We start from the raw sequence: 56,233 nt of genomic DNA on the forward strand, positions 1-56,233 counted from the left end.
GCGCGCGCGGTAGAGGCGCGCCAGTTCAAGGGGCGAGAGTTCTTCGAGGCGTGCAATGCGCCAGGTGATGCTCAGGGATGCAACGGGCTGATTCATGTGCACATCATGCGCATACTCGGGCCCCATTCAAAGGAGGAGGATTCCGATGCGCCGCTTGCTGCTCGCCTTGTTCGTGGTCGTCGCCGCGCTCGTGGCCTACCTGCTCCTGTGGCCGGTGCCGGTGAAGCCGGTAGCCTGGACCGTGGCGCCGACGCCAGGCTACACCGGCGCGCATGCGGCCAACACACGCCTGGCCGGGCTGCAGACCCTCGACCTCGGCAGCCACCGGGGCCCGGAGCACATCGTCTTTCGCAACGGCTGGCTCTACATCGCGGTGGATAGCGGCGCCATCGTCCGCATGCGCCCCGACGGCTCGGGCCGCGAGGTGGTGATCCAGACCGGCGGCCGCCCGCTCGGCTTCGACTTCGATGCCGACGGCGCGATGGTCATCGCCGACCCGATGGCCGGCCCGCACGGCGGCCTCTTCCGCGCCACTGGCAGCGGCGCGAGCGTGAAGCTCGAGCTGCTTACCGACAGCGTCGACAACACGCCCATCGTCTATGCCGACGGCGTGGTCGTCGCGAAGAGCGGCAAGATCTATTTCACCGACGCCAGCCAGCGCTTCGGCGCCAAGGCCTGGGGCGGCACCTTCAACGCGAGCGTGCTCGACATCATCGAGCACCAGTCGACCGGCCGCCTGCTCGAGTACGACCCGGCGACCAAGGCCACCCGCGTGCTGCTCGCCGACCTGTGCTTCCCGAACGGCGTGGCGCTCTCTGCCGACGACCAGCACCTCTTCGTCGCCGAGACCGGCGAGTACCGCATCTGGAAGGTCGCCACCACCGCCACGGCCGTGAGCGCCAAGACTCCCAAGGCCACCGCCAGCGTGCTGATGCACAACTTGCCCGGCTACCCCGACAACCTGATGCGCGGCCAGGACGGCCGTGTGTGGATGGGCCTGGTGAAACCGCGCGGCGCCTTCATCGACAACAGTGCCGGCAAGCCCTGGCTGCGCTCGCTGTCGATGAGATTGCCGAAGGCGCTGTGGCCGGTGCCGCCCGCCTACGGCCACGTGGTCGCGTTCGACGAATCGGGCAAGGTGCTGCTCGACCTGCAGGACCCGACCGGCGCCTACCCCGAGACCACCGCCGTCACCGAGGCCGACGACCGCCTCTACATCCAGAGCCTGCACGCCAAGTCCCTCGGCTGGCTCGACAAGAAGAAGGCGGGCCTCTGAACGCGCGGCGCTAACGCAGTGCGGCGGCGCGCAGCCGCCGCGCCACGTAGGCCACGCCGAGCGCGGTCAGCAGCACACAGGCGACGACGGGCACCAGCAGCTGCTCCGGGCTCACGCCCTCGCCCTTGAGCACCTTGGTCATCAGCGTGTGCTGCGCGAGGGCCGGCACCCACAGGTGCCACGGCGCCTCGCCGCTCTGGTTGAAGGTGGTCATGAGCGGCAGCAGCGACACCGCCAGCACCACCAGCGTGCTGGCCGCCTGCGCCTCCTTGAAGGTCTTGCAGCGGATCGCCACCGCCATCAGCACCGCCGACAAGGCCGCGGCAAACGGCAGCAGCACCGCGAGGAACCACAGCGCCTCCACCAGGCCGAACTGGAACATCGCCTGCAGCGTGTCGCTGCGCAAGAGCCACTGCGCCGGCAAAAAGCCCAGGCAGCTCAGCACCGCGATCAGCATCGCAAGCGACGCCACCGCCGCCCACTTGCCCACCACCAGTGCCGCCCGCGGCGACGGTGTCATCAGCAGGGGCTCGAGCGACGCGCGCTCGCGCTCGCCGGCCGTGGTGTCGAGCGCAGCATTGAGCGCGCCGTAGAGCACCGCCATCATGATGAAGAAGGGCAGCATCGCGGTGAGCTGGGCCGCACGCGCCTGGGTGCTCGCCAGGTCGCGCTCCTGCACCGCGAGCGGCGACAGCAGCTCGGGCGACACCCCGCGCAGCATCAGCCCGATCGAGCCGCGCTCGCGCGCATAGGCCTGCAGCAGCCGCGAGACCCGCGCCGCACTCGCCTGCGAGGGCCGGTTGCCGCTGTCCTGCACCACCTCCACCTGAGGCTGCTCGCCGCGCAGCAGCGCGGCTTCGAAGCCGGCCGGCACCACCAGCACCGCCTCGTGCAGCTTCGAGCGGCGCAGCAGGTCTTCGTAGTCCGTCGGCGCCGGCAGCACCTTGATGCTCTGCCGCGCGAGGAAGTTCGCCAGGCCCGGCGCATGCTCGATGCCCACCGCCACCAGCTCGCGTCGCTCGGCACGCTCCTCGAACGAAGCGAGCAGGCTCGACAGCGCCACCAGCACCAGCGGCCCGAGCAGCACCGCCGACACCAGCACCATCATCAGCGTGCGCCGGTCGCGCAGCGCGTCGACCAGCTCCTTGGCCATCACCACCCACGCGAGCATGACGGCCTTCATGACGTCACCTCCGGAAACGCCAGCTTCACGAACGCCTGCTCGAAGTCGCGCTCGCCCGTCTGCGCGAGCAACTCGTCGACCGTGCCGTGCGCCACGGTGCGCCCGTGCGACACCACCACCACCTCGTCGCACAGCCGCTCCACCTCTTGCATGATGTGCGTCGAGAACACGATGCACTTCTCGCCGCCCTCGGGCGAGCGCAGCCAGCGCAGCGTGTCGCGCAAGGCGCGCGTGGCCACCACGTCGAGGCCGTTGGTCGGCTCGTCGAGCACGATGTGGCGCGGGTCGTGCACCAGCGCGCGGGCCAGCGCGGTCTTCATGCGCTCGCCCTGGCTGAAGCCCTCGGTGCGGCGGTCGAGCAGGGGCGCCATCTCCAGCATCTGCGCGAGTGACTCGGCCCGTGCGTTCGCCGCCTCGCGCGCCATGCCGTGCAGGCGGCCGTGGTAGACGATGTTCTCGCGCGCGGTGAGCCGCGGGTACAGCCCCCGCGCATCGCTCAACACGCCCATGCGCGCCTGCGCCGCCTGCGGGTCGCGCGCCACGTCCACCCCTTCGACCGTGAGCGTGCCAGCGTCCGGTGTCATCAGGCCGGCGAGCATGCGCAGCGTGGTCGTCTTGCCTGCACCGTTGGGCCCGAGCAGGCCGGTGATGCGGCCGTCGGCGGCCTGGAAGCTCACCTCGCGCACCGCCTGCACCGGCGCGGCGCGGCGCAGGCGCCAGCCGCCGCGTGCGGCGGCGAACTGCTTGGCCACGCCCTGCACCTCGATCACTTCAGGCTCCCCACCGGCCGAAACGCGGGCGGGCGCGGCACGCCCTGCACGCAGCGGGTGTCGAGTGCGAGGGCGGCCCGCTCTTCCTCGTGGTCGACGAAGCGCGTCAGCAGCTCGGGCCCGCAGCCGATGCCGAGCACGCCGTGGCCGGCATTCGGCACCACCACGTGCCGCGCCTTCGCGCCCAGCGCCCGCGCCACCCGCTCGCCGTGGCGCGGTGGGGTGGCCGGGTCGAGGCCGCCGCTCAGCAGCAGCACGGGCACCGGGCTCGTGCCGATCCGGTAGAACGCCTCGGGCAGCTCGCCGCGCGGCCAGTCGGCGCAGGCCTTCTCGTAGAGGGTGCGGCCGTCGGCGAAGTCGCCGGGCACGGTGTCGCGCCCCGCCACCAGGCGTGACAGATCTTCACTGCACACCACCGAAAAATGCATGCCCATCGCGAGCCCCGAGCCTTTGCGGCCGGTGAGGCTGCTGCCGAGCGTGAGCAGGCCTTGCGGGCGGCCGAGCGTCGCCTCGTGCATCGCCACCGGCAGCGCCTGCATCAGCACCGGCGTGTACAGCGCGCCGCGCACCGCCGACATCGCCATCGCGCGCGTCAGCGTGAACTGCTCCGGCTGCCCCGTGAGCGGGTGCTGCACGCTCACCGGCTGCGGCAGGCGGGCGAGCCAGGCCGACCAGGCGCCGCGCAGGTCGGGGTGCTCGCGCCGGCAGGCGGGCTCGGCCTCGCAGGCGGTGAGCAGCGCGTCGAACGCCGTCTGCGCATCGGCCGCCGAACTCGCGGGCAGCGCCATGTCGGGCGGGGCCACGCCATCGAGCACCAGGCGCCGCACGTGCGCGGGGAACTGGCGCAGGTAGTCGAGCCCCGCGCGCGTGCCGTAGGAGACGCCGACGAGGTCGATGCGCTCGGCGCCGAGCGTGCGGCGCACCGCGTCGAGGTCTTGCATGGCGATCGGCGTGGTGTAGTGGCGCAGGTCGCCGTGCGGCAGCGCCTGCAGGCGCTGGCGGCACTCGCGCAGCTGGGCGAGCTGCCGCTCGGGGTCGGCCTGCTCGGCCACCGACTGGCGGCGCGGGTCCTCGCACACGAGCGGCGCCGAGCGCCCGGTGCCGCGCTGGTCGACGAAGACGATGTCGCGCCGGTTGTTGAGCCGCGCGAAAAGCGGCATCACCTGCCCGGCCAGCGAGATCGCACTCTGCCCCGGGCCGCCGGCCAGCAGGAACACCGGGTCGGCCAGCTTGTTGCGCGCGAGCGCCGGCACCACCACGTAGTGCACCGCGATCTGCGGGCCGGAGGCGGCGGCCGGGTCGAGCGGCCGCAGCACCGCGCCACACAGCACCTGGTGCGAGAGGCCGTCGACGCGGCACGGCGCCGGGCCCGCCGCCAGCGCCTGCAGCGCCCCTGTCCACAGCCAGACACCGACGAGGAGCGCGCCTCTCATTGCCCCAGCAGACGCTTCAACTCGCCGCTGGCGATGAGCCTGTCCAGATCGCTCGCGCCGCCGATCAGCTGGCCTTTGACGAACACCATCGGGAAGGTGGGCCAGCCGGTCCACATCTTGAGCGCGTTGCGCCGCCGCCAGCCGCTCAGGTAGCTGCCGAACTGGAGGTATTGGTAGGGCACGCCGGCGGTGTCGAGCGCACGCCGGGCACGCCGCGCGGGCATGTTGAACGCCATGCCCACCACCAGCACCGGGTTCGATGCCGCTGCCGAGCGCACGTTGTGCACGATGTCGGCGTGCAGGTTGGCGACCTTGTCGCGGATGGCCGGGTGCAGCAGGGGTTCGTCGAGGATGGGGCGCGGCATCGAGGCGGTGCGTGGGAGACAGCGAAGCCGTGAGCTTAAGCGCTGCTCAAGCCCCCAATTCGTGCCACCGATCGTGCCGCTCGCGCCGCTCGGCGCGGTAGTTGGTGATCTCCAGCCGCACCCCGTCGGGGTCGGTGAAGAAGGTGGCCCAGTAGTCGGGTGCATAGCCGGGGTGCAGGTGCGCTTCGCTCGCATCGATGCCGGCGGCGCGCAGGGCCTTCGAGGCGGCCACCACGTCGTCGACCGACTCCACCCGCAGGCAGAAGTGGTGCAGCCCCGGCGAGTAGGGGTCGTGCGTGCCGCTGCCACGCCGGGGCCGCAGCACGTAGCCGAAGTGGCGGTTGTAGTACTGCACGTGCCGGTCGCCGCCGATCTCGAAGCTGTTGCTGCGAAAGCCGAGCACCTCGCGCAGCACCGTGTCGTAGAAGGCCTGCGAGCGGGCCAGGTCGGAGACGGTGATGTAGATGTGGTCGATGCCGGTGACCTCGATCATGGGCGCGCTCCTGGAGCCGAAAGACGGGGCCAGCCAGTATCGGCCGCCCCCGCGCGCCGCGTGGCTCAGGTCGCGAGCACCCCACGCTGGAAGTCGGCCATCGCCTGGTGGATCTCGGCCGGCGTGTTCATCACGAAGGGCCCGTACTGCACGATGGGCTCGTGGAGCGGTTTCCCGGCGATGACAAGCAGCTTCGCCTCACCCTCGAGCGCCCGAACCGCCACGCCGTCCGCCGCCTCGTCGTTGGCGAGGATGGCCATGCGCTCGCGTTCGACCCGCGTGCCCGCGATCTCGACCGCGCCGCCGTACACGTAGACGAAGGCATTGTGGCCGGCCGGGAGAGGCTGTGCGAAGGTCGTGCCCGCGGGCAGCGCCACGTCCAGGTACAGCGGCTCGGTGGTCGGGCGCGTCACCGCGCCAGTCACGCCGTGGCTAACGCCTGCGATCACGCGCACCGCCACGCCACTTTCCAGCGTGAAGACGGGCACGCCCTGCGGCGGCACGTCGCGGTACGTCGGCGCCGTCATCTTGTCTTTGGCGGCGAGGTTGACCCACAGCTGGAAGCCGGCCATGCGGCCCTCTTCCTGCTCGGGCATCTCGGAATGGATGATCCCGCGGCCGGCCGTCATCCACTGCACGCTGCCGGGTTCGAGCAGGCCCACGTTGCCCACGCTGTCCTGGTGGCGCATGCGGCCTTCGAGCATCACCGTCACCGTCTCGAAGCCGCGGTGCGGGTGGCTCGGAAACCCGCCGATGTAGTCGGACGCGCTGTCGCTGCCGAAGGCATCGAGCATCAGGAAGGGGTCGAGCCGGCGCTGCAGCGGTTGCGTCAGCACACGGGTGAGCTTCACGCCGTCGCCGTCGGAGGTGGGCTGGCCCTGCACCAGCCGCTCGACGCGGCGCGAGGTGGCAACGGAAAGAACGGCAGGGGTGCTGGAAAGCGCGGTGGTGGTGTTCATGACAGCCACTCTATGCGCCACGAAAAGCGCCGCGCTCAAGACTTTTTGCACACAGCGCTCAAAGGATGTGGAGTCGCCCCACTCCCCGCGCCAGCACAACAAGCGTAGGCTCCGCCTCAGAAATTGCTTATGAAAAGCAAGCACTTCGGACGTGCGTCCGAATTCACTGCGAAAGAGACGACATGCAACGCAGACACTTCCTGGCCGCTGGCGGCCTGGCCAGCCTGGGCGTTCCCGCCTGGGCCCAGAGCGCCAACGAGATCGTGCTCGGCAACAGCGGCATCCTCGGCGGCCCGCTGGGCGCGCCGGTCAAGATGATGCTGGCCGGCGCCGACCTTGCCTTCCACGCGGCGAACGCGCAGGGCGGCGTCAACGGCCGCAAGCTGCGGGTGGTGTCGCTCGACGACGAGCTGAAGCCCGACAAGGCCGTCGCCAACTACCAAAAGCTTCTGAGCGAACACAAAGCCCTCGCCTTCTTCGCCTGCGTGGGCTCGGGCACCACGGCCGCGGCGAGCCAGGTGCTGAAGGAGAGCGGCGCCCCGCTCGTCGGTGGCTACGCAGTGGCCGACTCGGCGCGCGACAAGGCCCAGGGTTCGGCCTACTTCGTGCGCGCCACCACCGGCCGCGAGGCCGAGGTGCTGGTCCAGCAGCTGCAGACCATCGGCATCACCAAGCTCGCGGTGGCCCACCTCGACAACCCGGGCGGCGTGGAAGCGATGCGCCTCATCGAGAAGGCGCTGGCCGCGCACCAGCTGAAGCCGGTGGCGGCCTCCCCCATGAAGGGCGATGCGTCCGATGCCGCGGCCGTGGCCGGCACGCTGATGGCGGGCGAGCCCCAGGCCATCGTCATGTACCTCGGCGGCGCGCTCGGCGGCGAGCTGATGAAGGCGGTGTGGGCGCGTGGCCTGCAGCCGTCGTTCTACGGCATGTCGCTGGTGCCGGGCGACCTCATCGCCAAGGTCGTCGGCGAGAAGACACGCGGCCTTGCCATCTCGCAGGTCATGCCCTACCCGTGGAACGAGGTCGACCCGACGGTGAAGGAATATCGCCGCCTGGCCACCACCGCCAAGGTGCCGGTCAACTACTACAGCTTCGAGGGCTATGTGAACGCCCTCGTGATGCTCGACGGCCTGAAGCGCATGGGCCGCGACCTCAACCGCCAGAAGCTGCATGCGGCACTCGCCGCCACCAAGCTGCGCATCGCCGGCATGGACGTCAACTTCGCCAGCGGCAACCACACCGGCTCGCGCTTCGTCGAGCTGGTGCAGGTCACCCGCGACGGCCGTTTCGTCCGCTGACCGCCCGCTGCAAGGTCATGGTGAAAGCGGTGTAATGACCGCCCTTTCACCACGACCTAGGCGGAACATGAAGCTCTACTACAGCACCGGCGCCTGCTCGCTGTCCGTCCGCATCACCCTGCTCGAGTCCGGCCTGCCCTTCGAGGCCGTGCTCGCCAGCACCAAGACCCACCAGCTCGAAGACGGCACCGACTACTACACGATCAATCCCAAGGGTTACGTGCCGCTGCTGGAGTTCGACAACGGCGAGCGCCTGACCGAAGTGGCCGCGATCCAGCAGTACATCGCCGACCAGGTGCCGGCCAAGAACCTCGCGCCCGCCAACGGCACGATGCCGCGCTACCGCCTGCAGGAGTGGCTCACCTTCATCGGCACCGAGCTGCACAAGGCCTATGGCCCGCTCTTCAACCCGAACGCGAGCGACGAGGTCAAGAACGGCGCCAAGAGCCGCATCAACGGCCGTCTGGCCTACGTCAACGAGCAGCTGGCCGGCAAGTCGTACCTGCTGGGCGACTACAGCGTGGCCGACAACTACCTCTTCGTGGTGCTCAACTGGTCGGGCCGCGTGGGCATCGAGCTGGCTCCGTACCCGAACATCACGGCCTACATGGCCCGCATGCTGGCGCGCCCCGCGGTGCAGGCCGCCCTCAAGGCGGAAGGCCTGATCAAGTGACGCGCACGCGGGGGCACGCACCATGTTGATGCTCCCGCTGCTGGTGGCCGCCACGGCCGCTACCGGCACTGCGGCCGGCGCGCCCAGCCCCGGCCGCTACGAGGCGCAGATGTGCGTCACCCTCAACCAGAACGCCCCCACCTGCGGCCCGATGGAGGCGCGCGTCGACGCCGACGGCACGCTCACCCTGCGCGTCGACGACATCCGCTACGTGCTGAGCTTCGAGCAGGGCCTGCTCGTGGGCATCACCCTGCACGGCGGCATGCAGATCGCCGAGTTCCTCTCGAGCTACCGCTGGGCGGGCGGCACGCTGCTCTTCGGCGACCGCAGCCGCGGCGCCCAGTACGAAGTGCAGCTGGCGCCCGCGGGCAGCCGCCCGGCCGCCTCGACCGCGTCCCGCTGAGCCGGGACGATCGGGAACGCGGCCTGCGCCCGCCTCCGGCCTTGTCCTACAGGCCGGCCAAGGGCCTGACGGTACAAAAACGGGCATGTCCCGCAACCCGCCCGACCGACCCATGCCCGAGCTCGCCTTCAAGGTGATGACGGTCAACACCCACAAGGGCTTCACCTTCTTCAACCGCAAGTTCATCCTGCACGAGCTGCGCGAGGCCGTGCGCGCCGTCGGCGCCGACGTGGTCTTCCTGCAGGAGGTGCAGGGCGCGCACGAGAAACACCCGTCGAAGTTCCTGAACTTCCCGGAAGACCCGCACTACGAATTCCTCGCCGACGAGATCTGGCCCGAGTTCGCCTATGGCCGCAATGCGGTGTACCCACACGGCCACCACGGCAACGCGGTGCTGTCGAAGTTCCCGATCGAGCACTACCAGAACCACGACGTCTCCATCGCCGGCCCCGAGCGCCGCGGCCTCTTGCACTGCGCGCTTCGCGTGCCCGGCCGTGAGCAGCGCATCCACGCCATCTGCGTGCACCTCGGTTTGAAGGAATCGCACCGCCGGCGCCAGCTCGAATTGCTGTGCAAGCTCGTGCACACCGAAGTGCCCGCCGACGCCCCGCTGGTGGTGGCCGGCGACTTCAACGACTGGCGCCACCGGGCCAACCCCATCCTGGAGCGCAGCTGCGGCCTGCGCGAAGTCTTCGTGCACGCGCACGGCGAACACGTGCGCACCTTCCCCGCGCGCTGGCCCGTGCTCGCGCTCGACCGCATCTACGTGCGCCACGCGCGCATCCACTCGCCGGTGGTCCTGCCGCGCCGGCCCTGGTCGCATCTCTCCGACCACGCCCCGCTCGTCGCGGAGATCTCGTTATGACCGAGCGCGCCCGCTGGCAGCCGGGCAACCACTTCACGCTGCTGGAGAACGGCGAGGCCTTCTTCCCGGCCGTGTTCGAGGCGATCGCGCAGGCCCGGCGCGAAGTCATCCTCGAAACCTTCATCCTCTTCGAAGACAAGGTCGGCACGGCGCTGCACCGGGTGCTGGTCGAGGCGGCGCAGCGTGGCGTGCAGGTCGACCTGCTCATCGACGGCTTCGGCTCGCCCGACCTCTCGCCGCAATTCATCGGCGAACTCACGGCGGCCGGTGTGCGCATCCGTGTGTTCGACCCGCAAAAGCCCCTGCTGGGCATCCGCGCCAACGTGCTGCGCCGCATGCACCGCAAGATCGTCGTGATCGACGGGGAGCTCGCGTTCATCGGCGGCATCAACTACTCGGCCGACCACCTGCTCGACTTCGGCCCCGAGGCCAAGCAGGACTACTCGGTGCGGGTGCGCGGCCCCATCGTGTCGGACATCCACGGCTTCGTGCGCGCCGCCATCCACGAGCCGCACGGCCCGCGGCGCTGGTGGTTCCACCGCAAGCCAGTCGCGCCACCTTCGCAGCAGCCACACGCCGGCAACGCGCACGCGCTCTTCGTGACGCGCGACAACAACCACCACCGAGACGACATCGAGCGCCTCTACCGCGTGGCCATCCGCTCGGCGAAGAAGCGCGTGTGGATCGCCAACGCCTATTTCTTCCCCGGCTATCGCCTGCTGCGCGAGCTGCGCCGCGCGGCACGGCGCGGCGTGGAGGTGCGGCTCATCCTGCAGGGCACGCCCGACATGCCGATCGTGAAGTTCGGCGCCGAGCTGCTGCACGACCACCTGCTGCGCGCGGGCGTGAAGATCTACGAGTACTGCCAGCGCCCCTTCCACGGCAAGGTGGCACTGGCCGACGACGAATGGTCGACCGTCGGCTCGAGCAACCTCGACCCCCTGAGCCTCGCGCTCAACCTCGAGGCCAACGTCGTCATCCGCGACGCCGACTTCAACCGCCAGCTCGCCGAGCGGCTCGACAAGCTCGTCTGCGAAAGCTGCCGCGAGGTCGCAGCCGAGGGCGACGGCAAGCCCACGCTGTGGCAGGTGGTGCGCAGCTTCGTCGTCTTCCACGTGCTGCGCCGCTTTCCGTACTGGGCCACCTGGCTGCCGCGGCACACGCCGGCCCTCGTGAGCGCCAGCCAGGCCACCACCCCCGCCGAGGGCGCGCGCGAGCACCGCACCCATGGCGTCTGAGGCGGCGCCCACGGCCCCGCCGGCCCACCGCGTGCCGTTCACGCGGCGCCCGTGGTGGCCGGCGCTCAGCCGCAGCGCCTCGGCCGTCTTCCTGGCCCTCGTGCTGTGGCTCGTGCTGCGCTACGCCCGCACGGTGAAGTGGGGCGACGTGGCCGCGGCCATCGGCGACTACTCCGCCACCACCCTCGTGGCCGCAGCTGGCCTCGCGATCGCCAGCCACGCCCTCTACGCCACCTTCGACCTGCTGAGCCGCCGCTACACCGGCCACAAGCTGCCGGCGTGGCGGGTGCTCGCCACCGCCTTCACGAGCTACGCCTTCAACCTCAACTTCGGCTCGCTGGTGGGGGGCGTCGCGCTGCGCGCACGGCTCTACTCGCGCCAGGGCCTGAGCGCGGCGCGCATCTCGCGCATCGTCGGCTTCAGCATGCTGACCAACTGGCTGGGCTACTTCGTGCTCGCGGGCGTGTGCTGCCTGTGGCAACCCCTCGCGGTGCCCGAAGGGTGGTCGCTCGGCGCGGGCGCGCTGCAGGTGCTGGGGGCGGCGCTCATCGCCGTCGCCGCCGGCTACGTGGCGCTGTGCTTCGCCTCGCCCCGGCGCAGCTTTGCGGTGCGCGGCCACCACCTGCACCTGCCATCGGGGCGCGCGGCGCTGCTGCAGCTGGCGCTCTCGGCGCTCAACTGGGGCCTGATCGGCGCCACCGTCTACACGCTGCTGCCACCGCAGGTCGACTACGCCGCCGCCCTCACCACGCTGCTCGCCGCCGCGGTGGCCGGCGTGGTGACCCATGTGCCGGGCGGGCTCGGGGTGCTGGAGGCGGTGTTCCTCACGCTGCTGTCGCCACCCGTCGCAGAGAGCCCGCTGCTGGCCGCGCTGCTGGTCTACCGCGCGCTGTACTACCTGGTGCCGCTGGCGCTCGCCGCCCTGCTCTACCTCGGCTTCGAGCTCAGGCTGAAGCCTTCTTCGGGCTGAGCAGGTTGCGGCAGGCGTCGCGCTGGCCGTCAGCCTCGGGCACGGCGGCGCACAGCGCATCGAGCTCGCTGCGCAGGCGCGCCATCGCGTCGGCGTGGCCTGGGGTCTTCTTCTGCCATGTGGCCAGCGTGTCGGCCACCCGCTGCAACGAACGGGCGCTGCGCTCGTAGAACGCGTGGGGCTGCGCCACCGCTTCGCGCAGCACCTGCAGCACGGCCGCCTCGATGCGCGCTTCGTCCTGCGGGGCCAGCTCCACGAGCGTCGCCACATGGGCCGCGCCCCACTGCAGGCGTGTGGCGGGGCCCTCGCTGCGCTGGTAGGCCTCTTGGCTCCAGCGCAGGGCTTCGGCGCTGTCGCCGCGCTTCTTCGCGTTGCTGGCCAGGCTCGACATCAGGTAGTAGGGCGAGTGGCTGCGCGCGAGGTTGGCCTTGAGCAGCGCGTCGGAGTCGGGTGCGGCCCCCGCCTCGCGCAACAGGTAGGCCAGCGTGGGGATCACCGCCTGCCGCTCGTAGCCGTCGGTCGTCTCGCGGTCCAGCCGTGCCACCTGCTCGCGGATGTCGCTCATCAGCGCGGGCGGCACGCGCTTGGCCGCGTCGAGGCGGGCCAGCTGCACCCGGGCGATGGAGGCACTCGCCCGGTCGGCGCGCGACAAGGTCACGTCGTTGGCCAAGCCCGCCAAGCTCGCGTCGAAGGCCTCGAGCACCGCCGCACGAGACTTGTCGCCGGCCGGTGCGAACGCCTTGGCCAGGGCCTCGGCGTGGTTGGCCAGCACGTCCATCTGCACCCGCGAGGCCTCGGCGCTGCGGAGCACCGCGAGAAAACGCTCGCGCGCCTTCGCGTCCGGGCGTGGCGCTTCCGCGGCGGCCCAGGCCTTGAGGAAGAGGCGCGTGCCGGCTTCGGCCTGCGCCGGCGGGCAGGCGGCGGCCAGCTCGCGCAGGGCGGCCGGCAGTTGTTTCGGGGGCAGCACCTGCGCCTGCTCGTCGCCGGCGTCGGTCTCCCACGAATAGAAGGCCAGCAACTGCCACTCGCCCGCGCTCAGCGGCCGCCCGGCGCGGGCATCGGCGAGCACGGCCTTCACCGGCCGCTGCATCGCCAGGGCGAGGGTCAGCACCTGCGTGATCTGCTGCGCGTCGACCTCGCCCGGCAGGCGCGTCATCTCCTGGCCGGCCGGGTTCAAGAGCACGAGCGTCGGGTAGCCCCGCACCTTGAAGCGCGCGCCGAGCTTCTGCGCGCCGGGCCGGTCGCCATCGAGGTAGACCGGCACGAAGGCGCGGGTGCGCTCGATGAAGTCCTGCCGGTTGAAGAGCGTGGCCTTGAGCTGGTTGCAGGGCGGGCACCACTCGGCGCCCCAGTACAGCAGCACCGGCTTGCCTTGCTCGCGTGCCTGGGCGAAGGCGGCGTCGACCTCGGCATCGGTGCTCGCGGCGAGCCAGGCGATGCCCGTTGCGGCCGGCGTGCCGAGGGGCGCCGGCACCACCAGCGCCGCGGCACTGGCGGGCGGCGCCGGGGCGACGGCGGGTGCCGCGGGCCGCTCACAAGCGGCGAGCGTGGCGGTGGCGAGCACGAGAAGAGCAAGGCGCAGCATGAGCGCGAGCGTAACGTCACGCCACGTCCTACACGCAGACGCGGGGTTGGCCGGGCGCCCGCCGCCCCGGCGCTGCCTAGCATCGCCCTGCATGAACCCGCCGCCGCGCACCCTTGCTGCACTGCTGGGCGCCTCGGGCGTCCTGCTGGTGCTCGCGCTGCTGATGGCGGACTGGAACTGGGCTCGTCCGGCCGTGGTGCGCTACATCGAGCACAAGTCGAAGCGCGAGGTGCAGGTCGACGACCTGCAGATCCGCCTCGACGCCGACTGGCAGCCCGTGGTGCGCCTGCGCGGCTTGCGGGTCGCCAACGCGCCCTGGGCGAGCGGTAGCCGGCCCTTCATCACCGCCCGCGAAGCCAGCTTCACCTTCGACTGGGCCACCCTCTTTTCGGACGTGCGCGTGATGCGCCGCATGCACCTCGTCGAGGCCGACGTCGACCTGCAACGCCAGCCCGACGGGCTGCGCAACTGGCGCCTCACCCGCCCCGACGACCGCGGCGGCGCGCGCATGCGCGTCCAGCGCCTGCAGGCCGAGCGCAGCCGCCTCACGCTCGCCCACCGCGGCCTCGGGCTCATGCTGGAGGCGCGGTCGACGCCGCTTGCGCAGCCGCACGACGGCCGCACGCAACGCATCGCCTTCCAGGGCCGCTTCGGTGACGCCGGCTGGGCGGGCCGGGCCGAGGCGGGGCCGGTGCTGAGCATGGTCGACACCGGAGAGCGTTTCCCGCTGCGCGGCGAGGCCAGCAGCGGCGACACCACGCTCGCGGTGCAGGGCGAGATCGCCGACCTGATGCAGCTGTCGGCGGTCGACACCCAGGTGCAACTGCGCGGCGACACGCTGGCGCAGCTGCACGCCTTCCTGCCGCGGGGCGAGTGGCCGGCCTCGCCGCCCTATCGCTTCGACGGCCAGGTGGTGCGGGATGGCGCGAGCTGGGTGACCCGTCGCGCCAAGCTCACGCTCGGGCGCTCCGACCTCGCCGGCGAGGCGCGCTACACGCCGGCCCGCGCGCAGCGTGACGGGCGCGCATCACTGCAGGCGACGGTGACAAGCGAGCGGTTGCGCCTGCAGGACCTGCCGTCACGCCACGGCGAGCCCGCGCTTGCAGCAGCCCGCCCGCCTGCGTCAACCACGCGCGTGCTGCCGCAGCGTGCGCTGCCGCTCGATGCCCTGCGCAAGCTCGATGGCCGCATCGCCTTGCAGATCGGCACGCTCGAAGCCCCGAAGTGGCCGGGGGCGCACGACCTGACGGCGCTGGCCACGCTCGACCGCGGCGACGTGCAGGTGCAGCTCCAGCGCGGCGAGCTCGCCGGTGGCCGCTGGGAGGGCCGATTCGCGCTCGACACCCGGGGCAAGCAACCCGAAGCCGCGCTGCAGCTCAAGGCCCGCGGCGTGAAGCTGACCGAGCTGTGGCCCGGCCTCGCACGCCAGCCCGACGTGCACGACGTCCAATGGCCTGCCGTCGACGGCAGCCTCAAGCTCAGCACCGTCGGCGCCACGCTCGCCAGCTGGTGGGGCGGGGTCGACGGCCAGCTCGACCTGCAGTTCATCGGCGGCAGCCTGCCGAAGAAGCTCGATGCCCGACTCGGCCTGCACGCCGGCCGCATGCTGAGCACCCTCGTGGGCGGCAACCAGCCGGTGCCCATCCGTTGCGGCGCGCTGTCGGTCGCGTTCTCGGGCGGGGTGGGCCGCACGAAGGAGCTGGTGCTGGAGACCGAGCGCACGCAGGTGCAGGGCATCGGCAGCTTGCACCTGGCCGACGAGAGCTGGGCGCTGGTGCTCACGCCGCAGGCGCACGGCGGCACGCTGCCGGCGTCGATCGTGGCGCAGGGCACTTTCCGCGGGGCGAAGGTGGAGCTGGCGCAGCGCGAGGCGCTGCCGGCCGGTGCGGCCGGCCGCTGCGGCGCCTAGAGCAGGCCCTGCGCGTCGTCGTGCTGCCAGCCGTCGAGCGGCGTGGCGCGGGCCAGCGCCATCCACAGCGGCAGCGACATCGCACACGCGCGCTTCGGTGCCGGGCGCAGCACCTCCAGCGCCGCGCCCTCGGCGGCCATCACCCCGAACTCGGGCGGGATCTCGTCGGCCTCGGCGATGCCACGCGCGATCACGTACCAGCACTCGCCGCTGAGCTGCAGGTAGGCGTGGCGCTTGGCCTCGCGCCGCAGGTCGGACAGCAGGTCGGCGCGGCTCACCTTGATCTCGTGCACGATGGGTTCGACGTAGGCCTCGACCGTGGTGTGGCGGATCGAGAACACGTCGGGCATCGCCATCACCCACTGTGCCCCATCTTGTGAATCCGGGCCCCCGCCCACCTTGGCGCGCAAGGCGAGGCCCCGCCAGGCGAGGCGACCGGCACGCGTCATCTCGCGCGCCACACGCTCCACCAGGTCCTCATGCGCATCGCGCCGCGCGCGGTTGCGCTGCAGCGCGTCGACCAGCAGCGCCACGCCGGCGTCGGTCACGCGCAGGGTCTCGTGGCCGCTCGGCTGGCGCACGCGCTCGATGAAGCCCGCGGCCAGCAACTCCACTTCGATGAGGTCCTGGCAGGGCCAGCCTGCCGAACGCCAGATCTCGCGCAGGCGGCGGCTGTGCGCTGCGGTCAACATGTCAGCCCCTCGTCCGATGCGTACATCGGCCGATCCCCCGAGGGGATGCGGGCCGGCTTGGGAGCGGCCCGGCGCTCGGCCCGCCGCGTCGGCAATGCCTCATCTCACCCCCGCCAAGGCCTGCACGATGAAGCGGCCCTTGGCCTCGGTCTCGGCGAGCTCCTTCGCCGGGTCGGAGTCGGCCACCACCGCGCCGCCGAGCTGCAGCATCACCCGCGAACCGTGCACGATGGCCGTGCGGATGACCACCGAGAGGTCCATCGCCCCGCTCGCGTCGAAGTAGCCGATCGCGCCCGCATACGGCCCGCGCCGCACCGGCTCCAGCGCTTCGATGATCTCCATCGCGCGCACCTTCGGCGCACCCGTCATCGAGCCCGGTGGCCAGCAGGCGCGCAGCAGGTCGGCCACGCCCTTCTCTTCTTGCAGCGTGGCACGGATGGTCGAGACGAGCTGCCACACGCTCGGGTGCGGCTCGGCTTCGAAGAGCCGCTCCACCTTCACGCTGCCCACCTGCGCCACGCGGCCCAGGTCGTTGCGCATCAGGTCGACGATCATCAGGTTCTCGGCGCGGTCCTTCACGCTGTGCGTGAGCGCGAGGCGCTGCGCGTCGTCGCGCACCGGGTCGGCTTCGCGCGGCAGCGTGCCCTTGATCGGCCGCGCGGTGACCACCCGGCCCGCGGGCGTGAGATCGAGCTTCAGGAAGCGCTCGGGCGACACGCTCGCGATCGCAAACCCATCGCCCGGCAGGTAGGCGGAAAACGGCGCCGGGTTGCGCGCCGTCAGCGCACGGTACAGCGCGAAGGGGTCGCCTTCGAACGGCGCTTCGAGCCGGTGAGACAGGTTGGCCTGGAAGATGTCGCCGGCCGCGATGAAGTCGAGCACCTGCTGCACCTGGCCGAGGTAGCGTGCCGGCGCCGTGCGCGACTGCGGCGCGCCGGCCTGGAAGCGGCCCGCGGCCGGCGTGCGCGCCGTGGCGCAGGCGCGTGTCGTCGCCCACACCCGCTGGCGCGTCTCGGCATCGCCCCAGGGCGTGGCCATTTCGCACCAGTACCAGGTGCCGCTCGCGTGGTCGTGGGCGTAGAGGTGGTCGCACACGTGCAGCCGCATCGCGGGCAGGGCGGGCTCGTCGGCCGCGATCGCCGGCAGACGCTCCACGAAACGCGCGAGGTCGTAGCCGAGGTAACCGACCAGCCCGCCCGCGAAGCCGAGGCCCGCGGGCCGCGCCGCCGTGTCGGCCGGCAGCTGCGACAGCACCGCAGCGAGCGCCTCGAAGGGGTCGGCCCATTCGCCGAGCACATGCTGGCCCGAAGCGTCGACGAGGGTCGTTCGGGCACCTCGCGTTTCGAGCGTGGCCACCGCGGGGCCGGTCACCCACGACCAGCCGCTCAAGCCGGGCATCTGCTTGCTGCTTTCGAGCAGCACCGTGCCGTCGACCGCGCCCAGGCGTGCGTAGAGGTCTTGCGGCGTCGCGTGGAGCGTGGCCGGTACGATGCTGGGTTTCACAAAACCAAAACCGCCAGGGACAAGAAGAAGCAAATGAGTGTAGATCGACACCCCTTCCCGCCCGACCCGCAGCACGCGCCGCTGCTGCGCGCGTTGATGGCACTCGATGGCTCCACCACCCGCGTGTGCGAGGCCATCGCGCAAGCGCCGATGACGGTGCAGCTGCTGTCGCAACAGCAGACCGAGCAGGTGCCGCAGGCCGTGCGCGAGCAGCTTGGCGGCAGCCGTTTCCTGCACCGCGTGACGAGCCTGCACGCACATGGCCGCGTGCTGATGGACAACCTCTCCTACACCCGCCTCGACGCCGTGCCCGACTGGTTCCTCGCCAAGCTCGACGAAGGTGTGGCGCCCATCGGCCACCTGCTGCAGCGCCTCTTCGTGCAACGCGAGCAGCTCGCGAGCAACGCCGAGATCGAAGCGGCGCTGTGGCAGCACGTCGGCCAGCCCGACCTGCGTGCGAGCCGCTGCTACCGCATCGTCACCGCGCAAGGCCCGCTGATGCTCATCTTCGAAACCTTCCGCAGCGGCATGGTGGTGGACGCATGAGCACCCTTGCACAACGCAGCGTGCAGGCGGTGTGGCACCCGTGCAGCCAGATGAAGCAGCACGAGACCCTGCCGCCGTTGCCGGTCGCACGCGCACAAGGCCTGTGGCTCTACGACCCCGACGGCAAGCGTTACCTCGACGCCATCAGCTCCTGGTGGGTCAACCTCTTCGGCCACGGCCACCCGCACATCACCGCCGCGCTGCACCAGCAACTCGACACGCTGGCCCACGTGATGCTCGCCGGCTGCACGCACGAGCCGGTGGTGGCCCTCTCCGAAAAGCTCGGCCAGCTCACCGGCCTCGGCCACGCGTTCTACGCGAGCGACGGCGCCTCGGCCACCGAGATCGCGCTCAAGATGAGCGCGCATTGCTGGCGCAACCACGGCAATTTCCGGAAGACCCGCTTCATCGGCCTGCGCAACGGCTACCACGGCGAAACCGCAGGCGCGCTGTCGGTCACCGACATCCCGCTCTTCCGCGACGCCTACGGCCCGCTGCTGCGCATCAGCGCCACCGTGCCCACGCCCGATGCCCGCAAGGCGGCGCCCGGCGTCTCGGCCGAGGAGCACACGCAGCACTGCCTGCAGGCGCTGCAGGCCTACCTCGAAGTGCACCACGCCGAGACGGCCGCGCTCATCCTCGAGCCGCTGGTGCAGTGCGCCGCCGGCATCGCCACCTACGACCCAGCCTACCTGCGCGAGGCCCGCGCGCTGTGCGACCGCTACGAGGTGCACCTCGTGGCCGACGAGATCGCCGTGGGCTTCGGCCGCACCGGCAGCCTCTTCGCCTGCGAGCAAGCGGGCGTGCGGCCCGACTTCATGTGCCTGTCGAAGGGCATCACGAGCGGCACGCTGCCGCTCTCGCTCGTGCTCACCACCGACGAGGTCTACGCGGCCTTCTACGACGACCGCGTGGCGCGCGGCTTCCTGCACTCGCACTCGTACACCGGCAACCCGCTCGCCTGCCGCGCCGCGCTGGCCGTGCTCGAAGTCTTCGAGCAGCGCGACTGGATGGCCGCCAACCGCGAGACGGCCGCACGCCTCACCGCCTTGTGCGCCCCGCTGATGCAGCACGAGAAGGTCTTGCGCACGCGCCAGATCGGCATGATGTGGGGCTTCGACGTCGACACCGACGACCCCGGCTTCGCCCGCCGCTACCACATGGCCGCGCTGCAACGCGGGTTGTTGTTGCGGCCCATCGCCAACACGCTGTACTTCATGCCGCCGTATGTCATCGACGAGGAAGAGTCGGCGTGGCTCGCAGACGGTGCACTCGCCGCCTTGAACGAAGCACTCGCGGCATGACGGTCGGGTACTTCGTGACGGGCACCGACACCGAAGTCGGCAAGACGCTCATCAGCTCGGCCTTGCTGCTGCACCTGAGGCAGCAGCACGCACGCGTCGTCGGCATGAAGCCGGTGGCGGCGGGCACCGTGCCGATGGCGCACGGCGACGACAACGAAGACGCCGTCGCCATGCGCGCCTGCGGCTCGATCCAGGTGCCACGCGAGCTCGACAACCCGTACTGCCTGCCGCTGCCGATGTCGCCGCACCTCGCCGCGCGCGCAGCGGGGGTGCGCATCGAGTTGCCGCTGCTCGTGGAACGCTACCGCCAGCTCGCTGCACGGGCCGACGCGGTGGTGGTCGAAGGCGCCGGTGGTTTCTTCGTGCCGCTCAACGAACAGGAGACCGGCGCCGACCTCGCGCAGGCGTTGCAGTTGCCGGTGCTGCTCGTCGTCGGCCTGCGCCTGGGCTGCCTCAACCATGCCTTGCTCACGGCCGAAGCCATCCGCGCGCGTGGCCTCACGCTCGCCGGCTGGGTGGCCAACCGCATCGACCCGCAGATGGCCTCGCCGGACGACAACATCGCCTACCTGCAAGACCGGCTCGGTGCGCCGATGTGGGCCGATGTGCCGCGCATGGCCGAGCCGGACCCGCGCCAGATCGTGTGGCGCGGCCCCCTGTAGCCCGCATCGAAGGAACGCTGCCTTGCCCCCGCACCCGGCCCACGACCACGCCCAATGCCTGGCCGAGTTCGACGCCGCCAGCCTGCGCCGCACCCGCCGCGTGGTGCAGGCCAAGGACGGCCCGCACCTGCTGGTCGACGGCCGCCCGCTGCTCTCGTTCGCCAGCAACGATTACCTGGGCCTCTCGCAGCACCCCGCGCTCATCGCCGCCGCCCAGGAGGCGGCGGCACGCTACGGCGTGGGTGCCACCGCATCGCCGCTGGTGTGTGGCCATGAAGGGCCGCACGAGGCGCTGGAGGCCGAGCTCGCCGCTTTCGTCGGCCGCCCTCGCGCGCTTTACTTCGGCTCGGGTTACCTCGCCAACGTGGGCCTGGTGCCCGCACTCGTGGGCCGCGGCGACGCGGTGTTCAGCGATGCGCTCAACCACGCCTGCCTGATCGACGGCGTGCGGCTCGCCCGCGCCGAAGCCCACGTCTACCCGCACGTCGACCTCGCCACGCTCGAACAGCAGCTCGCCACCTCGAGCGCACAGCGCAAGCTCGTCGTCACCGATGCCGTCTTCAGCATGGACGGCAACCTCGCCCCGCTGCGCGAGCTGCTGGCGTTGTGCGAGCGGCATGATGCGCTGCTGATGGTGGACGACGCCCACGGCTTCGGCGTGCTCGGGCCCGACGGCCGCGGCAGCGCTGCCCACTTGGGCGTGGCCGGCTCGCCGCGCCTGCTCTACATGGCCACGCTCGGCAAGGCCGCGGGCTGCGCCGGCGCCTTCGTGGCCGGCGAGGCCGACACCGTCGAGTGGGTGATGCAGCGCGCGCGCACCTACATCTTCGCCACCGCCACCCCGGCGATGGTGGCCGCCGCGGTGCGTGCCAGCCTGAAGGCGATCGCCGAAGAAGGCTGGCGCCGCGAGCACGTGGCGACCCTCACCGAGCGACTGCGCGCCGGCATGGCGGGCCTGCCCTGGCGGCTGCTCGCATCGGACACCTGCATCCAGCCGCTCATCGTGGGCGAGAACCAGCCCACGCTCGACCTCGCCGCCGCCTTGCGCGAGCGTGGGCTGTGGGCGCCGGCCATCCGCCCGCCCACGGTGCCGGCTGGCACGGCGCGGCTGCGCATCTCGCTGTCCGCTGCCCACAGCACGCAGGACGTCGACCGGCTGTTGAACGCGCTGGCCGACGTCGCCTGAATCCGCTCGCTTCGACACGGGCCGAAGCATCCGGGCCGGCCCTCACGCCACACTGAGCGCATGACCCCGCTGCTCACCGCCCCCTACCAGCCCGATCCCTACCCGCTCTACGCGCAGCTGCGCGCCGCTCACCCGAGCGGCCTGCACCACGACGCCGACCTGCGGCTGTGGATCGCCAGCAGCGCCGCCGCCGTGGAGGCGCTGCTGCAACACCCCGCCCTGCGCGTGCGCCCGTCGGCCGAGCCAGTGCCGCACACCGTGGCCGGGACCACGTCGGGCGCCGTGTTCGGCGGCCTGATGCGGCAGAACGAGGGGCCGGCGCACCGGGCAGGCAAGGCCTGGGCCACCACCTTCCTGCAACGCGATTGGCCAGTCGACGCTGCCGCACAGCGGGTCGTGCGCGAGGGCGCCTCTCCGCGGGCGGCCGACCTGAACCTCCTGCTCTTCGAAGCGCCGGTGCGGGTGCTATGGGCCCTGTTGCACGACGGCGACGAGGCCGGCACCCTGCCCCACGACGTGCGCGCCCTGATCGCCAGCTGGTCACCCACGGCCGATGGGCCCACGCGCGAGCGCGGCAGCGAGGCCGCGGCCCGCCTGCTCACCCGCTGTGACGGCGATGCCAACCGGGTGGGCCTCTTCACCCAGACCTGCGAGGCAACGGCCGGCCTGATGGGCGCAGTGCTCGTCGCGCTTCAACGCGAGCCCGGTCTGCGAGCGCAGTGGCTGGCCGACCCCACGCTCGACGAGCCGCTCGCCCTCGAAGCGGCCCGCCACGACGCGCCGGTGCAGAACACCCGCCGCTTTGCAGCCGAAGACGGCGAGATCCAGGGGCAAGACGTGAAGGCGGGCGACGCCATCCTGGTGCTGCTGGCCAGCGCCAACCGCGACCCGGCCGCCAACCCCGAGCCCGATCGTTTCGATCTCCAGCGCACGGCGCCGCGCTGCTTCACCTGGGGCGTGGGTGGCCACGCCTGCCCGGGTGCCGCCTTGTCGCGCCACATCGCGATGGCGCTGCTGCGCGCGTGGCACGACGATGACGCGATCGGCATCACCGCGGCCACCCGCCAGTGGCACCACCGCCCGTCGCCCAACGGCCGCCTCGCGCAGTTCGGCACGGCAACCTGAGGGAGAACCTCTAACCGCGGGCACGAGAGCGCGCCTAGCATCGCGCCCATGAACCCTCAGCCCAGCGCATACCCCCACCTGCTCGCCCCGCTCGACCTCGGCTTCACCACCCTCAAGAACCGTGTGCTGATGGGCAGCATGCACACCGGCCTGGAAGACGGCCGCAAGAAATTCCCCGCCATGGCGGCCTTCTTCGCCGAGCGTGCACGCGGCGGCGTCGGGCTCATGGTGACGGGCGGCTTCGCACCCAACATCGAAGGCTGGGCGGCACCCTTTGCCGGCACGCTCTCCACGCACGCCGCCGCCAAGCGCCACAAGATCGTGACCGACGCAGTACACGCCGAGGGCGGCAAGATTGCGCTGCAGATCCTGCACACCGGGCGCTATGGCTACCAGCCCTTCTGCGTGGCCCCGTCGCGCATCCAGTCGCCCATTTCGCCCTTCACCCCCCGGGCCCTGAGCGCGCGCGGCATCGAGCGCCAGATCAAGGCCTTCATCCGCTGCTCGGTGCTCGCACGCGAAGCCGGCTACGACGGCGTCGAGATCATGGGCAGCGAGGGTTACTTCATCAACCAGTTCCTCGTCACCCACACCAACCAGCGCGACGACGAATGGGGCGGGAGCTACGAGAACCGCATGCGTCTGCCGGTCGAGATCGTGCGGCGCGTGCGCGAGGCGGTCGGCCCCGACTTCATCCTCATCTACCGCCTGTCGATGCTCGACCTGATCCCCGACGGCAGCTCCTGGGCCGAGGCGGTGCAGCTCGGCAAGGCGGTGGCGCAAGCCGGTGCCACGATCATCAACACCGGCATCGGCTGGCACGAGGCGCGCATCCCGACCATCGCGACCAGCGTGCCGCGCGGCGCCTTCACCTGGGTGACGAAGAAGATGCGCGCCGAGCTGCGCGCGGCCGGGCTCACCATCCCGCTCATCACCAGCAACCGCATCAACATGCCCGAGGTCGGCGAGCAGGTGCTGGCCGACGGCTGCGCCGACATGGTGAGCCTCGCACGCCCGCTGCTGGCCGACCCCGACTTCGTCAACAAGGCCGCCGCCGCCAAGCCCGAGACCATCAACACCTGCATCGCCTGCAACCAGGCCTGCCTCGACCACACCTTCAAGGCGCAGCTCGCGAGCTGCCTCGTCAACCCCCGCTCGGGCCACGAGACGACGCTCATCCTGCGCCGTGCGCCACTGCGCAAGCGCATCGCCGTCGTCGGCGCCGGCCCGGCAGGCCTCGCCGCCTCGACCACGCTCGCCGAGCGTGGCCACACGGTCACCCTCTTCGATGCCGCAGCCGAGATCGGCGGCCAGTTCAACATGGCCAAGCGTGTGCCCGGCAAGGAGGAGTTCAGCGAAACCCTGCGCTACTTCACCCACCGGCTGCAAGCCACCGGGGTCGACCTGAAGCTGAACACCCGCGTGGTGACCGACGACCTGCGCGGCTTCGACGAGGTGATCCTTGCCACCGGCGTCACACCGCGCGACCCCAGGATCCCCGGCAGCGACGGCCCCAACGTGCTGAGCTACATCGACGTGCTGCTGCACCAGAAGCCGGTCGGCGAGCGCGTCGCCATCATCGGCGCGGGCGGCATCGGCTTCGACGTGGCCGAGTACCTCGTCACCGCGCCCGGCCACTCGCCCACGCTCAACCTGCAGGAATGGCTCGCCGAGTGGGGCGTGGCCGACCCCGAGCAGGTACGCGGCGGCGTGACCCGCGCACAGCCCACGCCCCCCGCCCGCCAGGTCACCCTGCTGCAGCGCAAGCCCGGCAAGCTCGGCAAGACGCTCGGCAAGACCACCGGCTGGATCCACCGCGCCGCCTTGCAGATGAAGCGCGTCGAGATGATCGGCGGCGTGAACTACGAGCGCATCACGCCGCAGGGGCTCTTCATCACCTATGGCGAAGCCCGCAAGGACGGGCAGCTCATCGAGTGCGACACGGTAGTGCTGTGCGCGGGGCAGGAGCCCTTGCGTGAGTTGCTGGAGCCTTTGAAGGCCTCCGGTGTCTCGGTCCACCTGATCGGTGGCGCCGACGAGGCAGCGGAGCTGGATGCGAAGCGGGCGATCGATCAGGGCACGCGGCTTGCGGCTCGGCTGTAGATCGGAGCGGCGTGGCTGGCGTGGGGTGAGGGGCTCCGTTCATGTCCCCCGCATGTGATCGCTCCCGCGATCACCTGCTCCGCCTTTACTTCACTGCGCCCCTCACCCCACGCCAGCCATGCGAGACGCACAGCCATGCGCAGACAGGACAGGGCACGACGGTGCCGCGCGCGGGGGCCGGGTGTCGCATGGAGCGAAGTAAAGGAAGGAATCGATGAACGCGGGAGCGTTCATCGAGGAGGGACATGAGCGGAATGCGACACCCGGCCCCCGCGTGCCGCTCAACCCTCAGCAAGCCCGCCCCCAAAAAGACCCCCATCTTTACAAAGCCTTGACGCAGGCGAAGCGAGCCCGTCACACCCGCGCGCAACATTGGCGTCATGGCTCCACGTTCTTCATCCCGCCACCCGCTCGCGACGCTCGCCACAGTGGCCGCTGTCCTTGCGCTCAGCGGCTGTGCGTCGCTCACCGCAAGGCAGCAAGCCTTGCCGGACGTGGCCGTCCCCGCGCAATGGTCGACAAGCGCCCCCACGCCAGGCAAGCTCACCACCCTCGCCAACTGGTGGCAGCGTTATGACGACCCGCAGCTGACAGCCCTGGTCACCCAGGCGCTGCAGGCCAACACCACCGTGCGCAGCGCGCAGGCGGCCCTGGCCCAGGCTCGGGCCCTGCGTGACGTGCAGAACGCCAACCTCGGCCCCACCCTCGGCGCGTCGGCCAGCGCCCAACGCAGCAAGACGGGCGATGCGCCCGCCGGCAGCCGCTACCAGTCCGGCTTCGACGCCAGCTGGGAGCCCGATGTCTTCGGCGGCAAACGCGCCGGCCTGTCGGCCGCCGAAGCCGACGCGCTGGCCAGCCAGGCGAGCCTCGGCGACACGCAGGTCTCGGTGGCCGCCGAAGTGGCGGTGAGCTACGTGCAGCTGCGCGGCCTGCAGACCCGGCTCGACATCGCCCGCCGCAACCTCGCTGCCCAGCAGGAGACGCTGCAGATCACCGACTGGCGCGTGCAGGCCGGCCTCGCCACCTCGCTCGAACTCGCGCAGGCCCGCACCGCCACCGAGCAGACGCGCGCGCAGATCCCCTCGCTCGAAACCAGCGTCGCGCAGACCGAGCATGCGCTGGCTGTGCTGACCGGCCAGCCGCCGACCGCCCTGCACGAGCGGCTCGCGCCGGCCGCCCCCGTGCCCATGCCGTCCGGCGAGCTGGCCCTCGACATCCCCGCGCAGACGCTGCGCCAGCGCCCCGACATCCGCGTCGCCGAACAGCAGATCTCGGCCGCGCTTGCGCGCGTGTCGCAGGCCGATGCGGCGCGCTACCCGAGCTTCAACCTCAGTGGCTCGGTCGGCCTGTCGGCGCTTGCGTTGAGTGGCCTCACCGGCGGCGGCTCGGTGGTGAGCGCGCTGCTCGGCAGCGTGTCGGTGCCGCTCTTCGACGACGGCGCGGCGAAGGCCCAGGTGCGCTCCCAGGAAGCGGCGCTCGAGCGGGCGCGCGTCAACTACCAGGCGGTGGTGCTCAACGCACTGCAGGAGGTGGAAGACGCCCTCGTCGCCCTGCGCGGCAACCGCGAGCGCCTGCAGCGCCTGCAAAGCGCCAGCGAGTCGGCCCAACAAGCGGCCCTGCTCGCCAACCAGCGCTACAGCAGCGGCCTGGTCGATTTCCAGACCGTGCTGGAAACGCAACGCTCGCTGCTCAGCACGCAAGACAGCCTGGCCGCCACCCAGGCGGAACTCAGCGCCGACCACGTGCGTCTCTACAAGGCGCTCGGCGGTGGCTGGACATCGAACGAAAGTGCACCGTCATGAGCCGCAGTCCCCACGCCAACCCCGAAGAGCTGCACGCCTTGCTCGACCAAGCCCCGCCCCGCCCCTGGTGGCGCCAGCCGCGCGCCTGGCTGATCGCCGCGGCGCTTGCGCTCGTGGCCGGTGGTGTCGTCTGGTGGCAGTCCAACCGCGATGCCAACGCCGGGCCCAGCTACGCGACACAACCCATCACGCGCGGCAACCTGCGCCTCCAGGTCACCGCCAACGGCACCCTGCAGCCCACGCGTTCGGTCAACATCGGCAGCGAACTCTCGGGCACCGTGGCGCGCGTGCTGGTCGACGTGAACGACCGGGTCAAGAAAGGCCAGGTGCTGGTGGAGCTCGACACCGCCAAGCTGTCCGACCAGATCCTGCGCTCGCGTGCCACGCTGGCCTCGGCCCGCGCGCGGGTGGCGCAGGCCAGCGCCACGCTGAAGGAAGCGCAAGGCAACCTGGCACGGCTCGAAGAGGTGGCGCGCCTCTCGGGCGGCAAGGTGCCGTCGAAGGCCGAGCTCGACACCGGCCGCGCGAGCGTCGAGCGCGCCCAGGCCGACGAGGCCAGCGCCCGCGCCACCGTCGCCGATGCGCAGGCGGCGCTCTCCACCGACGAGACCAACCTCAAGAAAGCCTCGATCCGCTCGCCGACCGATGGCGTGGTGCTCACCCGCAACGTCGACCCCGGCAACGCGGTGGCCGCCTCGCTGCAGGCCGTCACGCTCTTCACCATCGCCGAAGACCTGACCCGGCTGCGGCTGCAGGTCAACGTCGACGAGGCCGACGTCGGCGCGGTGCAGGTCGGCCAGAAGGCCAACTTCACCGTCAGCGCCTACCCCGGGCGGCGCTACCCGGCGACGATCACCCGCGTGGCCTACGGCTCCACCATCACCGAGAACGTCGTCACCTACGTCACCTACCTCGACGTCGACAACGCCGACCTGTCGCTTCGCCCCGGCATGACCGCCACCGCCACCATCACCGCCACCGAGCGGCAGAACGTGCTGCTGGTGCCCAACACCGCACTGCGCTTCACACCCTCGCAGCCCGGCCAGAAGGCGCAGGGCACGGGCGGCGGCAGCGGCATCGTCGGCAGCCTGATGCCGCGCATGCCGCGCGGCAGCGGCCAGCGCCGCGGTGGCAATGCCGACGCCCCCGGCCCGGCCGGCGGCTCGAAGCAGCTCTGGGTGCTGCAGGACGGCAAACCCGTGCCCCTGCGCGTGACGACCGGCATCACCGACGGCCGCATGACCGAGGTGAGCGGCGAGGGCGTGCAGGAAGGGCTGCCCGTCATCACCGAACAGCGGGCGACGGCGAAATGAGCGAGGCTCCCCTCATTCAACTGCGGGGCGTCAAGCGCCTCTACGGCGAGGGCGAAGCCGCGCTGTGGGCGCTCAAGGGGGTGGACCTCGACATCGACGCCGGCGAGTTCCTCGCGGTGATGGGCCCGAGCGGCTCGGGCAAGTCGACCGCGATGAATGCCCTGGGCCTGCTCGACCGCCCGACGGAGGGCGAGTACCTCTTCAAGGGCACCCACGTCGAGCACCTGAGCCGCGACCAGCGCGCGCTCCTGCGCCGCAAGTACTTCGGCTTCGTGTTCCAGGGCTTCCACCTGCTGCCGCGCACCACCGCCCTCGAAAACGTGGAGTTGCCGCTGCTCTACCGCGGCGTGCCCACCAAGGAGCGGCACCAGCTCGCCATGCAGGCGCTCGACTCGGTGGGCCTCACCGGGCGCGAGACCCACACGCCGGGCGAACTCTCGGGCGGCCAGCAGCAGCGGGTGGCCATCGCCCGCGCCATCGTCACCAACCCGACCGTGCTGCTCGCCGACGAGCCCACCGGCAACCTCGACACCCAGCGCAGCCACGAGATCATGGAGCTGCTGCGCCACCTCAACACCGACCGCGGCATCACCATCCTGATGGTGACGCACGAGGCCGACATGGCGGCCTACGCGCGGCGCATCGTGCGCTTCGTCGACGGCCGCATCGAGAGCGACGTGCCCAACGTGCAGCCCGCCGCGCCCGCGCCCCGCGCCGAGGAGCCCGCCTGATGTGGCTCAGCTCGCTGCTGCTCGCGCTGCGCTCGATTCGGCGCAACCTGCTGCGTTCCTTCCTCACCATCCTCGGCATCGTGATCGGGGTGAGCGCGGTCATCACGATGGTCACGCTCGGCAACGGCGCGACGCTTGCGGTGCAGAACCAGATCTCGAGCCTGGGCACCAACCTGCTGATGGTGCGCCCCGGCCAGCGCCTGGGCCCGGGCGGCGGCGGTGGTGCGCCGTCCTTCAAGGAAGCCGATGCGCAGGCGGTGGCCACGCAGATCGGCGGCATCCGCGCCGTCGCGCCCGAGGCGCGCACCAACACCACCGTGGTGGCCAACGGCAAGAACTGGACGACCCTCATCACCGGCAGCACCAACGAGTGGTTCGACGTCAGCAACTGGACCATCGCCAGTGGCCGCCGCTTCGCCGACGAAGAGCTGCAAGCTGGCGCCGCGGTGTGCGTGATCGGCCAGACCGTCAAGCGCGAACTCTTCGGCGGGCGCGACGCACTCGGCCAGATGGTGCGCATCAAGCAGTTCTCGTGCACCGTGATCGGCGAGATGGCCTCCAAAGGCCAGGCTGCGATGGGCAACGACCAGGACGACGTGGTCGTGGTGCCGCTGCGCACGCTGCAGCGCCGCGTGACCGGCAACCAGCGCGTCAACACGCTGCTGGTGTCGATGCAGGACGGCGCCGACGCCGACAGCGTGAAGGCCGGCCTCGGCACCCTGCTACGCGAGCGCCGCAAGCTGGCCGAGGCCGACGACGACAACTTCAACGTGCTCGACACCAAGCAGCTTGCCGACACGCTTTCCGGCACCACGCAGGTGATGACCACCCTGCTCGGCGCCGTGGCCGCGGTGAGCCTGCTCGTGGGTGGCATCGGCATCATGAACATCATGCTGGTCAGCGTGACCGAGCGCACCCGCGAGATCGGCCTGCGCCTGGCCATCGGCGCGCTGGAACGCGAGGTGCTGCTGCAGTTCCTCATCGAGGCGGTGTCGCTGGCAGCCCTCGGCGGGCTGGTGGGCATCGCGCTCGCGACCGTCGCCTCCATCGTGCTGGCGCAGGTGATGTCGGTGCCCTACGTGTTCGACGCCGGCATCAACCTGCTCGCCTTCGTGTTCTCGGCCGCCATCGGGGTGGTCTTCGGCTACGTGCCGGCGCGGCGTGCGGCGCAGCTCGACCCGATCGACGCGCTGCGGCACGAGTGACATGAAAAAGGCCCGCCGAGGCGGGCCTTGAAGACTCGGTGTCGCGACTATTGCTGGTTGACCGACAGGAAGTAGGCACCGCCGGCGAGCGTGGGCATCGAGAGTGCGGTCAGGCCCATGCCGCGCACCACCAGGCCATTGAAGCCGCGCACGACGACCATGCCGCCGCCGGCGGTGGGTGCGTTGCCTTCGGCGCGTGTCACCCAGCCGGCACGGGGGCTGTTGGCGGTGAGCGTCTCGCTGTGGCCGTCGAACGCGCTCACGCGCGTCCAGGTGGCGCCGCTCGACGCCGTCGTCGTGTAGTCGGTGAACGAGAACGGGCTGGTCGACTGCAGGTTCGGGTCCATCCACGTGCCCCACGACGTGAGCCGCGAGCCAAGTGCCACTGCGCCGGTGGCGCGCTGCGGCGTCCACAGGCCGAAGCCGCCGGTGTGCATGAGCTCCACGAGCATCAGGTCGCCATTGCCCGCGCGGTAGGCGAAGAAGCGTTCGGTCCAGCCAGTGGAATCGGTCAGCGTGAAGCCACCCGCTGCATTCGCCGACAGGGTCACCGCAGGGTGGGGCGCGACTGCCGCGCAGTTCACGACGTCGGCGCAGTAGCTGGAGACCACGATGTTGCCCGTCGCCGACACGGTGGCCGCCAGCGAATCGGCGGAGAACACGCTGGCGTCGCCGTCATAGCCGAGCGATTGCCACGCACCTGCCAGATCGCCCAGGGCATGCGCCTGCTCCGGGAAGGCGACGCCGAGGCGCATCGCACCGTCTTCCAGGCTGCGCAGCACCACCACGCCGGCCGGAGACACCGCAAACTGGCCGTTTGCCGTGGTGAACAGGCAGTTGCCTCCCGCCGCGGGGGTGAAGGTGCCGGTGTCGCCGTCGGCGTTGAGGATCGTGCCCATCGTTGCATCGACCTGGATGAGCTCGGTCGAGAACTGGCCGGCCGTCGCGCCCGGCTTGGGGATGACCAGGCGGTACGGGCCGCTGCGCAGGGCGCTGCAGCTGGCCGAGGCTGGCTGCAGCAGGGCCTGCGGCGGCAGCGACGGCGTGTTGACGGTCTGCACCGTGTTGGCGGGTGACGCGCGCAAGACCGCATCGGTCAGCGATGCCAGGGTCAGGCCGCGGGCCGCCATGCGCTGCGCCAGGGCGTCCAGCGCCTGGTCGTAGGCGTTGCCGGTCGTGCTGCCGTTGGCAGCGACCAGCGGGGCCGTCATCAGGTTGCCGAAGGCGGAGAAGTCGACACCGCCACTCTTGAGCGTGTTGACGACGCTGGCATGGGCGGCATCGACACGCGCGGCGGTGAGGCCATCGGCCACCGCGTCGTTGAAGCTGCCGTAGTAGCCGGCCGGCGACACGCCCGCCAAGTGCGCGACGACCAGCTGGCTCACCGGCGTGATGTGGGCGGTGTTGCTGCCGCGGGCGAGCGAATGCAGCACCGTGGCGCCCGAGGTGGCGCGCAGCACGCAGGGCAGGCTGCCGCTGGTGAACGGAATGCTGTAGCTGCCGTTGGCGGCGGCCGTGGCCATGCCGGTGAAGCCGCCGCGGCATCGTGCTTCGACGGTGGCGCCGGCCAGTGCGCGGCCCACGGCGGCGACGCCGTTCAGTGCGGCAGTTGCCGGAGCCGGAGCGTCGGAGCCGCCACCTCCACACGCTGCAAGTGTGGCGGCCGCCGCCACGGACAGCATCAGCGATGCAAGACGAGACATGGATTCCCTCCCTCTTTGGATGATGTTGAAGTCAGTTGAAAACCGCTGCGGAGCTTGCCTGCGGCACCGCGCCGGATACCCCGCCCCGAAGGGGGGAGTGATCCGTTCTGAGGCCCCTCATTCATGTGACACGCACGCGACACCGGCAAGGCGGTCGGCCCACACCGCGGCGAGCCATCGTCCGACACGCGGCGGCCCGCCAGGCTCCTAGAGTCGATTGCATGACCGACGTCCGCACAGGCCAGGCGCCGCCACCCCTCGACCGAGACGCCTTCGGGCGGCGCTTCCGTGCCCGGTTCGTCGACCCCGCGTTCCGCCAGGAAGACGAGGCGCTCGCGCGGCTGGAGCAGATTGCCTGGGACGCGTATGACGAAGGCCGCAAGGCGCCCCTCACGCACCCGGCTGGCCCGGGCTACGCGAAGCCCGACTACGCGCTCTCCGATGAATGGCGCGAAACGCGTGAGAAGCTCGACGCCGCGCAGCAGCGTTGGGCCGACCCGGCCACCCGCTCACGCGTACTCGTCATCTGCGGCGCCTCGCGCAACGACGGCACCTGCCCGGGCGAGATCTCCAAGACCTGGCGCATCACCAACTGGCTGAAGCAGGAGCTCCACGCGCAGCAGATCGAGGTCGACCAGCTCGACCTGAGCCTGCTCACCTCCGACTACGACCGCCACATCCACCCCTGCAAGGGCTGCGTGTCGACCGCGATGCCGCTGTGCCACTGGCCCTGCAGCTGCTACCCCAACCACGCCACCGGCCAGACCAACGACTGGATGGCCGAGATCTACGAACGCTGGGTGTCGGCCCACGCCGTCGTGATCGCCACGCCCGTCTACTGGTACCAGGCGCCGAGCCCGCTGAAGCTGATGATCGACCGGCTGGTCTGCGCCGACGGCGGCAACCCCGACCCGACCAGCACCGAGGGCAAGAAGCCTGCTCTCGCCAAGCAGATCGAAGCGCGCGGCTGGCACTACCCGCAGCACCTGGCGGGCCGTGCGTACGGCCTGGTGGTGCATGGCGACGTGGCCGGCATCGAAGGCACCCGCCGCGCCCTCAGCGACTGGCTCGACTGGATGGGTTTCATCGACGCCGGTTCACAGGCACGACTCGACCGCTACGTGGGCTACTACGCGCCCTACTTCGACAGCCACGAGGCGCTCGACCGCGACACCGCCTTCGAGCAGGAGGTGCGCAACGTGGCGCGGGCCGTCGCCCACGCCGTGGGCGAGCTGCGCGCCGGCCGGCTCACGCCGCCCGACCTGCCGCGCCCGCGGGCCAAGTGACGGTCACTCCTCGACCTTCACACCCTTCCAGAACGCCACCCGCCCCTTGATCTGCGCCGCGGCTTCGCTCGGCTCGGGGTAGTACCAGACGGCATCGGGGTTCATCTCGCCGTTGACGAACAGGCTGTAGTAGTGCGCCTGCCCCTTCCACGCGCAGCTCGTGCGGTGGTTGCTGAAGCTCACGTACTCGCGCTTCAGGCTGCTCTCGGGAAAGTAGTGGTTGCCTTCGACGACCACGGTGTCGTCGCTCTCGGCCAGGGTCACGCCGTTCCAGGTGGCTTTCATGCACGGTCTCCGCAGGGTGAAGCCGGCAAGCGTACTGCAGCGTCCCGGTTCAGCGCACCAAGGGGTTCTCGGCCTTGAAGTCGATGGGTGGCAGCGAAGCGGGCGCTGCCGCCTCCAGGGCGGCAGGGGAGCCCTGAGGTGGCGGCGAGGCCTGGTAGTAATCGAAACGCACCACCCATTGCTCGGCCTGCCGCAGGTTGCGCCGCGCGCGACGCCACGTCACCACGAGCGCCAGCGCGCTCAGCGCGCCGAGCGCCAGCACCGGCACCTGCCAATGCAGCTGTGCCTTGGCGTGGGCCAGCGCCGAGAGCGTCTCGCGCAGGTGCGGTTTGGCGAAGGGCGTGACCTCGTTGCCGAAGGCGGCGATCTCCAGCGCCCGCATCACCTGCGGCGAGGCGTGGCTGCCCTCCCACTCGGGCACCCCGGCGGGGGCCTTGCGGTTGCCGAGGTAGCCGGCGCGGGCGCCCTCCTGGCTCCAGCGCAACAGCCAGTCGCCGTACTCTGCCCGGAGCTGCGCCTTGCCACCCGCCAGCAGCAGGGCCTGGGCGCCGATGTAGTTGGCATAGGGCATTTGCGGGCGCGCCTTGGCGCGGCTCCACAGCTCGCGATAGGCGCCGGCCTTGGCCAGGCGCTCGATGTCGCGGTTGGCGAGCAGGTCGCCCGCACTGCCCCACTGCGCCAGCGCGACAAGGCCGATCATCGCGGCCCCGCAGCCCAGCACCACGTAGCGCTTGAGGCCTTCGGCCGCCCGATACGCGAGGCCGATCACGAGGAACATGATCGTGCCCAGAACGGCCAGCGAACGCTCGGTGGCACTCAGGCCACGGTCCATCGTGCCGCTCGCGTTCAGGGTGGGCCGGGGGATGTCGACCGCCGACACCACCGGGTGCAGCGGGTCGCTTGCGATCAGCGAAACATGCTCCGCCACCATCCACCCGAGCCCCACACACAGCGCCAGCCCGGCCAGCACGCCCCAGCGCAGCCAGCCGACGCGCCGCGCCAGCCGGCCCAGCGCCCGGTCGACGTCGAAGTGCTCGTCGTGCCCGCTCATCGCCCGCGCACTCAGCGCTTATCGTTGGCGAGCTTCTGCAGCTGGGTGCGCATCTGGCCGATCTGGCCGGCGACCTGCTGGCGTGCCTGAACGCCTTCCTGCTGCACCTGCAAGACGTCTTGCACCGTCTTCAGCAGCGTGTCCTGCACCTGCTGCAGCGTCTCGACGTCGATCACCAGGCGCTGGTTCGACTTCGCGGCTTCGACCGAGTTGGTGTGCAGCAGCTCGGCGTTGCGCTTGAGCATCGCGTTCGTCGCCTCGTCGATGCGCTGGCCCAGCTGGCCGGCGTTGCGCTGCTCATTGAGCGAGAGCGCCAGCATGAACTGGCGCTTCCAGGTGGGGATGGTGAGCTGGCGGATCGTCTTGAACTTGTCGATCTGCAGCCGGTTGTTGGCCTGGATCATGCGAATGGCCGGCAGCGTCTGCAGCGCCGACTGCTGCATCACACGCAGGTCGGCGATGCGCTTTTCCAGCACCTGCAGCGATTCCTTGCGCGAGGCGCGCAGCTCGGCTTCTAGCGGGCTCGCGGGCGGCAGGGCGGCCTGCGCCGAGGCTTGCTTCAGGCACAGGTCGCCGGCCGCGATGTGCGCGCCGAGCGACTTGTATTCGGCAGCGACCTCCTGGTACATCTGGTCGAGCGAACCGAGGCGCGTGGTGAGCGTGGTCTGCAGCGTCTCGATCTCGTTCGTGAGGCCGTCGATCTGGCTGCTGGCGCTGGAGAACTCGTCGACCAGCTTGTCTTTCGCCAGCGTGAGCTTGTCGATGAGCCCGCCGATGATCGGGATGCGTGAGCGTTTTTCCAGCCCCTGCAGGTTGACCGAGCGCGCGGCGGCGAGCACCTTGGTCAACACCTTGCCCGACTCGTCGAGGTCGGAACTGCGCGCCTGGGCCAGCAGCGCATCGGCCGAAGCCGCCGCCGCATCGGTGGCTTCGCCGCCGAAGGCGAAGAGCGTGGCCGGGTCGTCGAGGTTCAGGCTGCGCGTGAGCTCGGCGATGCGCGGCAGGTCGTCCTGCGCGAGGCCCAGTGCCTGCAGTTCGGTGGCCGGGATGGTGGCCACGGCGCCTGCGGAAGACGGGTCGGTGAGGGAAGAAGAAGTCATGTCAGCTCCTGTCGTTTTGCCGCGGGTTCACGTCTGGGCCTCGGCCTGTTGGAGATCGGTGCGCAGCCGGGTGCTGAGCGCCTCATAGGTCTTCACGGCCGCCTGCAGGTGTGCGGCCTTCAGGGCGCGGCCCTGGATCACGGCGGTGAGCTGGTCCAGCCAGAGCGGGATCAGCTTGTGCTTGATGTCATCGAAACGGGCCAGCACGGTGTCGTGCTTGGCCTGCAGCAGCTTGAACTGCTGCGCGGTGAGCTGGGCCGAGGTGAGCACCAGTTGCGCGTTTTGCAGCTGCAGCGCCCGGGCCTCCCGGTCCTCAGGTTGATCGTCCCGCACCATTCGCTCTTCGATGCGGATGCGCTCGGCCAGGCCCTGCACGAACTCCTGGTGCTCGCGCACCATCGCCAGCCACTGGGCGTGCCAGTCGAGCTGGCGGTCGGCACAGGCCTGGGCGGCAGCCAACAGGTGCGCGATCTCGCGGTCGGCCAGTCGGAAACGCACCTCGTTCAGCACTCGCTCGCCCGTCACGCGCCGCCACCAGCCGAGCGGCTGCAGCATGCGGCTGAAGTCGCTGCGCTCCAGCGCATCGAGCAGCTCGCGCATTGCATGTGTGAGGCGCTGCAGCGGGTTCGATTTCAGCAGCGTGTCGGTGCGACCTTCGTGCCAGCGGTGCGAGCGTTGCTCGATCCACTGCGCCAGCACGTTCGGTGCGCTGCCCGGTGCACGCGGCGTCATGTCAGCGCCTGAAGAAGAACCACCACAAGGCCAGCATCACGAGCCCCAGCAGCGGCATGGAGATGAACCAGTCCCAGGCGCTCGTTTCCACCGGCACGGTCATCACCTCGATCTGCATCCGCGCGAGCGTGAAGCCGCTCAACTTCTCGAGCACGAGCGCCAGGTGCATCTTCTTCGGGTCTTCAGTGCGGAAGCGGTTGCTGTCGCAGCTGAAGCTCGCCGGCCCGGGGGTTGCCTCGGCCTTCTCGACCTTGCAGCGCACGAGCCCTGGCCCCTTGCCGCTCGGGGTTTCGCTCTCCAGCTGACCGAAGGCCCGGATCTCGACGGGGCCGGCGCGCGGCACATCGCCGATGAAGGTCCAGCGCACCAAGTGCGCGCCCCCTTCGGGCTTGACCTCGAACGGGCCGGCGTACCAATCGCTCATCGTGGGCGAGCCTTTGGCCACTGCGGCCGCCAGCTGCGCCACGTCCTTGGCCGGGGCGTTGAAGGTTGCGACGACGGCTGCTTCGGCCTTGCGCTTGCCGCACGCCGACAACCCCGTCAGCAGGCCGACGGACAACAGCACGACAAACACCGCGCGCAGCGATGGGCGCATGAACATGACGAAAACCTCCCTGTGGATAGTCGCCAGCCGCCATCTACCGGGCAGCTTGACCACCCCATTGTTGCGGAAGGACGCACGTTCGGGTTCCGCGTTATCACGCAGCATCCCTTGCGAAAACGTGAAATCCCTCGCGCTCAGGCGTACTGGTTGGCGGCCTGCTGCAGGCGCTGGGCGATGCGGGCGGCGAAGGCCTTGTCGCCCGTCACCACCACCGAGTCGCCATGGCGCAGCACATCCATCGTGAGTTCGGTCGGATCGCTGTAGGGCACGCGCAACTCGTAGCGGCCATCAGCCAGCCAGCGGCCCTGCTGCTCGGGGTGCCACTCTTCCACCGCCACCCATTGCGCGGCGTCGGCATTGAAGACGAGCGTGGCCCACTTCACCTTCGCACCGGCGCCGCTGTAGATGCCGTAGCCGGCGTCGAGCTCGGCTTCGAGCTCCTTCAGCGGCACCTGGCGCGCCTTGGCGTCTTCGACCTTCGCCTCGCGGATGGCGTCGAGCGCAAAGCGGCGCAGGCCGTCGCTCGCATGACACCAGGCGTCGAGGTACCAGGTGTTGCGGTAGTTCACCAGGCGCTGCGGTGAGACCTGGCGCTCGCTCTCCTTGCGGTCGCTTCGCTTGAAGTAGCGCAGCCACACCCGCTTGCGCTGCACCAGCGCCGCGCCCAGCAGCTCGAAATGCCGGCTCGGCGCACGGCGGCGGGCGGTGGAGATGAGCTTCACCCGCCGCATCAGCTCGCGCGACTCACCCTCGTCGCCACCCAGCATGCCCTGCAGCTTGTCGATCAGCGGCTGCAGGTGGCGCGAGAGCACGCCATCGTCGTCGAGGCCCGACATCAGCTGGTGCATGGTGAGCAACGCGGTGATCTCCTTCTCGTTGAACCACATGCCGGGCAGCTCATGGCGAGCGTCCTGCTCGAAGCGGTAGCCGTTGTCGAAACGGTCGTAGACGATGGGCGCGTCGAGCCGGTCGCGCAGGTACTGCAGGTCGCGCTTCAAGGTGGCCGGAGAGACGTCGAGCTCCTCCTGCAGCACCGCGAAGCTCACGCTGCCACGGTGGCGCAGCAGGCGCTCGATTTTGTAGAAGCGTTCGGTCCGGTCCATGCGCTCACATATCTCCATTCACAGGCTCACCACGTGAGCCACCGCCTGCGAGCATATCCCGTGATGCAGATGCGCGACAGCGCTCACTGGCTCATTTGATGAGCCACCCGACCGAGACACTGGCGTCACCGCAACGGAGAACGCCCATGACGACCGAACTCAAGTCCCCCGCGAAGATCGAGCAGATCGGCTTCGAGCCGCACCCGGCCGCCACCACCCTCACCACGCACGAGCAGATCGGCTTCGAGCTGGGCTGGGACTACGCGCACCACGCCGTCATGCCACCCGCGCCCTACGCCCAGGAGCCTTCGGCGCTGCGCAATGGCTGGCTGGCCGGCCAGGCCACCTTCGGTCGCCGCACGCTCGAGCCCACGCGCCACGTGCGCAAGTGGTTGCAGCTGCGCCTGAACGCCTGGCTGCGCGGGCGCAGCGTCGAGCTGGTGCAGGTGACGCCGCACTACCTGCAGCAGATCGACGTCACACACTGCCCCATCATCCGCGTAGCCCTCAGCAGCGCCACGATGGAAGGCAGCGATGCCTCCATCGACCGCGTGCGCAGCGACGCCGGTTACGCCGCCGGCAACCTGGCCGTCATCAGCACCAAGGCCAACCACGGCAAGGCGGCGCACGGCTTCCGCGACGCGCAGCGGTTCGCGAAACTGATCGAAGACGGCCAGCTCGGCGGCATCGGCGGGCTCAACGCCGCGCAGTGGTCGCGCGTGGCCACGCTGTGCAGCTTCGTCGAGCCGCTCACGCATGCCGAGGCCTGCACGCTGCCGCTGCTCGTGCTGCCGCCCAACCGCCTGCGCCTCTTCAACCCGGCCCAGGCGCTGCAAGCCTTCATCAGCCAGCAGCTGCTGGTGGCCGGCTGGAGCCACCGCATCGCCCGCATCGAAGACCTGCTGCCGGGCAAGGCCGCACGCCGTGCCTTCCAGACCTTCTTCCACGCACTGCTGCCGCGGGTGCTCGAAGCCAAGGGCGCGGAAGGCGTGGCCGCCCGCTGGGCCATCGAAGATGCCTGGCGCAACCCGCTCACGCTGCAGCGCTGGACGGCCTTCGCCACCCTGCTGAGCGCCGCGCAATGCGAGAGCGTGGTGGCCCGCGCCAGCGCCCGCAAGCTCGGCACGACGCATGTGCAGCAGGTGAGCGACGACGCCGCCACCGATGGCTGGAACCTGGAGAGCCGCGGCTACGTGCCGCACGCCGTGCTGCGCCAGCGCTCGGCCCAGCCGGCGCGCCAGCTGTCTCTTCTGCACTGAGCGCTTTAAGAAGATGTGAAGGTGCCCGACTCCGCCGCGCGGGAGCGCGCCGGAGTCGTTTTTCCATCGGGTTTACCATCGCCGGCTCACGCCGCGCAGCGTCGGTCGCGCCACCCGCACCGACGCGCGTTCCTGTTCGAACCGCAGTACCCATCAGCCTGCATGTCCGCAGGCGCGGCATTGACGAGCGCTCCTGACACCTCGTTGTCAGCAGGGGCGTGTCAGCATCGCGCCCCGCTTCCTGCCGGCGACGCTTTGCCTCGACACCATCATGACCCTGCGCCCCAAGACCGTCCTGCTGCCCGCCCTGGCCCTCGTGCTCGCTGCCCTCTACGGGTTGGGCGTGCGTGCCGCCGACGAACCCAAGAAAGACGCCAAGGACCCGAAGGCCGCCGGGGCCCCGACCAAGGCCGCCCTCACCGTCACGGTGACGCAGGCACAGACCACCCGGCTGCCGATGAAGATCAGCGCCAACGGCAACATCGCCGCCTGGCAGGAAGCCAGCGTGGGCACCGAAGCCAACGGCCTGCGCCTGGCCGAGGTGCGCGCCAACGTGGGCGACGTGGTCAAGAAGGGGCAGGTGCTGGCCGTCTTCGCGGGCGACACGGTGCAGGCCGACCTGCTGCAGGCCAAGGCCGCCGTGGCCGAAGCCGAAGCCATGCTCGGCGAAGCCGCCGCCAATGCCCAGCGCGCCCGCGAGCTGGGCCCGGCCGGCGCCTTGTCGGGCCAGCAGATCAACAACTACCTGACCGCCGAGCGCACCGCCCAGGCGCGGCTGGAAGCCGCAAGGGCCTCGTACAAGGTCGCGCAGATCCGCGTCTCGCACGCGCAGGTCGTCGCCCCCGACAACGGCATCATCTCGGCCCGCAGCGCCACCGTGGGCGCCGTGCTGCCGGCCGGGCAGGAACTCTTTCGCCTGATCCGCCAGGGCCGGCTCGAGTGGCGCGCCGAAGTGCCGTCGGCCGACCTGGGGCGCCTGAAGCCGGGCATGGTGGCCAGCGTCGTCGCCACCAACACCGCCGCGCCGGTCACCGGCAAGGTCCGCATGGTCGCCCCGACTGTCGATGCGCAGACACGCAACGGCATCGTCTACGTCGACCTCGCCTCGGCGCCCGAGGTGAAAGCCGGCATGTACGCCCGCGGCGAGTTCGACATCGGCCAGAGCGAGGCGCTCACGCTGCCGCAAGGCGCGGTGGTGCTGCGCGACGGCTTCAACTACGTGCTCAAGGTCGGCCCCGACTCGAAGGTCACGCAGCTCAAGGTCGGCGTGGGCCGCCGTGTCGGCGACCGGGTCGAGATCACGCGCGGCCTCGACCCGCTGGCCAAGGTCGTCGCCGCAGGCGGCGGCTTCCTAGCCGAAGGCGACGTGGTGCGGGTGGTCGAGGCCCCGGTGGCCGCCACCCCGGCCACCCCCGCCACGGCGGTGAAGCCGGTCGCCGCGCCGAAGAAGTGAGACGAGGAGCCTCCCCATGATCAACGTCTCGTCCTGGTCGATCCGCAACCCGACGCCGGCCATCCTCCTCTTCATCATGCTGACCCTGGCCGGCCTGCTCGGCTTCCGGGCGATGAAGATCCAGAACTTCCCCGACATCGACCTGCCCATGGTCACGGTGACGGCCTCGCTGCCCGGCGCCTCGCCGGCGCAGATGGAGACCGAGGTCGCGCGCAAGATCGAGAACTCTCTCGCCACCGTCCAGGGTCTCAAGCACATCTACACCACGCTGCAGGACGGCACCGCCATCCTCACCGCCGAGTTCCGGCTCGAGAAACCCACGCAGGAGGCCGTCGACGAAGTGCGCGACGCCGTCTCGCGCGTGCGCTCCGACCTGCCGGCCGACCTGCGCGACCCGGTGATCCAGAAGGTCAACCTCGCCGGCACGCCCATCCTCACCTACACGGTGGCCAGCACCCGCATGGACGACGAGGCCCTCTCGTGGTTCATCGACAACCAGGTCAGCAAGACCATGCTGGCCGTCAACGGCGTGGGTGCCGTCACCCGCGTGGGCGGTGTCTCGCGCGAAGTGCGCGTGGAGCTCGACCCGGCGCGCATGCTCGCGCTCAACATCACCGCTGCCGACGTCTCGCGCCAGCTGCGCCAGATCCAGCAGGAAGCCTCGGGCGGCCGGGCCGATCTCGGCGGCGCCGAACAGTCGGTGCGCACGCTCGCCACCGTGCAGACGGCGCAGGAGCTGGGCGCGATGGAAGTCACGCTCTCCGACGGCCGCCACGTGCGGCTCGACGCCATCGCCAACGTGAGCGACACCGTGGCCGAGCGGCGCCAAGCGGCGCTCTTGAACGGCAAGCCGGTGGTCAGCTTCGAGATCGTGCGCTCGCGCGGCGCCAGCGAGATCGACGTCACCAACGGCGTGCGTGCCGCGCTCGAGAAGCTCAAGGCCGAGCACCCCGACATCACCATCACCGAGGCCTTCAACTTCGTCGACCCGGTGGTCGAGAACTACGACGGCTCGATGAAGCTGCTGTACGAAGGCGCGGCACTCGCGGTGCTGGTGGTGTTCCTCTTCCTGCGCGACCTGCGCGCCACCATCGTCTCGGCGGTGGCGCTGCCACTGTCGGCCATCCCCACCTTCGCGGTGATGCACGCGATGGGCTTCACCATCAACGTGGTCACGCTGCTCAGCCTCTCGCTGGTGGTGGGGGTGCTGGTCGACGATGCGATCGTCGAGATCGAGAACATCATGCGCCACCTGCGCGAGGGCAAGACGCCCTTCCAGGCGGCAATGGAAGCGGCCGACGAGATCGGCCTGGCGGTGATCGCCACCACCTTCACGCTGATCGCGGTGTTCCTGCCGACCGCCTTCATGGGGGGCGTGCCGGGCAAGTTCTTCGTGCAGTTCGGCTGGACGGCGGCGATCGCGGTGTTCTTCTCGCTGGTGGTCGCGCGGATGCTCACGCCGATGATGGCGGCCTACGTGCTGCGCAAGCCCAAGCGCGAGCACACCGACGCCAAGTGGCTCACCATCTACATGGGCTGGGCCAGCTGGTGCCTGAGGCATCGCCTGCTCACGCTGCTGGGCACGGCGGTGTTCTTCATCGGCTCGTTCGCACTGGTGCCGTTCCTGCCGACCGGCTTCATCCCGCCCGATGACCTTTCGCAGACGCAGGTGACCGTGACGCTGCCGCCCGGCAGCACCTTCAAGGACACCTACGCACTCGCCGAGCAGGCGCGCGAGATCGTGCAGAAGAACCCGCAGATCAAGATGGTCTACACCGCCATCGGCGGCGGCAGCGCGGGCGCCGACCCGTTCGCGCCGCAGGGTGCGGCCGAGGTGCGCAAGGCGGTGCTCACGATCAACATGACGCACCGCAACGACCGCAAGGGCGTCAGCAAGCAGGACGTCGAAGCCCAGCTGCGCACCGCACTCGAGGTGCTGCCGGGTGCGCGCGTGAAGGTGGGCCTCGGCGCCTCGAGCGAGAAATACGTCCTGGTGCTGGCCGGTGAAGACGGCCGCGTGCTCGCCCAGCACGCCGCGGTGGTCGAGCGCGAGCTGCGCACCATTCCCGGCATCGGCGCGGTCACGTCCACGGCGAGCCTGGTGCGGCCCGAGCTGGTGGTGCGGCCCGACTTCGCGCGTGCGGCCGACCTGGGCGTCACCTCGGCGGCGATCGCCGACACGCTGCGCATCGCGACCGCCGGCGACTACGACCAGGGCCTCGCGAAGATGAACCTCTCCGAGCGCCAGGTGCCGGTGGTGGTGAAGCTGTCGGACGCCGGCCGGCAGGACATCGACGTGCTCTCGCGCCTGCCCGTGCCCGGCGCACGCGGCCCGGTGCCCTTGTCGAACGTGGCCACCATCGAGCTCGCCAGCGGCCCGGCCGAGATCGCACGCTTCGACCGCCGCCGCAACGTCAACTTCGAGATCGAGCTCAACCAGCAGCCGCTCGGCGAAGTGCAGGAGGCCGCGCTCAACCTGCCCAGCATGAAGAACCTGCCCTCGGGCGTGACACACACCGAGGTGGGCGACGCCGAAGCCATGGGCGAGCTGGTGTCGGGTTTCCTGCTGGCCATGGCCACCGGCGTGCTGTGCATCTACATCGTGCTGGTGCTGCTCTTCAAGGACTTCGTGCAGCCGGCCACCATCCTGGTGGCGCTGATCCTGTCGATCCCGGGGGCCTTCCTCGCGCTCTTCCTCACGCACACGGCGTTCTCGATGCCGTCGATGATCGGGCTGATCATGCTGATGGGCATCGCGACGAAGAACTCCATCCTGCTGATCGACTACGTGATCCTCGCGCGGCGCGAGCACGGCCTGAACCGCTGGGACGCCATCCTTGACGCCTGCCACAAGCGGGCGCGGCCGATCGTGATGACCACCATCGCGATGGGCGCCGGCATGATGCCCATCGCCATCGGCCTGGGCGTGGACCCGAGCTTCCGCTCACCGATGGCCATCGTGGTGATCGGCGGCCTGATCACCTCGACCTTCCTCAGCCTGCTGGTGATTCCGGTCGTCTTCACCTTCGTCGACGACATCGAGCAGTGGGTGTCGAAGCGCACCAAGCGCCATCATCACGAGCATCCGTCCGCCGTCACGCCGCCACTGGTGGCCGACGAGGGGAAGTGACGCCCCTCGGCCGAGCGGCCTGGCGCTCGGCCCGTGTCAGCGGCGCAAGGGCGGAATGCCGTCGCCGCGAGACGTGATCTCCGGCGGCGGCAGGTCGCCGCGCTCCAGGCGGTCTTCGAACTCGCCGATGCTCGCGGCCACCGAGTTGGCGTTGTGCTCCAGCGCCAGGCGCAGCGCGCCTTCCAGGTGGGTCAGGCGCGACAGCAGCTCTTCGTGGCCACGGTTCGCCGAGGCCACCGAGCGCTGCAACTCCGCGCCCACATAGCTGCGCAGCTCCACGAAGCGCGAGGCCTCGGCCTTGTCGGCCAGCTCGCGCTGGGCCTGCAGCTCGCGGTTGAGGCGGCGCGCTTCCATCAGCGTCGAGGCCTGCAACGAGATCGCCCACAGCGTGAAGAGCAGGGTGAGAAACACCACCAGCCCCAGCATGATCAGGCCGAGCGGGGCCTGCACGTCGGCGAAGAGCAGCGACAGCGTGGTGGGCGTCGTGAACGCGGGCCAGTTCAGCAGCGCGAACAGGCCGATCACGACCACCACGGCAAACAGGGCAAGGGCGCGGATCATGTGGGGTCTCCTTCCGTCAAATCTGACGTACAGCGTAGGGTCCCGGGCAGGCCGGGGCTGTAGGACGGGCCCGAATCCCGCTGCGGGACGTGGGCTTAAGTCGCCAGCACCGCCCGGCGCCCCACCTCGCGCAGATCGGCATGGCGCACCTGCGCCGCCTGGCACGCCGGGCCGGTGAACTCGGCCTGCAGCGCGTCGAGAAACACCCGCGTGCGCGCCGGCATCAGCCGCCGCCCGGGGAAGACCGCCCACGCCGGCGCGCTCGGCGGGTACCAGTCGACCAGGAGCGGCATCAACTCGCCGCTGCGCACATGGCCTTCGGCGAAATGGTCCGACACCATCGCGATGCCCGCCCCTGCCAGCGCCATGCGGATCAGCAGCTCAGGCGAATTGGCGCGGGCCCGTGCCGGCGGGATGCCCTCCCAGCGCTGGCCCTCGCGCTCCAGCACCCAGGGCTTGGGCTCGCCGTGACGTGACAGGATCTGAAGGGTGTCGTGCTCCATCAGCGCCTCGGGTTCCGAGGGCGTGCCGCGCCGCTGCAGATACGCTGGCGAGGCGTAGAGCCCCTGCGACAAGTCGGCCAGCAGACGCGCGGCCAGCGTGGCGTCGTCGGCCAGCTCACCCATGCGGATGGCCACATCGAAGTTCTCGCCGATCAGGTCGACCCGGCGCGGCGAGAGGTCCACTTCGAGCGAGATCGCGGGGTAGCGGGCCACGAAGGCCGACAAGGCCTCGCTCAGCACCCCGGTCGCGAAGTCGCCCGGCATCGAGACCCGCAGCCGCCCGCTCGGCTCCACCTGCCGGTGCTGGGCCAGGGCGGCCGCCGCCTCGGCCTCGTCGGCCACCTGGCGGGCGTGGGCGAGCAGGCTGTGCCCCAGGTCGGTCAGGCTGAGTTTGCGGGTCGTGCGCAGAAGCAGGCGCTCACCTAGCTGCGCTTCGAGGGCGGCCATGCGGCGCGACACGGTCGACTTCGGCAAGCCGAGACGTTCGCCGGCGCGGCTGAAGCTGCCCTCTTCCACCACCCGCGCAAACAGCAGCAAGTCGTTGGGCTCGATCACGTTCATGGGCACCTCCTCGTGGAGCATCGTTGCAATGGCGGAACAATGTTATCCATTCTGACGTCTTCTGGTTTGTTTTCGGGATAACTACATTGGCTTCATCGACACCACGTTTCCCACAAGGAGCCCACGATGAACGTCCTGCAGATCAACTCCAGCGCCCGCACCACCGGCTCGCATTCCACCCGCCTGGCCGGCGACATCGTCCAACGTCTGGGCGACGCCACCCTGACCGTGCGCGACCTCGGCAAGAACCCCCTGCCCGCGCTCGATGAAGCCGCGCTCGGCGCCCTCTTCACCCCCGCCGACCAGCGCAGCCCGGCGCAAGCCGCCCGTGTCGCACAGGACGACGCACTGATCGCCGAGGTGCAGGCCGCCGACGTGCTCGTGCTGGGCGTGCCGATGTACAACTTCGGCGTGCCCGCGGCGCTCAAGAACTGGATCGACGCGATCGCCCGCGCCGGTGTCACCTTCAAGTACACCGACAAGGGCCCGATCGGCCTGCTCACCGGCAAGAAGGTCTACATCGCGCTGGCCCGCGGCGGCATCTACCGCGACACGCCGGCCGACAGCCAGGTGCCGTACCTGAAGTCGGTGCTGGGTTTCCTCGGCATGACCGACGTGCAGTTCTTCTACGCCGAAGGGCTGGCGATGGGCCCCGAGGCCGAGAAGAAGGCGCTCGCCTCGGCCACGACGCAGATCGACGCGGCGCTCGGCGAAACCGTCGCCGCCTGAGCGTCACGCCGGCCCGTACCAATGGGTGCGGGCCTCGAGGCGCAGGCGGTCGCGCTCGGCCTCGTCGAGCGGCACCCAGCGCCGGTAGCTCGCCACCGCGCGTGCCATGAAGTCGAGCCAGCCCACGTGCCGGCGCAGCACCCGCTGCTGCCGGTGCTCGATCAGCGGGTTGAAGAGCCCGTGCCGCGAGAAGAGTTGGCGCGGGTTCTTCTTCACCCACAGCCACGAGCCCATCTCCAGCGTGAGCGGCAAGAACACATGCCCCGGCCGTTCGAGCGCGCGCAGGTAGAGGTGGTCCCACAGGTCGCCGTGCGCGAGGTACTGGCGGCTTTGCGGCTCCAGCACGTAGCGGTGGTGCGTGAGCGCGCGGTCGAGGATGTGCTGCAAGGCAAACAGCTCCGGCAGGTGCTCGATGGGCTCGGGCGTGTGCGCATGCGGGAACCAGATGCGGTCGCGCAGGCCGAAGCCCGAGTGGCAGTCCACCGCCAGGCTGAACGGGCGGCCGAGCAGCTCCTCATCGACCACGCGGCACAGCGCCTCGCTCTCCACCTCCATCGGCGCCCCCGCTTCACCCCGGTACCACGGCAGCGCGGCACTGCGGCGCTGGCCGCCGATGAGAAACGGCACCCGCCCCACCGCCTCGACCGGCGCGTTGCGCATCAGGTCGACCCCACGGCCGTTGGCCCGCGTGCCGAGCGCCATGCCGGCCGGGTTCACGAGCGGCATGAACACCATGCGCAGCGATTCGAGCTGGCGGTGCAGCACGCCGTCCCAGGGCAGGCGCATCACGAGGCTGCGCAGGAAGGCGAGCGCCACCTCGGCGCCGATGCGCTCCAGCCCATGCACCCCGCCGAAGATGCCGATGGCCGGCACGTCGGGCCCGGGGTTGCCGAGCGTGACCACGTGCACCGGCAGCAGCGTGTCGCCGCAGCGCACCTCGCACACCACCCGCTGCTGCAGGTGGGGACCGCCCGCCTCCACGAGGCCTTGCAGTTCGGCCAGGGCAGGCAAGTCGACGCGGTCCACGCAGCAAGCCTAGCCACGCGATGTGACAGCCGATGCAGCGCACAGGCCCGCGCCTGACACGCCGCTGTCACACACCGCCGATACGGTGGCCGGCATGACACGACCCCGCCCTCTCTTCCTCGGCTCGGCCCCGGCGCTCGGCTGCGCCCTGCTGTGGGGCCTGGTCGAATGCGTCGCGCTCTGGCGCTCGCGCATCAGCGGCACACACCGCACGCCGCACCGCGGCTGAGCCCGCTCAGACTTCGCGCATGCCCTCGCACAGCGGGTGGTGCACGCAGGCCAGCACGCGGCGGCCGTTGCGCTCGGCCTCTTCCATCGCGCCGCCGCACAGCGGGCAGGGTTGTGCGCGCAGCCGCCAGGCCGAGGGCGGCAAGGTGGTGTCGAGGAACGGCCCCTCGCGCCGCACCACCACCGGCTGCGTCTTCTCCTCGCGCGTGTTGAGCAGCTCGCGCAAGACCTTGCCGTCGATCAGCTGCACCGGCTGGCTTTCGGCCAGCTGGCGGGCTTCGTCGGTGAACTCGCCCGAGCTGACGACGAAGCCGCCCGCCGCCTCGCGGCTGCGCACCAGCGCGACGAGCTCGCGCACCGGCGCCGGGCCGACCGCCAATGTGCGCCAGGGTTTGCAGTCGACGAGAAAGCGGTCTTGTCCGCGCGTGAGCACCATGTCGACGGCACGGCCACCGCCACCGCCCGTCTCGCTCACCGCATAGCCGCGGTGGCGGAAGCCCTCGGCCACCTGGCGCTCGAACTCGGCCCAGCCGATGCCGGCCAGCAGGTCGGCGTCGGGCAGCGCCGACGCCGGAGGCACCTCTCCCACTCGCTCGAAGAGCCGTTTCATTCCGTCGGCCAACCGGCCGAGGACGCCGCGTTGTTGCGCCGATGCCATCGCTGTGGTGAAAGTTGCAGTCGGCAGGCTACCCGAGCATCCGCATGCCCACAATGCGGTCACGCCCGGGCCCGTTCGCCCCCGCACAGTGCTGAAATGACTCGATGCGCCACGCCCTGCCCATCCGCGCACGCCTGAGCCTGCTCGTGCTGGCAACGGCGTTGCCGCTCTTGGCGTTGATCGCCTACAACGGCATCACCCAGGCGCAGCAGGACGCCGAGCGCGCCGCCATCGAGGCCCTGCGCGCCGCCCGCGGCGCGGCGCTCGAGACCGAGGCCATCATCTCCAACGCCGAGCGCCTGTTGTCGCTGCTGGCCAAGCGCGAAGGCGTCCACGCACTGGACCCCGCGCTGTGCGATCCGCTCTTCAAGAGCTTTCGCGGCCTGTTTCCCACCTACACCAACCTCATTTCGGTCAAGCGCAATGGCGACCGCGTCTGCAGCGCCATCGACCCGCCGCCCGGCGCGCCGATGCGCGTGAACCGCGGCCTGCCGCTCGAAGAGACGCTGCGCACCCAGCGCTTCACCATCGGCCCGCTGAGCCGCGGCTACTTCACCAACCGCTGGGTCCTGCTCGTGGCCTTCCCGCTGCCGGAGCAGGAGGTCGACGGCCGCAAGGAAAGCCCGGGCGTGATCGCGATGTCGCTCGACCTCACCACGCTGCGCCTGGGCCCCGGCCCCGGCGAGCTGCCCTCGCGGGCACTCGCACGCATCGTCGACGGCAAGGGCGCGGTGATCGGCAGCAGCCTCAAGCCGGAGGAATGGATCGGCCAGAGCCTTGCGCACATCCCCTGGTTCCGCCAGCTCGTGCCGGGCGCCGAGCGCACCGGCGAGTCGCCCGACTTCGAAGGCGTGAACCGCATCTTCGGCGTGGTGCCGGTGCGCGGCACGCCCTGGCATGCGGCGGTGGGCATCCCCATCGACGCCGTCTACGGCCCGGTGCGAGAGCGCACACTCATCAGCGTGGCGCTCGCCCTGCTGGCCATCGGGATGGCCGCAGCGCTGGGCCTCCTGATCGCACGGCGCACCAGCGCGCCGGTGGAAGCCATGGCCGCCGCCGCGCGCCGCGCCAGCGTCTCGCCCGAGCCGGACGCGCTCGCGCACCTCGACCTGAGTGGTGCGCCCCGCGAAGTCGGCGCGCTGGCCGACGATTTCTCCAGCATGCTGCGCGCCCGCGCCGCCGCCGAGCGCGCCCTGCGCGACAGCGAAGAGAACCTCGCCACCACGCTGCACTCGATCGGCGATGCGGTGATCGTCACCGACACGCGCGGCCACATCACCCGCATGAACGCCACCGCCGAGCGGCTGACCGGCTGGCCGCTGGCCGATGCCGTCGGCCGCCCGTTGCTCGACGTCTTCCACATCGTCAACGCCGACTCGCGCACGCCCGCCGAAGACCCGGTGAAGCCGGTGCTCGCGAGCGGCGAGGTGGTGGGCCTGGCCAACCACACCACGCTCATCTCGCGCGATGGGCGCGAGTACCAGATCGCCGACAGCGCCGCGCCCATCCGCGACGCGCAGGGCCGCGTCACCGGCGTGGTGCTCGTGTTCAGCGACGTCACCGAGTCCTACCGGGTGCAGCAGGCGCTGCGCTCGCGCGAAGAGCAGCTCTCCAGCACCGGCGAGCTGGCGCGGGTGGCCGGCTGGGAGCTCGACATCCAGACGGGCGAGACCACCACCTCCAACGAGATGTGCCTGCTGCTCGACGTGCCGCCGGGCTCGCATTTCTCGATGACCGAAGGCTGGAAGTTCTGCCGCCCCGGTGTGCGCGAACAGGTGGAGCCGCTCATCGCCGCCGCCATCACCGACGGCACGCCCTGGGACGTCGAGATCCCGATGGTCACGGCCAGCGACCGGCCCATCTGGGTGCGCTCGCGCGGCCGGGTCGTGATGAAGGACGGCAAGCCGGCACGCATGCTGGGGGTGATTCAAGACATCACCGACCTGCGCGAATCGCAGGACAAGCTGCGCGAGAGCGAGAGCCTGCTCAAGATGGCCAGCCGCCTCGTGCGCATGGGCGCGTGGATCGCCACCCTGAAGGACCGCCGCCTGGTCTGGTCCGACGAGGCGGCCATCATCCACGAGATGCCGCCGGGCTATTCGCCCTCGCTCGACGAGGCCGGCCAGTTCTACGCGCCCGAGTACCGCGAACTCGTGAACCAGGCCTTCAGCGCCTGCGCCCGGCGCGGCGTGGCCTACGACCTCGAGATGCAGATCCTCACCAAGAGCGGCCGGCGCATCTGGGTGCGCACGCTCGGCAACGCGGTCCGCAACCACGAGGGCGTGATCTCGCGCGTGCACGGCGCCTTCATCGACATCACCGAAGAGCGCGCCGCCCGCGAGGAGCTGCAGACGCACCGCCACCACCTCGAACAACTGGTGAGCGAGCGCACCACCGACCTCGTGGCCGCACGCAACGCCGCCGAGGCGGCCAGCCGCGCCAAGAGCGCCTTCCTCGCCAACATGAGCCACGAGATCCGCACGCCGATGAACGCGATCATCGGGCTCACCCACCTGCTGCACGAAGAGCTGCAGGACCGGCCGCAGGCGCTCGCGCAGCTCGACAAGGTGGGTGCCGCGGCCCACCACCTGCTCGGCGTCATCAACGACATCCTCGACCTCTCGAAAATCGAAGCCGACCGGCTCGAACTCGAAGAGCGCGAGTTCGCGCTGGCCGAGATCATCGACAACGCGCAGGGCATGCTGCGCGAGCGTGCCACCGCGAAGGGCCTGGAGCTGGTCACCGAGATCGCCCCCGGCATGCCGCAGCGCCTGGTGGGCGACGCGCTGCGGCTGGAGCAGATCCTGCTCAACTTCCTCAGCAACGCCATCAAGTTCAGCGAGCACGGCCGCATCCTCCTGCGCGCGCGCGTGGCGCAGTCGGCCGAGAACGTGGTGATGCTGCACGTCGAGGTGCAGGACCACGGCATCGGCATCACCCCCGAGCAGCAGGCCCGGTTGTTCCAGTCGTTCTCGCAGGCCGACGACTCCACCTCGCGCAAGTACGGCGGCACCGGCCTCGGTCTCGTGATCGCCAAGCGCCTGGCCTCGCTGATGGGCGGCAACGTCGGCGTGCGCAGCTCCCCCGGCGTGGGCAGCACCTTCTGGATGACGGCGCGCCTGCGCGTCGCCGTCGATCCACCCGAGCATGCCGATGGCGCCCACCTGCGCCCGGAAGAGGAGATCGCCGCCCGCCACGCCGGGGCACGTGTGCTGCTGGTCGACGACGAGCCGGTGAACCAGGAAGTGACCCTCGCCTTGCTGAGCCGCCTGAAGCTCACCGTCGACGTCGTGAGCAACGGCGCCGAAGCGGTGGAGCGTGTGCGCACGCACGACTACGCATTGGTGCTGATGGATGTGCAGATGCCGGTGATGGACGGGCTCGACGCCTCTCGCGCCATCCGCCAGCTGCCCGAGCGCCGCCGACTGCCCATCCTCGCGATGACCGCCAACGCCTATGCCGAAGATCGCGAGCTCTGCCTCGCCGCCGGCATGAACGACCACATCACCAAGCCCGTGGCCCCCAGCCGGCTCTACGCCTGCGTGCTTCACTGGCTCGACGGCACCTCGGTCACGACCTGAGCGCCACGCGCTCAGCCGGCAAAGCGGCCAACAAAATCACACGAACCCCGAGCGGATGACGAAGTGGCGGCCGAAGCGCTTGCTTTTCGTTTCATGCCGAGGTTGGCGCAGCCGATAGCCTTGGCATCAGACACAGATTGAGGGACGGACCCATGAACACCGCCACCGCCTACGACATGATCGCGCGCCGCAACGCAGCCCAGGAATTCAACACCGCCTGGGGCGTGACCATGCCGGCCGACCTGGTGACGGTGCCTTCCGTCGAGGTCTACCAGGAGCCCATCCGCGGCCTGGTGACGCGCGAGGTCAACGAGCCCGAACTCTTCAAGCTCTTCTTCGGCTGAGGCCCACAAAAAAGCCTGACACGAGTCACCTCGGGCCAGGCCTTTCGTGCGGCGCACGCGACGCCGTTCTTCTGAACTTACTTCTCGACGAACGCCCGCTCGATCACGAAGTGCCCAGGGGTGCTCATGTTGCCCTCGGTCATGCCGGCCTTGTCGAACAAGGCGCGCGTGTCGCGCAGCATCTCGGGGCTGCCGCAGAGCATGAAGCGGTCGTGCTCCTTGCTCATCGGCGGCAGGCCGATGTCGTGGAAGAGTTTCCCGGTCTCCATCAGCACCGGAATGCGCCCCTGGTTGCGGAAGGCCTCGCGGGTGACGGTGGGGTAGTAGATGAGCTTCTCTTTGACCTGGTCACCGAAGTACTCGTTGGCCGGCAGCTCCTTCGTGATCACCTCGTCGTAGGCCAACTCGCCCACCTGGCGGCAACCATGCACCAGGATCACCTTCTCGTACAGCTCGTACACCTCGGGGTCGCGGATCATCGCCATGAAGGGCGCCAGGCCCGTGCCGGTGGACAGCAGGTACAGGTGCTTGCCCGGCAAGAGGTTTTGCGTGAGCAGCGTGCCCGAGGCCTTGCGGCCGATCTTCACCGTGTCGCCCACCTGGATGTGCTGCAGGCGCGAGGTCAGCGGGCCGTCGGGCACCTTGATGCTCAGGAACTCCAGCGTCTCTTCCCAGTGCGGGCTCACCACGCTGTAGGCCCGCAGCAGCGGCTTGCCGTCGACTTCCAGGCCGATCATCGTGAACTGGCCGCTCTGGAAACGGAAACCCGGGTCGCGGGTGCAGGTGAACGAGAACTGTCGGTCGGTCCAGTGGCGAACGCTCAACACCTTGGCGTCGAAGAGGTTGCTCATGCGGAAAATTCCAATGAGGGTGGCAGATCAGTAGCGGCCTGGGGCGGGAACCTCGGCCTGAACCCCCGTGCGGCAGCGCCTGGGGGGCCGCCGGCCACGGCCGGCGAAGGGCAGGATTCTCGCAGGTCTCGCAATCCAGGTCTTCCCTCAACCCGGGGCCGTGAATTCTGCCCACCGGCCCTGCGGCGCGCCCGTTCGGCTGGCGGTTTATATTTCGGTCGTCATATCATTGCCCCATGCGCTACGACGCCGAACACAAACAACGCACCCGCAGCCGCGTGCTGAAAGAGGCTGCCGCCGCGATCCGCTCGGAAGGGCCCGACCGCATCGGCGTGGCCGCGATCATGGGCCGCGCCGGGCTCACGCACGGCGGCTTCTACGCCCACTTCGCCAGCAAGGACGAGCTGCTGGTGGCCGCCATCGGCGAGATGTTCGACACCGCCTGCGCCTATTTCGAGGAGCTCTCGGCCGGCAAGCCGGCCGGCGAGGGCCTGGCCGCCTACGTGGCCTTCTACCTCTCGCGCTATCACCGCGACCACCGCGAGGAAGGCTGCCCCATCGCGACCATGGCCGCCGACCTGCCGCGCCTCGTGCCGCAGGCGCGGGTGGCCTTCGAACAGGGCGCCGCCCGCCTCACGACGCTGATCGCCGGCCAACTGGAGGCGCTGGGACGGCCCGACCCCGGCATCGCCGCCGTGTCGCTGCTCTCGGAAATGGTGGGCGCCGTCGTGCTCGCACGTTCGATCGCCGACCCGGAGCATTCCACCGCCATCCTGCGCGCCTCGCGGCAGTCGATCCGCGAGCGCCTCGGGCTGCCCCTGCCGCCCGCGCCCCCCGAGCGCGACAACTGACGCCCACAGGGCCATCCCCGCTGGCCGGGGCCCGGCTTTGGCGCTCCAATCGGCGCACCCCCACCCTGACGCAGCTCCCCATGGCCAAGGACTTCTCGACGATGGAGGACAGCAACCGCTCCTCCAACCCCAGCTTCCACGACGTGAGCGACCCGGCTCGGCGCACCCTGCTGCTCGGCGGGGCCGGCGCGGCAGTGGCCGGCCTGCTCGCCCCGCTCGGCGGCTGCGCCTCGGTCGGCGCCGCCCCATTGCTCGGCTTCAAGAGCGTGCCGGCCGGCACCGCCGACACCGTCACCGTGCCCGAGGGCTACATCGCGGAGGCCCTGGCCCCCTGGGGCGAGCCGGTGGGCATCGCCGCCCAGAGCCCGGCCTTCAAGTTCGACGCCAGCAACAGCGCGGCCGACCAGGCGCTGCAGATGGGCATGCACCACGACGGCATGCACTACTTCCCGCTCACTCCAACGGCCAGCGAGACCACCGGCCTGCTCGCCATCAACCACGAGTACAGCGACGACGGCCTGCTGCACACCGACGGCCTCGCCAACTGGTCGGCCGAGAAGGTGCGCAAGTCGCAGGCGGCGCATGGCGTGTCGGTGATCGAGGTGAAGCGCGGGCCCGACGGCCGCGTGGAGGTGGTGCGGCCCTCGCGCTACGCCCGCCGCATCACCGCCTACACCCCGGTCGAGCTGCGCGGGCCGGCCGCCGGCCACCCGATGCTGCGCACCGCTGCCGACCCCAGCGGGACACGCGTGCTGGGCATCCTCAACCAGTGCGCGAGCGGCATCACGCCCTGGGGCAGCTACCTCACCTCGGAAGAGAACTTCGCCTTCTACTTCCAGGGCCCCGACCAGCCCGACGCGCACCAGCGCCGCTGGGGCCAACGCAAGGAGATGGGCCAGTACTACCGCTGGCACGAACACGACGAGCGTTTCGATGCGCGCAAGCACCCCAACGAACACAACCGCTTCGGCTGGGTCGTCGAGATCGACCCCTTCGACCCGACGATGACGCCCGTCAAGCGCACCGCCATGGGCCGCGCGGCGCGCGAGGGCGCCACGGTGGCCGTCACGAAAGACGGCCGCGCCGTCGTCTACTCCGGCGAAGACGCCCGCTTCGAGTACATCTACAGGTTCGTGAGCCGCGACGCCATCCGCCCCGGTGGCTACCGGGCCAACGCCGAGCTGCTCGACCACGGCACGCTCTTCGTGGCCCGCTTCGACGCCGACGGCCGCGGCCGCTGGCTGCCGCTCACGCACGGCGCGGGCCCGCTCACCGCCGCCAACGGCTTCGCCGACCAGGGCGAGGTGCTCATCAAGGCGCGCCAGGCCAGCGATGCCCTCGGCGCCACCAAGATGGACCGCCCCGAGTGGGTCGCCATCGACCGCGAGCGCTGGGTCTACTGCTCGCTCACCAACAACTCGAGCCGCGGCCAGGCCGGGCAACCGGGCGTCGACGCCGCCAACCCGCGCGCCAACAACGTGATGGGCCAGATCATCCGCTGGCGCGAAGACGGCGACCACGACGGCGCCACCTTCGCGTGGAACCACTTTGTGCTGGCCGGCGACCCCGCCAACGAGCGCGCCGAAGCGAAGGGCAACGTCAAGGGCGACCTCTTCGGCTGCCCCGACGGCCTCTGGGTCGACCGCCGCGGCGTGCTGTGGATCCAGACCGACATGAGCAGCACGGCCATGGGCAAGGGCGAGATGGCCCGCCTGGGCAACAACATGATGCTGGCCGCCGACACGAAGACGGGCGAGATCCGCCGTTTCCTCGTCGGCCCGCCGGGCTGCGAGATCACCGGCGCCACCGGCACGCCCGACGGGCGCACGATGTTCATCAACATCCAGCACCCGGGCGAGACGCCCAGCGAGCGCACCGACCCCGCCAACCCGCGGCGCTACTCCAACTGGCCCGACCAGCGGCCCGATGGCCGCCCGCGCTCGTCGACGGTGGTCATCCGCAAGCGCGATGGCGGCTTGATCGGAACCTAGCGCTCAGACGGCTTCCAGGACCGTCGCGATGCCCTGCCCGCCGCCAATGCACTGCGTGGCCAGCGCGTAGCGCTTGCCTTCGCGCTTCAGCAGCGTCGAGGCCTTGCCCACCAGGCGTGCGCCGGTCGCACCGAGCGGGTGGCCGATCGAGAGGCCGCCGCCGTCGAGGTTGATCACGTCGCGCGCAATGCCCAGCTCGCGCAGGCAGGCCACGGCCTGGCTGCTGAAGGCTTCGTTGATCTCGACGATGTCGATGTCGGCCACCGTGAGGCCCGCGCGGGCCAGCGCCTTCTTCACCGCCGGCACCGGGCCCATGCCCATCTCTTCGGGTGCACAGCCGGCCACCGCGGTGGAGACGATGCGCGCGAGGATGGGCAGGCCGTTCCGGCGCGCATAGTCTTCCGAGCACACCAGCACCGCGGTCGCGCCGTCGGTCAGCGGCGACGAGGTGCCGGCCGTCACCGTGCCGTTCCCCGGTTCGCGGAAGGCGAGCTTCAGGCCCGCCAGCCCTTCGAGTGAGGTGGCCGGGCGGATGCAGCCATCGGTGTCGACCACCTCGCCCTCGGGTGTGGTCACCGGCACGATCTCGTCGCGCAGGCCGCCCAGCTCCTGCGCCTTCGCCGCCTTGCTGTGCGACTCGACCGAAAGCTCTTCCTGCGCCAGGCGCGACACGCCATAGCGCTCGGCCACCACCTCGGCCGTCTCGCCCATCTTGAAATACGCCTCGGGGTAACGCGCGCGCAGCGCCGGGTTGGGCGAGGGCGTGAAGCCACCATCGGGCACACGCGTCATCGACTCCACGCCGCCGCAGACGAACACCTCGCCCGCGCCGATGGCAATCTGCCCGGCCGCGATGTGGATGGCCGTCATCGCCGAGCCGCAGAAGCGGTTGACCGTGGTGCCCGCCACCGAGTTCGGCAGCCCGGCGAGGAAGACGACGATGCGCGCCATGTTGTGGCCCTGCTCGCCCTCGGGGTAGGAGCAGCCGAGGATCAGGTCTTCGATGTCGGCCGGGTTCACCTTCGTGCGTTCGATGAGGCCCTTCACCGCC

51 protein-coding genes (2 of these 51 cut by a window edge) are annotated in these 56,233 nt (G+C 70.5%); 28 read left to right on the forward strand and 23 right to left on the reverse strand.

Annotation, left to right across the window (positions count from 1 at the left end; translation table 11 throughout):
• Positions 1-96, reverse strand: the beginning of a protein-coding gene (locus tag RXV79_RS25970) for a GNAT family N-acetyltransferase (protein WP_316701063.1). The gene continues 399 nt to the left of window position 1, outside the view; 96 of the gene's 495 nt are visible here — the first part of the coding sequence; it begins with the start codon at positions 94-96; its stop codon lies beyond the left edge, outside the window.
• A gap of 49 nt (positions 97-145) precedes the next feature.
• Between RXV79_RS25970 and RXV79_RS25975 the strand changes: the two genes are divergently transcribed.
• Positions 146-1,276 (forward strand): SMP-30/gluconolactonase/LRE family protein, encoded by a 1,131-nt coding sequence (locus RXV79_RS25975; protein ID WP_316701064.1) that lies wholly within the window; start codon positions 146-148, stop codon positions 1,274-1,276.
• A gap of 10 nt (positions 1,277-1,286) precedes the next feature.
• Here the strand turns inward: RXV79_RS25975 and RXV79_RS25980 are convergent, their stop codons facing one another.
• From RXV79_RS25980 to RXV79_RS26005, 6 genes are all read right to left on the reverse strand, one after another.
• The gene (locus tag RXV79_RS25980; RefSeq protein WP_316701065.1) at positions 1,287-2,459 is read right to left on the reverse strand and encodes an ABC transporter permease; all 1,173 of its coding nucleotides are present in this window, start codon (positions 2,457-2,459) and stop codon (positions 1,287-1,289) included.
• Positions 2,456-3,229 carry an ABC transporter ATP-binding protein gene (locus RXV79_RS25985; protein WP_316701067.1) on the reverse strand — a complete coding sequence of 258 codons (774 nt, stop codon included), beginning with the start codon at positions 3,227-3,229 and terminating at the stop codon, positions 2,456-2,458. The genes RXV79_RS25980 and RXV79_RS25985 overlap by 4 nt, the downstream gene beginning before the upstream one ends.
• Positions 3,226-4,662 carry an alpha/beta hydrolase gene (locus RXV79_RS25990; protein ID WP_316701068.1) on the reverse strand — a complete coding sequence of 479 codons (1,437 nt, stop codon included), beginning with the start codon at positions 4,660-4,662 and terminating at the stop codon, positions 3,226-3,228. The genes RXV79_RS25985 and RXV79_RS25990 overlap by 4 nt, the downstream gene beginning before the upstream one ends.
• Entirely contained in the window at positions 4,659-5,027 is a 369-nt protein-coding gene (locus RXV79_RS25995; protein ID WP_316701069.1) for a glutaredoxin domain-containing protein, read from the reverse strand. The genes RXV79_RS25990 and RXV79_RS25995 overlap by 4 nt, the downstream gene beginning before the upstream one ends.
• Positions 5,028-5,073: 46 nt before the next feature.
• Complete coding sequence (locus tag RXV79_RS26000; RefSeq protein WP_316701070.1) at positions 5,074-5,520, reverse strand: VOC family protein; 447 nt, start codon at positions 5,518-5,520, stop codon at positions 5,074-5,076.
• Between the two features lie 65 nt (positions 5,521-5,585).
• Positions 5,586-6,479, reverse strand: coding sequence for a pirin family protein (locus RXV79_RS26005; RefSeq protein WP_316701072.1), 894 nt, complete (start codon positions 6,477-6,479; stop codon positions 5,586-5,588).
• A 182-nt stretch (positions 6,480-6,661) separates the two neighbouring features.
• Between RXV79_RS26005 and RXV79_RS26010 the strand changes: the two genes are divergently transcribed.
• The 6 genes from RXV79_RS26010 (at position 6,662) to RXV79_RS26035 (ending at position 11,926) form a co-directional block, all read left to right on the forward strand.
• Positions 6,662-7,777: an ABC transporter substrate-binding protein gene (locus tag RXV79_RS26010; RefSeq protein WP_316701074.1), complete on the forward strand. Its 1,116-nt coding sequence runs from the start codon at positions 6,662-6,664 to the stop codon at positions 7,775-7,777.
• Positions 7,778-7,844: 67 nt separating this feature from the next.
• Entirely contained in the window at positions 7,845-8,450 is a 606-nt protein-coding gene (gstA, locus tag RXV79_RS26015; RefSeq protein ID WP_316701075.1) for a glutathione transferase GstA, read from the forward strand.
• A gap of 22 nt (positions 8,451-8,472) precedes the next feature.
• Complete coding sequence (locus RXV79_RS26020; protein WP_316701076.1) at positions 8,473-8,853, forward strand: hypothetical protein; 381 nt, start codon at positions 8,473-8,475, stop codon at positions 8,851-8,853.
• Between the two features lie 85 nt (positions 8,854-8,938).
• Positions 8,939-9,718, forward strand: coding sequence for an endonuclease/exonuclease/phosphatase family protein (locus tag RXV79_RS26025; RefSeq protein ID WP_316701078.1), 780 nt, complete (start codon positions 8,939-8,941; stop codon positions 9,716-9,718).
• Positions 9,715-10,956: a cardiolipin synthase ClsB gene (gene clsB, locus RXV79_RS26030; RefSeq protein WP_316701079.1), complete on the forward strand. Its 1,242-nt coding sequence runs from the start codon at positions 9,715-9,717 to the stop codon at positions 10,954-10,956. The genes RXV79_RS26025 and clsB overlap by 4 nt, the downstream gene beginning before the upstream one ends.
• Positions 10,946-11,926 (forward strand): lysylphosphatidylglycerol synthase domain-containing protein, encoded by a 981-nt coding sequence (locus RXV79_RS26035; RefSeq protein ID WP_316701081.1) that lies wholly within the window; start codon positions 10,946-10,948, stop codon positions 11,924-11,926. Before clsB ends, RXV79_RS26035 begins: the two co-directional genes overlap by 11 nt.
• Here the strand turns inward: RXV79_RS26035 and RXV79_RS26040 are convergent.
• Positions 11,901-13,511, reverse strand: coding sequence for a thioredoxin family protein (locus RXV79_RS26040; RefSeq protein WP_316701082.1), 1,611 nt, complete (start codon positions 13,509-13,511; stop codon positions 11,901-11,903). The genes RXV79_RS26035 and RXV79_RS26040 overlap by 26 nt on opposite strands.
• 91 nt (positions 13,512-13,602) lie before the next feature.
• Here RXV79_RS26040 and RXV79_RS26045 point away from each other — a divergent pair, with 91 nt between their 5' ends.
• On the forward strand, positions 13,603-15,420 hold the full coding sequence (locus tag RXV79_RS26045) for an AsmA family protein (RefSeq protein WP_316701083.1): 1,818 nt from the start codon (positions 13,603-13,605) through the stop codon (positions 15,418-15,420).
• On the opposite strand, the gene RXV79_RS26050 is transcribed toward RXV79_RS26045, so the two are convergent.
• Positions 15,417-16,112: a hypothetical protein gene (locus RXV79_RS26050; RefSeq protein ID WP_316701084.1), complete on the reverse strand. Its 696-nt coding sequence runs from the start codon at positions 16,110-16,112 to the stop codon at positions 15,417-15,419. The two genes, RXV79_RS26045 and RXV79_RS26050, sit on opposite strands and share 4 nt — an antisense overlap.
• A gap of 99 nt (positions 16,113-16,211) precedes the next feature.
• A complete protein-coding gene (gene pabB, locus RXV79_RS26055) occupies positions 16,212-17,615 on the reverse strand; it encodes an aminodeoxychorismate synthase component I (protein WP_316701085.1) in 1,404 nt (467 codons plus the stop codon).
• 33 nt (positions 17,616-17,648) lie between these two features.
• Here pabB and RXV79_RS26060 point away from each other — a divergent pair, with 33 nt between their 5' ends.
• The 10 genes from RXV79_RS26060 to RXV79_RS26105 all read left to right on the forward strand — a co-directional run bounded on the left by RXV79_RS26060 (position 17,649) and on the right by RXV79_RS26105 (position 29,592).
• Positions 17,649-18,161: a chorismate--pyruvate lyase family protein gene (locus RXV79_RS26060; RefSeq protein WP_316701086.1), complete on the forward strand. Its 513-nt coding sequence runs from the start codon at positions 17,649-17,651 to the stop codon at positions 18,159-18,161.
• Positions 18,158-19,465, forward strand: a complete 1,308-nt coding sequence (gene bioA / locus RXV79_RS26065; RefSeq protein ID WP_316701087.1) for an adenosylmethionine--8-amino-7-oxononanoate transaminase — start codon at positions 18,158-18,160, stop codon at positions 19,463-19,465. The genes RXV79_RS26060 and bioA overlap by 4 nt, the downstream gene beginning before the upstream one ends.
• Positions 19,462-20,127, forward strand: coding sequence for a dethiobiotin synthase (gene bioD, locus RXV79_RS26070; RefSeq protein WP_316701088.1), 666 nt, complete (start codon positions 19,462-19,464; stop codon positions 20,125-20,127). Before bioA ends, bioD begins: the two co-directional genes overlap by 4 nt.
• Before the next feature lie 22 nt (positions 20,128-20,149).
• Positions 20,150-21,313, forward strand: a complete 1,164-nt coding sequence (gene bioF / locus RXV79_RS26075; protein WP_316701089.1) for an 8-amino-7-oxononanoate synthase — start codon at positions 20,150-20,152, stop codon at positions 21,311-21,313.
• A 60-nt stretch (positions 21,314-21,373) separates the two neighbouring features.
• Positions 21,374-22,438, forward strand: coding sequence for a cytochrome P450 (locus tag RXV79_RS26080; protein WP_316701090.1), 1,065 nt, complete (start codon positions 21,374-21,376; stop codon positions 22,436-22,438).
• A gap of 48 nt (positions 22,439-22,486) precedes the next feature.
• The gene (locus RXV79_RS26085; RefSeq protein WP_316701091.1) at positions 22,487-24,541 is read left to right on the forward strand and encodes an oxidoreductase; all 2,055 of its coding nucleotides are present in this window, start codon (positions 22,487-22,489) and stop codon (positions 24,539-24,541) included.
• Positions 24,542-24,921: 380 nt separating this feature from the next.
• A complete protein-coding gene (locus RXV79_RS26090) occupies positions 24,922-26,343 on the forward strand; it encodes an efflux transporter outer membrane subunit (protein ID WP_316701092.1) in 1,422 nt (473 codons plus the stop codon).
• Positions 26,340-27,656 carry an efflux RND transporter periplasmic adaptor subunit gene (locus tag RXV79_RS26095; protein ID WP_316701093.1) on the forward strand — a complete coding sequence of 439 codons (1,317 nt, stop codon included), beginning with the start codon at positions 26,340-26,342 and terminating at the stop codon, positions 27,654-27,656. The genes RXV79_RS26090 and RXV79_RS26095 overlap by 4 nt, the downstream gene beginning before the upstream one ends.
• Complete coding sequence (locus RXV79_RS26100) at positions 27,653-28,387, forward strand: ABC transporter ATP-binding protein (protein WP_316701094.1); 735 nt, start codon at positions 27,653-27,655, stop codon at positions 28,385-28,387. The genes RXV79_RS26095 and RXV79_RS26100 overlap by 4 nt, the downstream gene beginning before the upstream one ends.
• Positions 28,387-29,592: an ABC transporter permease gene (locus RXV79_RS26105; RefSeq protein WP_316701095.1), complete on the forward strand. Its 1,206-nt coding sequence runs from the start codon at positions 28,387-28,389 to the stop codon at positions 29,590-29,592. The genes RXV79_RS26100 and RXV79_RS26105 overlap by 1 nt, the downstream gene beginning before the upstream one ends.
• Positions 29,593-29,639: 47 nt before the next feature.
• Here the strand turns inward: RXV79_RS26105 and RXV79_RS26110 are convergent, their stop codons facing one another.
• Positions 29,640-31,295 carry a hypothetical protein gene (locus RXV79_RS26110; RefSeq protein ID WP_316701097.1) on the reverse strand — a complete coding sequence of 552 codons (1,656 nt, stop codon included), beginning with the start codon at positions 31,293-31,295 and terminating at the stop codon, positions 29,640-29,642.
• 221 nt (positions 31,296-31,516) lie between these two features.
• On the opposite strand from RXV79_RS26110, the gene RXV79_RS26115 reads away from it, so the two are divergent.
• On the forward strand, positions 31,517-32,581 hold the full coding sequence (locus tag RXV79_RS26115) for a flavodoxin family protein (protein ID WP_316701099.1): 1,065 nt from the start codon (positions 31,517-31,519) through the stop codon (positions 32,579-32,581).
• A gap of 3 nt (positions 32,582-32,584) precedes the next feature.
• Here RXV79_RS26115 and RXV79_RS26120 read toward each other — a convergent pair whose 3' ends face one another.
• The 6 genes from RXV79_RS26120 to RXV79_RS26145 all read right to left on the reverse strand — a co-directional run bounded on the left by RXV79_RS26120 (position 32,585) and on the right by RXV79_RS26145 (position 37,456).
• A complete protein-coding gene (locus RXV79_RS26120) occupies positions 32,585-32,866 on the reverse strand; it encodes a DUF427 domain-containing protein (RefSeq protein ID WP_316701101.1) in 282 nt (93 codons plus the stop codon).
• Between the two features lie 49 nt (positions 32,867-32,915).
• Complete coding sequence (locus RXV79_RS26125) at positions 32,916-33,917, reverse strand: hypothetical protein (protein ID WP_316701102.1); 1,002 nt, start codon at positions 33,915-33,917, stop codon at positions 32,916-32,918.
• A gap of 11 nt (positions 33,918-33,928) precedes the next feature.
• The gene (locus tag RXV79_RS26130) at positions 33,929-35,017 is read right to left on the reverse strand and encodes a toxic anion resistance protein (RefSeq protein ID WP_316701103.1); all 1,089 of its coding nucleotides are present in this window, start codon (positions 35,015-35,017) and stop codon (positions 33,929-33,931) included.
• Positions 35,018-35,044: 27 nt separating this feature from the next.
• A complete protein-coding gene (locus RXV79_RS26135; protein ID WP_316701104.1) occupies positions 35,045-35,749 on the reverse strand; it encodes a hypothetical protein in 705 nt (234 codons plus the stop codon).
• A 1-nt stretch (position 35,750) separates the two neighbouring features.
• On the reverse strand, positions 35,751-36,350 hold the full coding sequence (locus RXV79_RS26140) for a hypothetical protein (protein ID WP_316701105.1): 600 nt from the start codon (positions 36,348-36,350) through the stop codon (positions 35,751-35,753).
• Positions 36,351-36,487: 137 nt separating this feature from the next.
• Complete coding sequence (locus RXV79_RS26145) at positions 36,488-37,456, reverse strand: helix-turn-helix transcriptional regulator (protein WP_316701106.1); 969 nt, start codon at positions 37,454-37,456, stop codon at positions 36,488-36,490.
• 146 nt (positions 37,457-37,602) lie between these two features.
• Between RXV79_RS26145 and RXV79_RS26150 the strand changes: the two genes are divergently transcribed.
• The 3 genes from RXV79_RS26150 to RXV79_RS26160 all read left to right on the forward strand — a co-directional run bounded on the left by RXV79_RS26150 (position 37,603) and on the right by RXV79_RS26160 (position 43,298).
• Positions 37,603-38,715 carry a hypothetical protein gene (locus RXV79_RS26150; RefSeq protein WP_316701107.1) on the forward strand — a complete coding sequence of 371 codons (1,113 nt, stop codon included), beginning with the start codon at positions 37,603-37,605 and terminating at the stop codon, positions 38,713-38,715.
• A 271-nt stretch (positions 38,716-38,986) separates the two neighbouring features.
• On the forward strand, positions 38,987-40,168 hold the full coding sequence (locus tag RXV79_RS26155; protein WP_316701108.1) for an efflux RND transporter periplasmic adaptor subunit: 1,182 nt from the start codon (positions 38,987-38,989) through the stop codon (positions 40,166-40,168).
• A 16-nt stretch (positions 40,169-40,184) separates the two neighbouring features.
• Complete coding sequence (locus RXV79_RS26160) at positions 40,185-43,298, forward strand: efflux RND transporter permease subunit (RefSeq protein WP_316701109.1); 3,114 nt, start codon at positions 40,185-40,187, stop codon at positions 43,296-43,298.
• A 36-nt stretch (positions 43,299-43,334) separates the two neighbouring features.
• Here RXV79_RS26160 and RXV79_RS26165 read toward each other — a convergent pair whose 3' ends face one another.
• The gene (locus tag RXV79_RS26165; RefSeq protein WP_316701110.1) at positions 43,335-43,859 is read right to left on the reverse strand and encodes a LapA family protein; all 525 of its coding nucleotides are present in this window, start codon (positions 43,857-43,859) and stop codon (positions 43,335-43,337) included.
• Positions 43,860-43,954: 95 nt separating this feature from the next.
• A complete protein-coding gene (locus RXV79_RS26170; RefSeq protein WP_316701111.1) occupies positions 43,955-44,923 on the reverse strand; it encodes a LysR family transcriptional regulator in 969 nt (322 codons plus the stop codon).
• Positions 44,924-45,049: 126 nt separating this feature from the next.
• Between RXV79_RS26170 and RXV79_RS26175 the strand changes: the two genes are divergently transcribed.
• Positions 45,050-45,652, forward strand: coding sequence for an FMN-dependent NADH-azoreductase (locus tag RXV79_RS26175; RefSeq protein WP_316701112.1), 603 nt, complete (start codon positions 45,050-45,052; stop codon positions 45,650-45,652).
• A gap of 3 nt (positions 45,653-45,655) precedes the next feature.
• On the opposite strand, the gene RXV79_RS26180 is transcribed toward RXV79_RS26175, so the two are convergent.
• Complete coding sequence (locus RXV79_RS26180; RefSeq protein ID WP_316701113.1) at positions 45,656-46,678, reverse strand: M14 family zinc carboxypeptidase; 1,023 nt, start codon at positions 46,676-46,678, stop codon at positions 45,656-45,658.
• Between the two features lie 94 nt (positions 46,679-46,772).
• On the opposite strand from RXV79_RS26180, the gene RXV79_RS26185 reads away from it, so the two are divergent.
• On the forward strand, positions 46,773-46,907 hold the full coding sequence (locus RXV79_RS26185) for a hypothetical protein (protein WP_316701114.1): 135 nt from the start codon (positions 46,773-46,775) through the stop codon (positions 46,905-46,907).
• 6 nt (positions 46,908-46,913) lie between these two features.
• On the opposite strand, the gene RXV79_RS26190 is transcribed toward RXV79_RS26185, so the two are convergent.
• Positions 46,914-47,516 carry a restriction endonuclease gene (locus RXV79_RS26190; protein ID WP_316701115.1) on the reverse strand — a complete coding sequence of 201 codons (603 nt, stop codon included), beginning with the start codon at positions 47,514-47,516 and terminating at the stop codon, positions 46,914-46,916.
• Between the two features lie 152 nt (positions 47,517-47,668).
• On the opposite strand from RXV79_RS26190, the gene RXV79_RS26195 reads away from it, so the two are divergent.
• Both RXV79_RS26195 and RXV79_RS26200 read left to right on the forward strand, forming a co-directional pair.
• Positions 47,669-51,145 (forward strand): ATP-binding protein, encoded by a 3,477-nt coding sequence (locus RXV79_RS26195; protein ID WP_316701116.1) that lies wholly within the window; start codon positions 47,669-47,671, stop codon positions 51,143-51,145.
• A gap of 152 nt (positions 51,146-51,297) precedes the next feature.
• A complete protein-coding gene (locus RXV79_RS26200; protein ID WP_316701117.1) occupies positions 51,298-51,489 on the forward strand; it encodes a hypothetical protein in 192 nt (63 codons plus the stop codon).
• 77 nt (positions 51,490-51,566) lie between these two features.
• Here the strand turns inward: RXV79_RS26200 and RXV79_RS26205 are convergent, their stop codons facing one another.
• Positions 51,567-52,340 carry a ferredoxin--NADP reductase gene (locus RXV79_RS26205; RefSeq protein ID WP_316701118.1) on the reverse strand — a complete coding sequence of 258 codons (774 nt, stop codon included), beginning with the start codon at positions 52,338-52,340 and terminating at the stop codon, positions 51,567-51,569.
• Positions 52,341-52,576: 236 nt separating this feature from the next.
• Between RXV79_RS26205 and RXV79_RS26210 the strand changes: the two genes are divergently transcribed.
• Together RXV79_RS26210 and RXV79_RS26215 are read left to right on the forward strand one after the other, a co-directional pair.
• Positions 52,577-53,191 (forward strand): TetR/AcrR family transcriptional regulator, encoded by a 615-nt coding sequence (locus RXV79_RS26210; RefSeq protein ID WP_316701120.1) that lies wholly within the window; start codon positions 52,577-52,579, stop codon positions 53,189-53,191.
• An 80-nt stretch (positions 53,192-53,271) separates the two neighbouring features.
• Positions 53,272-55,182, forward strand: a complete 1,911-nt coding sequence (locus RXV79_RS26215) for a PhoX family protein (protein ID WP_316701121.1) — start codon at positions 53,272-53,274, stop codon at positions 55,180-55,182.
• 3 nt (positions 55,183-55,185) lie between these two features.
• Here RXV79_RS26215 and RXV79_RS26220 read toward each other — a convergent pair whose 3' ends face one another.
• A protein-coding gene (locus RXV79_RS26220) for a thiolase family protein (protein ID WP_316701122.1) crosses the window boundary here: on the reverse strand, positions 55,186-56,233 show its 3' portion. The gene runs 110 nt beyond the window's last position; the window shows 1,048 of its 1,158 coding nt (coding positions 111-1,158); its start codon lies beyond the right edge, outside the window — the gene reads right to left on this strand; it ends in the stop codon at positions 55,186-55,188.

Source organism: Piscinibacter gummiphilus, assembly GCF_032681285.1.
Lineage (GTDB): Bacteria > Pseudomonadota > Gammaproteobacteria > Burkholderiales > Burkholderiaceae_C > Rhizobacter > Rhizobacter gummiphilus_A.

Coding starts and splice junctions, on each gene's coding strand:
- RXV79_RS25975 (WP_316701064.1), top strand. CDS start 146: ATGCGCCGCTTGCTGCTCGCCTTGTTCGTGGTCGTCGCCGCGCTCGTG.
- RXV79_RS25980 (WP_316701065.1), bottom strand. CDS start 2,459: ATGAAGGCCGTCATGCTCGCGTGGGTGGTGATGGCCAAGGAGCTGGTC.
- RXV79_RS25990 (WP_316701068.1), bottom strand. CDS start 4,662: ATGAGAGGCGCGCTCCTCGTCGGTGTCTGGCTGTGGACAGGGGCGCTG.
- RXV79_RS25995 (WP_316701069.1), bottom strand. CDS start 5,027: ATGCCGCGCCCCATCCTCGACGAACCCCTGCTGCACCCGGCCATCCGC.
- RXV79_RS26000 (WP_316701070.1), bottom strand. CDS start 5,520: ATGATCGAGGTCACCGGCATCGACCACATCTACATCACCGTCTCCGAC.
- RXV79_RS26005 (WP_316701072.1), bottom strand. CDS start 6,479: ATGAACACCACCACCGCGCTTTCCAGCACCCCTGCCGTTCTTTCCGTT.
- RXV79_RS26010 (WP_316701074.1), top strand. CDS start 6,662: ATGCAACGCAGACACTTCCTGGCCGCTGGCGGCCTGGCCAGCCTGGGC.
- gstA (WP_316701075.1), top strand. CDS start 7,845: ATGAAGCTCTACTACAGCACCGGCGCCTGCTCGCTGTCCGTCCGCATC.
- RXV79_RS26020 (WP_316701076.1), top strand. CDS start 8,473: ATGTTGATGCTCCCGCTGCTGGTGGCCGCCACGGCCGCTACCGGCACT.
- RXV79_RS26025 (WP_316701078.1), top strand. CDS start 8,939: ATGTCCCGCAACCCGCCCGACCGACCCATGCCCGAGCTCGCCTTCAAG.
- clsB (WP_316701079.1), top strand. CDS start 9,715: ATGACCGAGCGCGCCCGCTGGCAGCCGGGCAACCACTTCACGCTGCTG.
- RXV79_RS26035 (WP_316701081.1), top strand. CDS start 10,946: ATGGCGTCTGAGGCGGCGCCCACGGCCCCGCCGGCCCACCGCGTGCCG.
- RXV79_RS26040 (WP_316701082.1), bottom strand. CDS start 13,511: ATGCTGCGCCTTGCTCTTCTCGTGCTCGCCACCGCCACGCTCGCCGCT.
- RXV79_RS26045 (WP_316701083.1), top strand. CDS start 13,603: ATGAACCCGCCGCCGCGCACCCTTGCTGCACTGCTGGGCGCCTCGGGC.
- RXV79_RS26050 (WP_316701084.1), bottom strand. CDS start 16,112: ATGTTGACCGCAGCGCACAGCCGCCGCCTGCGCGAGATCTGGCGTTCG.
- RXV79_RS26060 (WP_316701086.1), top strand. CDS start 17,649: ATGAGTGTAGATCGACACCCCTTCCCGCCCGACCCGCAGCACGCGCCG.
- bioA (WP_316701087.1), top strand. CDS start 18,158: ATGAGCACCCTTGCACAACGCAGCGTGCAGGCGGTGTGGCACCCGTGC.
- bioD (WP_316701088.1), top strand. CDS start 19,462: ATGACGGTCGGGTACTTCGTGACGGGCACCGACACCGAAGTCGGCAAG.
- RXV79_RS26080 (WP_316701090.1), top strand. CDS start 21,374: ATGACCCCGCTGCTCACCGCCCCCTACCAGCCCGATCCCTACCCGCTC.
- RXV79_RS26085 (WP_316701091.1), top strand. CDS start 22,487: ATGAACCCTCAGCCCAGCGCATACCCCCACCTGCTCGCCCCGCTCGAC.
- RXV79_RS26090 (WP_316701092.1), top strand. CDS start 24,922: ATGGCTCCACGTTCTTCATCCCGCCACCCGCTCGCGACGCTCGCCACA.
- RXV79_RS26095 (WP_316701093.1), top strand. CDS start 26,340: ATGAGCCGCAGTCCCCACGCCAACCCCGAAGAGCTGCACGCCTTGCTC.
- RXV79_RS26100 (WP_316701094.1), top strand. CDS start 27,653: ATGAGCGAGGCTCCCCTCATTCAACTGCGGGGCGTCAAGCGCCTCTAC.
- RXV79_RS26105 (WP_316701095.1), top strand. CDS start 28,387: ATGTGGCTCAGCTCGCTGCTGCTCGCGCTGCGCTCGATTCGGCGCAAC.
- RXV79_RS26110 (WP_316701097.1), bottom strand. CDS start 31,295: ATGTCTCGTCTTGCATCGCTGATGCTGTCCGTGGCGGCGGCCGCCACA.
- RXV79_RS26115 (WP_316701099.1), top strand. CDS start 31,517: ATGACCGACGTCCGCACAGGCCAGGCGCCGCCACCCCTCGACCGAGAC.
- RXV79_RS26120 (WP_316701101.1), bottom strand. CDS start 32,866: ATGAAAGCCACCTGGAACGGCGTGACCCTGGCCGAGAGCGACGACACC.
- RXV79_RS26125 (WP_316701102.1), bottom strand. CDS start 33,917: ATGAGCGGGCACGACGAGCACTTCGACGTCGACCGGGCGCTGGGCCGG.
- RXV79_RS26130 (WP_316701103.1), bottom strand. CDS start 35,017: ATGACTTCTTCTTCCCTCACCGACCCGTCTTCCGCAGGCGCCGTGGCC.
- RXV79_RS26135 (WP_316701104.1), bottom strand. CDS start 35,749: ATGACGCCGCGTGCACCGGGCAGCGCACCGAACGTGCTGGCGCAGTGG.
- RXV79_RS26140 (WP_316701105.1), bottom strand. CDS start 36,350: ATGTTCATGCGCCCATCGCTGCGCGCGGTGTTTGTCGTGCTGTTGTCC.
- RXV79_RS26145 (WP_316701106.1), bottom strand. CDS start 37,456: ATGGACCGGACCGAACGCTTCTACAAAATCGAGCGCCTGCTGCGCCAC.
- RXV79_RS26150 (WP_316701107.1), top strand. CDS start 37,603: ATGACGACCGAACTCAAGTCCCCCGCGAAGATCGAGCAGATCGGCTTC.
- RXV79_RS26155 (WP_316701108.1), top strand. CDS start 38,987: ATGACCCTGCGCCCCAAGACCGTCCTGCTGCCCGCCCTGGCCCTCGTG.
- RXV79_RS26160 (WP_316701109.1), top strand. CDS start 40,185: ATGATCAACGTCTCGTCCTGGTCGATCCGCAACCCGACGCCGGCCATC.
- RXV79_RS26165 (WP_316701110.1), bottom strand. CDS start 43,859: ATGATCCGCGCCCTTGCCCTGTTTGCCGTGGTGGTCGTGATCGGCCTG.
- RXV79_RS26170 (WP_316701111.1), bottom strand. CDS start 44,923: ATGAACGTGATCGAGCCCAACGACTTGCTGCTGTTTGCGCGGGTGGTG.
- RXV79_RS26175 (WP_316701112.1), top strand. CDS start 45,050: ATGAACGTCCTGCAGATCAACTCCAGCGCCCGCACCACCGGCTCGCAT.
- RXV79_RS26185 (WP_316701114.1), top strand. CDS start 46,773: ATGACACGACCCCGCCCTCTCTTCCTCGGCTCGGCCCCGGCGCTCGGC.
- RXV79_RS26190 (WP_316701115.1), bottom strand. CDS start 47,516: ATGAAACGGCTCTTCGAGCGAGTGGGAGAGGTGCCTCCGGCGTCGGCG.
- RXV79_RS26195 (WP_316701116.1), top strand. CDS start 47,669: ATGCGCCACGCCCTGCCCATCCGCGCACGCCTGAGCCTGCTCGTGCTG.
- RXV79_RS26200 (WP_316701117.1), top strand. CDS start 51,298: ATGAACACCGCCACCGCCTACGACATGATCGCGCGCCGCAACGCAGCC.
- RXV79_RS26205 (WP_316701118.1), bottom strand. CDS start 52,340: ATGAGCAACCTCTTCGACGCCAAGGTGTTGAGCGTTCGCCACTGGACC.
- RXV79_RS26210 (WP_316701120.1), top strand. CDS start 52,577: ATGCGCTACGACGCCGAACACAAACAACGCACCCGCAGCCGCGTGCTG.
- RXV79_RS26215 (WP_316701121.1), top strand. CDS start 53,272: ATGGCCAAGGACTTCTCGACGATGGAGGACAGCAACCGCTCCTCCAAC.